The organism is Campylobacter sp. BCW_4321 (assembly GCF_001763075.1).
Lineage (GTDB): Bacteria > Campylobacterota > Campylobacteria > Campylobacterales > Campylobacteraceae > Campylobacter_D > Campylobacter_D jejuni.
Window position 1 is genome coordinate 22,886 of record NZ_MJYA01000064.1, and the last position, 57,671, is coordinate 80,556.

The 57,671-nt window shown below is 30.3% G+C and carries 55 protein-coding genes, 1 tRNA gene and 4 pseudogenes (1 of these 60 cut by a window edge); 22 read left to right on the forward strand and 38 right to left on the reverse strand.

All coding sequences use genetic code 11. The annotated features are described in order from the left end of the window. From AJN58_RS10425 to cetC, 14 genes and pseudogenes are all read right to left on the reverse strand, one after another. Window positions 1-608 (reverse strand): annotated as a pseudogene (locus AJN58_RS10425) (highly acidic protein); the annotation flags it as partial. A 56-nt stretch (window positions 609-664) separates the two neighbouring features. Then, on the reverse strand, window positions 665-1,432 hold the full coding sequence (gene fliR, locus AJN58_RS08170; protein WP_002859266.1) for a flagellar biosynthetic protein FliR: 768 nt from the start codon (window positions 1,430-1,432) through the stop codon (window positions 665-667). Beyond that, the gene (locus AJN58_RS08175; protein WP_070292171.1) at window positions 1,419-2,054 is read right to left on the reverse strand and encodes an ABC transporter ATP-binding protein; all 636 of its coding nucleotides are present in this window, start codon (window positions 2,052-2,054) and stop codon (window positions 1,419-1,421) included. Before AJN58_RS08175 ends, fliR begins: the two co-directional genes overlap by 14 nt. Window positions 2,055-2,066: 12 nt before the next feature. Continuing rightward, a complete protein-coding gene (gene tsf / locus AJN58_RS08180; protein ID WP_002852901.1) occupies window positions 2,067-3,140 on the reverse strand; it encodes a translation elongation factor Ts in 1,074 nt (357 codons plus the stop codon). After that, a complete protein-coding gene (gene rpsB, locus AJN58_RS08185) occupies window positions 3,140-3,931 on the reverse strand; it encodes a 30S ribosomal protein S2 (RefSeq protein WP_002870699.1) in 792 nt (263 codons plus the stop codon). Before rpsB ends, tsf begins: the two co-directional genes overlap by 1 nt. Before the next feature lie 115 nt (window positions 3,932-4,046). After that, the gene (locus AJN58_RS08190) at window positions 4,047-5,210 is read right to left on the reverse strand and encodes an SAM-dependent methyltransferase (protein ID WP_038402156.1); all 1,164 of its coding nucleotides are present in this window, start codon (window positions 5,208-5,210) and stop codon (window positions 4,047-4,049) included. A gap of 125 nt (window positions 5,211-5,335) precedes the next feature. Further along, complete coding sequence (locus AJN58_RS08195) at window positions 5,336-6,460, reverse strand: cytochrome c1 (protein ID WP_002852693.1); 1,125 nt, start codon at window positions 6,458-6,460, stop codon at window positions 5,336-5,338. After that, window positions 6,457-7,707 (reverse strand): cytochrome b, encoded by a 1,251-nt coding sequence (locus AJN58_RS08200; RefSeq protein WP_002852758.1) that lies wholly within the window; start codon window positions 7,705-7,707, stop codon window positions 6,457-6,459. Before AJN58_RS08200 ends, AJN58_RS08195 begins: the two co-directional genes overlap by 4 nt. Before the next feature lies 1 nt (window position 7,708). Next, the gene (gene petA / locus AJN58_RS08205) at window positions 7,709-8,212 is read right to left on the reverse strand and encodes a ubiquinol-cytochrome c reductase iron-sulfur subunit (RefSeq protein WP_002852880.1); all 504 of its coding nucleotides are present in this window, start codon (window positions 8,210-8,212) and stop codon (window positions 7,709-7,711) included. 89 nt (window positions 8,213-8,301) lie between these two features. Further along, a pseudogene (locus tag AJN58_RS08210) lies at window positions 8,302-9,587 on the reverse strand (arsenic transporter). Beyond that, window positions 9,588-11,447: a tRNA uridine-5-carboxymethylaminomethyl(34) synthesis enzyme MnmG gene (mnmG, locus tag AJN58_RS08215; RefSeq protein WP_070292173.1), complete on the reverse strand. Its 1,860-nt coding sequence runs from the start codon at window positions 11,445-11,447 to the stop codon at window positions 9,588-9,590. It abuts the pseudogene before it with no gap. 87 nt (window positions 11,448-11,534) lie between these two features. Further along, window positions 11,535-12,032 (reverse strand): bipartate energy taxis response protein CetB, encoded by a 498-nt coding sequence (gene cetB / locus AJN58_RS08220; RefSeq protein ID WP_002861897.1) that lies wholly within the window; start codon window positions 12,030-12,032, stop codon window positions 11,535-11,537. A 17-nt stretch (window positions 12,033-12,049) separates the two neighbouring features. Next, window positions 12,050-13,429 (reverse strand): bipartate energy taxis response protein CetA, encoded by a 1,380-nt coding sequence (cetA, locus tag AJN58_RS08225; protein WP_070210777.1) that lies wholly within the window; start codon window positions 13,427-13,429, stop codon window positions 12,050-12,052. 119 nt (window positions 13,430-13,548) lie between these two features. Further along, window positions 13,549-14,043 (reverse strand): energy taxis response protein CetC, encoded by a 495-nt coding sequence (gene cetC, locus AJN58_RS08230; protein WP_070210778.1) that lies wholly within the window; start codon window positions 14,041-14,043, stop codon window positions 13,549-13,551. A 261-nt stretch (window positions 14,044-14,304) separates the two neighbouring features. Here cetC and AJN58_RS08235 point away from each other — a divergent pair, with 261 nt between their 5' ends. Beyond that, complete coding sequence (locus tag AJN58_RS08235) at window positions 14,305-15,681, forward strand: cation:dicarboxylate symporter family transporter (RefSeq protein ID WP_044779083.1); 1,377 nt, start codon at window positions 14,305-14,307, stop codon at window positions 15,679-15,681. On the opposite strand, the gene AJN58_RS08240 is transcribed toward AJN58_RS08235, so the two are convergent. Then, a complete protein-coding gene (locus AJN58_RS08240) occupies window positions 15,678-16,484 on the reverse strand; it encodes an inverse autotransporter beta domain-containing protein (RefSeq protein WP_044779082.1) in 807 nt (268 codons plus the stop codon). The two genes, AJN58_RS08235 and AJN58_RS08240, sit on opposite strands and share 4 nt — an antisense overlap. A 141-nt stretch (window positions 16,485-16,625) precedes the next feature. Between AJN58_RS08240 and AJN58_RS08245 the strand changes: the two genes are divergently transcribed. Next, window positions 16,626-18,152, forward strand: a complete 1,527-nt coding sequence (locus tag AJN58_RS08245) for an inorganic phosphate transporter (protein ID WP_044779081.1) — start codon at window positions 16,626-16,628, stop codon at window positions 18,150-18,152. Between the two features lie 7 nt (window positions 18,153-18,159). Here the strand turns inward: AJN58_RS08245 and AJN58_RS08250 are convergent, their stop codons facing one another. The 8 genes from AJN58_RS08250 to AJN58_RS08285 all read right to left on the reverse strand — a co-directional run bounded on the left by AJN58_RS08250 (window position 18,160) and on the right by AJN58_RS08285 (window position 25,472). Continuing rightward, entirely contained in the window at window positions 18,160-19,338 is a 1,179-nt protein-coding gene (locus tag AJN58_RS08250; RefSeq protein WP_044779080.1) for a metal-dependent hydrolase, read from the reverse strand. A 9-nt stretch (window positions 19,339-19,347) separates the two neighbouring features. Continuing rightward, the gene (locus tag AJN58_RS08255) at window positions 19,348-20,244 is read right to left on the reverse strand and encodes an NAD(P)H-dependent glycerol-3-phosphate dehydrogenase (protein WP_079396983.1); all 897 of its coding nucleotides are present in this window, start codon (window positions 20,242-20,244) and stop codon (window positions 19,348-19,350) included. Next, window positions 20,241-21,659, reverse strand: coding sequence for an Asp-tRNA(Asn)/Glu-tRNA(Gln) amidotransferase subunit GatB (gene gatB, locus AJN58_RS08260; RefSeq protein WP_044779078.1), 1,419 nt, complete (start codon window positions 21,657-21,659; stop codon window positions 20,241-20,243). Before gatB ends, AJN58_RS08255 begins: the two co-directional genes overlap by 4 nt. Window positions 21,660-21,777: 118 nt before the next feature. Continuing rightward, a complete protein-coding gene (locus tag AJN58_RS10430) occupies window positions 21,778-21,963 on the reverse strand; it encodes a hypothetical protein (RefSeq protein ID WP_044779077.1) in 186 nt (61 codons plus the stop codon). Further along, window positions 21,960-22,640: a F0F1 ATP synthase subunit A gene (locus AJN58_RS08270; protein ID WP_002858390.1), complete on the reverse strand. Its 681-nt coding sequence runs from the start codon at window positions 22,638-22,640 to the stop codon at window positions 21,960-21,962. The genes AJN58_RS10430 and AJN58_RS08270 overlap by 4 nt, the downstream gene beginning before the upstream one ends. Window positions 22,641-22,708: 68 nt before the next feature. Beyond that, entirely contained in the window at window positions 22,709-24,049 is a 1,341-nt protein-coding gene (gene radA / locus AJN58_RS08275; protein ID WP_044779075.1) for a DNA repair protein RadA, read from the reverse strand. Then, window positions 24,049-24,915 carry a signal recognition particle-docking protein FtsY gene (ftsY, locus tag AJN58_RS08280; protein ID WP_044779074.1) on the reverse strand — a complete coding sequence of 289 codons (867 nt, stop codon included), beginning with the start codon at window positions 24,913-24,915 and terminating at the stop codon, window positions 24,049-24,051. Before ftsY ends, radA begins: the two co-directional genes overlap by 1 nt. Beyond that, window positions 24,915-25,472, reverse strand: coding sequence for a TlpA family protein disulfide reductase (locus AJN58_RS08285; protein ID WP_044779073.1), 558 nt, complete (start codon window positions 25,470-25,472; stop codon window positions 24,915-24,917). Before AJN58_RS08285 ends, ftsY begins: the two co-directional genes overlap by 1 nt. Window positions 25,473-25,554: 82 nt before the next feature. Here AJN58_RS08285 and AJN58_RS08290 point away from each other — a divergent pair, with 82 nt between their 5' ends. Genes AJN58_RS08290 through AJN58_RS08305 form a run of 4 tightly spaced genes read left to right on the forward strand, consistent with a single transcriptional unit; the run spans window position 25,555 to window position 29,480 of the window. Then, entirely contained in the window at window positions 25,555-26,181 is a 627-nt protein-coding gene (locus tag AJN58_RS08290) for a 5-formyltetrahydrofolate cyclo-ligase (RefSeq protein WP_044779072.1), read from the forward strand. Further along, window positions 26,102-27,655 (forward strand): ribonuclease Y, encoded by a 1,554-nt coding sequence (gene rny, locus AJN58_RS08295; RefSeq protein WP_070292175.1) that lies wholly within the window; start codon window positions 26,102-26,104, stop codon window positions 27,653-27,655. Before AJN58_RS08290 ends, rny begins: the two co-directional genes overlap by 80 nt. Before the next feature lie 8 nt (window positions 27,656-27,663). Beyond that, window positions 27,664-28,221 (forward strand): DedA family protein, encoded by a 558-nt coding sequence (locus AJN58_RS08300; RefSeq protein ID WP_044779070.1) that lies wholly within the window; start codon window positions 27,664-27,666, stop codon window positions 28,219-28,221. Continuing rightward, window positions 28,221-29,480, forward strand: a complete 1,260-nt coding sequence (locus tag AJN58_RS08305) for a ComEC/Rec2 family competence protein (RefSeq protein WP_070292177.1) — start codon at window positions 28,221-28,223, stop codon at window positions 29,478-29,480. Before AJN58_RS08300 ends, AJN58_RS08305 begins: the two co-directional genes overlap by 1 nt. Here AJN58_RS08305 and AJN58_RS08310 read toward each other — a convergent pair. Genes AJN58_RS08310 through AJN58_RS08320 form a run of 3 tightly spaced genes read right to left on the reverse strand, consistent with a single transcriptional unit; the run spans window position 29,424 to window position 32,344 of the window. Next, window positions 29,424-30,230 carry a YihY/virulence factor BrkB family protein gene (locus AJN58_RS08310; protein ID WP_044779068.1) on the reverse strand — a complete coding sequence of 269 codons (807 nt, stop codon included), beginning with the start codon at window positions 30,228-30,230 and terminating at the stop codon, window positions 29,424-29,426. The two genes, AJN58_RS08305 and AJN58_RS08310, sit on opposite strands and share 57 nt — an antisense overlap. Before the next feature lie 3 nt (window positions 30,231-30,233). Continuing rightward, entirely contained in the window at window positions 30,234-31,616 is a 1,383-nt protein-coding gene (locus AJN58_RS08315) for an FAD-linked oxidase C-terminal domain-containing protein (RefSeq protein ID WP_044779067.1), read from the reverse strand. 2 nt (window positions 31,617-31,618) lie between these two features. Next, on the reverse strand, window positions 31,619-32,344 hold the full coding sequence (locus AJN58_RS08320; protein ID WP_002853792.1) for a plasminogen-binding N-terminal domain-containing protein: 726 nt from the start codon (window positions 32,342-32,344) through the stop codon (window positions 31,619-31,621). A gap of 121 nt (window positions 32,345-32,465) precedes the next feature. On the opposite strand from AJN58_RS08320, the gene AJN58_RS08325 reads away from it, so the two are divergent. Further along, a complete protein-coding gene (locus AJN58_RS08325; protein WP_044779066.1) occupies window positions 32,466-33,626 on the forward strand; it encodes a M23 family metallopeptidase in 1,161 nt (386 codons plus the stop codon). Here the strand turns inward: AJN58_RS08325 and AJN58_RS08330 are convergent. From AJN58_RS08330 to AJN58_RS08345, 4 genes are read right to left on the reverse strand one after another with little or no spacing between them, the layout of a single operon-like run. Further along, window positions 33,623-33,826: a hypothetical protein gene (locus tag AJN58_RS08330; protein WP_044779065.1), complete on the reverse strand. Its 204-nt coding sequence runs from the start codon at window positions 33,824-33,826 to the stop codon at window positions 33,623-33,625. The genes AJN58_RS08325 and AJN58_RS08330 overlap by 4 nt on opposite strands. A 1-nt stretch (window position 33,827) precedes the next feature. Further along, window positions 33,828-34,508 (reverse strand): polyphenol oxidase family protein, encoded by a 681-nt coding sequence (locus AJN58_RS08335; RefSeq protein ID WP_044779064.1) that lies wholly within the window; start codon window positions 34,506-34,508, stop codon window positions 33,828-33,830. Continuing rightward, window positions 34,472-35,083: a riboflavin synthase gene (locus tag AJN58_RS08340; RefSeq protein WP_044779063.1), complete on the reverse strand. Its 612-nt coding sequence runs from the start codon at window positions 35,081-35,083 to the stop codon at window positions 34,472-34,474. Before AJN58_RS08340 ends, AJN58_RS08335 begins: the two co-directional genes overlap by 37 nt. An 8-nt stretch (window positions 35,084-35,091) precedes the next feature. Beyond that, a complete protein-coding gene (locus tag AJN58_RS08345) occupies window positions 35,092-37,632 on the reverse strand; it encodes a hypothetical protein (protein ID WP_044779062.1) in 2,541 nt (846 codons plus the stop codon). Window positions 37,633-37,793: 161 nt separating this feature from the next. On the opposite strand from AJN58_RS08345, the gene groES reads away from it, so the two are divergent. Continuing rightward, entirely contained in the window at window positions 37,794-38,054 is a 261-nt protein-coding gene (groES, locus tag AJN58_RS08350; protein ID WP_002825273.1) for a co-chaperone GroES, read from the forward strand. Window positions 38,055-38,073: 19 nt separating this feature from the next. Then, window positions 38,074-39,711 (forward strand): chaperonin GroEL, encoded by a 1,638-nt coding sequence (gene groL, locus AJN58_RS08355; protein WP_044779061.1) that lies wholly within the window; start codon window positions 38,074-38,076, stop codon window positions 39,709-39,711. A 42-nt stretch (window positions 39,712-39,753) separates the two neighbouring features. Here groL and dccS read toward each other — a convergent pair whose 3' ends face one another. Beyond that, the gene (gene dccS / locus AJN58_RS08360; RefSeq protein WP_044779060.1) at window positions 39,754-40,944 is read right to left on the reverse strand and encodes a two-component system sensor histidine kinase DccS; all 1,191 of its coding nucleotides are present in this window, start codon (window positions 40,942-40,944) and stop codon (window positions 39,754-39,756) included. Beyond that, entirely contained in the window at window positions 40,937-41,602 is a 666-nt protein-coding gene (dccR, locus tag AJN58_RS08365; RefSeq protein WP_044779059.1) for a two-component system response regulator DccR, read from the reverse strand. Before dccR ends, dccS begins: the two co-directional genes overlap by 8 nt. Window positions 41,603-41,750: 148 nt before the next feature. On the opposite strand from dccR, the gene AJN58_RS08370 reads away from it, so the two are divergent. From AJN58_RS08370 to AJN58_RS10595, 3 genes and pseudogenes are all read left to right on the forward strand, one after another. Further along, complete coding sequence (locus tag AJN58_RS08370; protein WP_002861919.1) at window positions 41,751-42,350, forward strand: bacteriohemerythrin; 600 nt, start codon at window positions 41,751-41,753, stop codon at window positions 42,348-42,350. Window positions 42,351-42,360: 10 nt separating this feature from the next. Beyond that, window positions 42,361-42,600, forward strand: a pseudogene (locus AJN58_RS10435) (ribbon-helix-helix domain-containing protein); the annotation flags it as partial. A gap of 45 nt (window positions 42,601-42,645) precedes the next feature. Then, window positions 42,646-42,732: pseudogene (locus AJN58_RS10595) on the forward strand (CopG family transcriptional regulator); the annotation flags it as partial. An 87-nt stretch (window positions 42,733-42,819) separates the two neighbouring features. Here AJN58_RS10595 and AJN58_RS08380 read toward each other — a convergent pair. The 4 genes from AJN58_RS08380 to htrA form a co-directional block, all read right to left on the reverse strand. Next, a tRNA-Asn gene (locus AJN58_RS08380) sits at window positions 42,820-42,894 on the reverse strand. A 91-nt stretch (window positions 42,895-42,985) separates the two neighbouring features. Next, window positions 42,986-44,233 (reverse strand): ArsS family sensor histidine kinase, encoded by a 1,248-nt coding sequence (locus AJN58_RS08385; RefSeq protein ID WP_044779058.1) that lies wholly within the window; start codon window positions 44,231-44,233, stop codon window positions 42,986-42,988. After that, complete coding sequence (locus AJN58_RS08390; RefSeq protein ID WP_002777451.1) at window positions 44,230-44,904, reverse strand: response regulator transcription factor; 675 nt, start codon at window positions 44,902-44,904, stop codon at window positions 44,230-44,232. Before AJN58_RS08390 ends, AJN58_RS08385 begins: the two co-directional genes overlap by 4 nt. Window positions 44,905-44,979: 75 nt before the next feature. Continuing rightward, a complete protein-coding gene (htrA, locus tag AJN58_RS08395; RefSeq protein ID WP_044779057.1) occupies window positions 44,980-46,398 on the reverse strand; it encodes a serine protease HtrA in 1,419 nt (472 codons plus the stop codon). Between the two features lie 199 nt (window positions 46,399-46,597). Here htrA and AJN58_RS08400 point away from each other — a divergent pair, with 199 nt between their 5' ends. Genes AJN58_RS08400 through AJN58_RS08435 form a run of 8 tightly spaced genes read left to right on the forward strand, consistent with a single transcriptional unit; the run spans window position 46,598 to window position 54,287 of the window. Next, on the forward strand, window positions 46,598-47,491 hold the full coding sequence (locus tag AJN58_RS08400; RefSeq protein WP_044779056.1) for a DnaJ family protein: 894 nt from the start codon (window positions 46,598-46,600) through the stop codon (window positions 47,489-47,491). A 15-nt stretch (window positions 47,492-47,506) separates the two neighbouring features. Beyond that, window positions 47,507-47,881 carry a heat shock transcriptional regulator HspR gene (gene hspR, locus AJN58_RS08405; RefSeq protein WP_002861924.1) on the forward strand — a complete coding sequence of 125 codons (375 nt, stop codon included), beginning with the start codon at window positions 47,507-47,509 and terminating at the stop codon, window positions 47,879-47,881. 6 nt (window positions 47,882-47,887) lie between these two features. Next, window positions 47,888-49,513: a cation:proton antiporter gene (locus tag AJN58_RS08410; RefSeq protein ID WP_044779055.1), complete on the forward strand. Its 1,626-nt coding sequence runs from the start codon at window positions 47,888-47,890 to the stop codon at window positions 49,511-49,513. 9 nt (window positions 49,514-49,522) lie between these two features. Then, window positions 49,523-49,855 carry a hypothetical protein gene (locus AJN58_RS08415; protein ID WP_044779053.1) on the forward strand — a complete coding sequence of 111 codons (333 nt, stop codon included), beginning with the start codon at window positions 49,523-49,525 and terminating at the stop codon, window positions 49,853-49,855. Beyond that, window positions 49,852-50,472, forward strand: coding sequence for an HAD family hydrolase (locus AJN58_RS08420; protein ID WP_044779052.1), 621 nt, complete (start codon window positions 49,852-49,854; stop codon window positions 50,470-50,472). The genes AJN58_RS08415 and AJN58_RS08420 overlap by 4 nt, the downstream gene beginning before the upstream one ends. Window positions 50,473-50,527: 55 nt before the next feature. Then, window positions 50,528-52,522, forward strand: a complete 1,995-nt coding sequence (glyS, locus tag AJN58_RS08425) for a glycine--tRNA ligase subunit beta (protein WP_070292179.1) — start codon at window positions 50,528-50,530, stop codon at window positions 52,520-52,522. Further along, window positions 52,519-53,340: a M23 family metallopeptidase gene (locus tag AJN58_RS08430; RefSeq protein ID WP_044779050.1), complete on the forward strand. Its 822-nt coding sequence runs from the start codon at window positions 52,519-52,521 to the stop codon at window positions 53,338-53,340. The genes glyS and AJN58_RS08430 overlap by 4 nt, the downstream gene beginning before the upstream one ends. Continuing rightward, window positions 53,337-54,287, forward strand: a complete 951-nt coding sequence (locus tag AJN58_RS08435) for an SAM-dependent methyltransferase (RefSeq protein ID WP_044779049.1) — start codon at window positions 53,337-53,339, stop codon at window positions 54,285-54,287. Before AJN58_RS08430 ends, AJN58_RS08435 begins: the two co-directional genes overlap by 4 nt. Here AJN58_RS08435 and AJN58_RS08440 read toward each other — a convergent pair. Beyond that, window positions 54,284-55,258, reverse strand: coding sequence for an exopolyphosphatase (locus tag AJN58_RS08440; protein WP_004305607.1), 975 nt, complete (start codon window positions 55,256-55,258; stop codon window positions 54,284-54,286). The genes AJN58_RS08435 and AJN58_RS08440 overlap by 4 nt on opposite strands. A gap of 55 nt (window positions 55,259-55,313) precedes the next feature. Between AJN58_RS08440 and AJN58_RS08445 the strand changes: the two genes are divergently transcribed. Then, window positions 55,314-56,087, forward strand: a complete 774-nt coding sequence (locus AJN58_RS08445) for a pyridoxine 5'-phosphate synthase (protein WP_004305608.1) — start codon at window positions 55,314-55,316, stop codon at window positions 56,085-56,087. Then, window positions 56,084-57,178 (forward strand): 4-hydroxythreonine-4-phosphate dehydrogenase, encoded by a 1,095-nt coding sequence (gene pdxA / locus AJN58_RS08450; RefSeq protein ID WP_070292181.1) that lies wholly within the window; start codon window positions 56,084-56,086, stop codon window positions 57,176-57,178. Before AJN58_RS08445 ends, pdxA begins: the two co-directional genes overlap by 4 nt. Here the strand turns inward: pdxA and AJN58_RS08455 are convergent. After that, window positions 57,168-57,671 carry the 3' portion of a hypothetical protein gene (locus AJN58_RS08455; protein WP_044779048.1) on the reverse strand. 99 nt of this gene lie beyond the right edge of the window, so 504 of the gene's 603 nt are visible here — the last part of the coding sequence; its start codon lies off the right edge, out of view; the stop codon is at window positions 57,168-57,170. The genes pdxA and AJN58_RS08455 overlap by 11 nt on opposite strands.

Genomic DNA, 57,671 nt, shown 5'->3' on the forward strand with positions numbered 1-57,671 from the left:
TCTTCTTTTTCGCTTCCGCCATCTTCCAAAGTTAAATCTAAATCAGTTTGAATGTCTTCTTGAGTCTGTTCTTTAGTTGCTTCTTGTTCTAAATTTTCATCTTCTAAATTTTGAGTTTCTAAAGTTTCGTTTGCATTATCATCTTGCACATCATCATCAAAACTCAAATCTTCCATTCCATCTGAATTTATATCTAAAGAATTTTCATCAGGCAAATCATCTAAATTTAAATTATCTAAATCCAAGCTTATATCAGCATAAGGATTTTCATCATTGCTTAACATTGGCAAATCAATAGATGTATGTTTGTTTGTATCTTTATTATTAAGTAAATTTAAAAAATCTGTAGGTAAAAAAGGTTTTTGTAAAATTTGCGCATCTATATCTTCTACATTTTGGTTTCGCGGAGCTAAAAAAATCAATCTATCACATTTTTCTTTAAGAATTTTTAAAGGTGCTGGAGTATCGCTATCTACAACAATCACATCATAATTACCCAAATTTTCACTATAAGCATTAAGTTCTTCAAAATCATAAGACATTTTTTTAGCACTAAGGCTTACAAGTCTTGAAACTACAGGGTTTTCATTTAAAAGTAAAATTTTCATCACTTTAATCCTTAAAAAATAATCACTATTTTACGATAATTTCATTTATCCTTTCCTTAGGAGAAAAAAAGAGTTTGCATATGAGTAAAAAGTTCTAAAATTAAATTTTTAAAATATTGCATCATAACTAATAAAATAGCGATCAAAACTACAAAGCCTAAAGCTATCTTTATAGGATAGCCAATAACTAAAAGATTAAATTGTGGCATTGTTTTCATCAAAAGTCCAAAAATAACATCGGCTAAAAGTGAAATTCCAAGTATGGGAAAGCTCATAGTAAAACCTATGATGAAAATATTAAACATACCCATATTTAAATAATGCATTAAATTCTCATGCGGATAAAATCCACCTAAACTAATATAACCTAAAGAATGACTTAAAAACAAAAGCATTAAATGATGACCATCAAAAGCAAGAAAAAACATCAAAGCAAGCAAATTTAAAATTTGTGCCGTAATAGGCATACTCGTTCCAGAACTTGGATCTAATATACTTGCCATAGTAAATCCCATAGTAAAAGCAATCTGCTCACCTGCCATCATAATAATAGCAAAAATAATTTGAAGCATTAATCCTGCTATCATTCCAAAAATCACTTCACTAATAAGCTGTAAAACAAAAAAACTATCTAAATGCAAAGATTCTAATCTAGCCAAAGGATATAAATACATAGTCAAAAATAAAACTATAGTACTTTTTATCACCATAGGGATAGAATTATGTGAAAAAAAAGGAAAAAAAACTATAAGACCACTCATTCTAGCAAGAAGCAACATAAAAGTTACAACATTTTTATCGCCTAAATAATTAACAAATTCCATTGGCGTTTATAGTATAAGTTTTATCACAAAAACTTGCAAGCTTACTATCGTGAGTTACAAAAAATAAAGCTGCATCATTTTCTTTAACATAGGAAATTAAAAGTTCGATAACATTTTTAGCATTATTAAAATCCAAATTTCCAGTTGCTTCATCAGCAAAAATAATCTTTGGTTTTTTACAAAGCACGCGCGCGATACTCACACGCTGTTGTTGTCCGCCGCTAAGCTTTCCTATTTTTTGATGTAAAAGCGTATCAATACCTAATCTTTTTAAAATTTTCTCATCTAAATTTTGACCCGATAAAACACTAGCAAGTTCGATATTTTCTAAAGCTGAAAAACCTTTAAAAAGATAATGTGTCTGAAAAATAATACCAAAATCATAACGGCGAATTTTTAATCTTTCGTTTTCATCTATCTGATAAAGACTAGAACCTTTAAAAAAAACTTCACCTTTTTTTGGAATTAATAAAGAAGAAAGTATATGCAAAAGAGTAGATTTGCCACAACCGCTACTCCCTTGAATAGCAATGCAATCTTTAGTATTTAAAGCAAGATTTAAACCCTCAAAAAGCGGATAATCAAAACTATGGCTTAAATTTTCCGCTCTTAAGAGTTCCATTTTTAACCGTTTTTAAAGTTGTGCAGCAACTTCAGCCGCAAAATCTTCAGTTTTCTTTTCTAAACCTTCGCCAACTTCAAAGCAAATAAATTCGACAATTTTAATTTTTCCGCCAAATTCTTTTTCTTTTTCGGCAATTACTTGTTCTACGGTTTTTTTATCATCCATTACATAAAACTGACCCATTAAAGTAAGTTTGCTATCAAGTTGAGAATTATCTGCTATAAAGCTATTCATTTTACCTGGGATAATATTGTCCCAAATTTTTTCAGGTTTACCTTGAGCTTTAAGCTCTTCTTTGATTTTTTCTTCAGCTTCTTTTAAAATTGCATCGCTTAATTGTTTGCGACTTGCAAATTGAGGAATTTTATGTTCAGGTTTATTTGGATCTTTAAGTCTGCGTCTTTCTTCATTTTCTTTTTCAAGTTCAGCAACCAAAGCTTTGTATTCATTTTCAACAAAAGTCATATCCAAATCTTCATAACTTAAATAACTTGGTCTCATTGCTGCAATATGCATACAAATTTGTCTTAACAAATCTCTTGATTTTGAAGCCACTTCAGCGCTATCGCAAGCTGCAGCGATCACAACACCAACACGGCCATTTGTATGGATATAACCATTTACAACGCCGTTAGCACCTGCTTTTAAAGTTGCAAATCTTCTTACAACTAAGTTTTCTCCTATAGTTGCAATTTGACTTTTTAAATATTCTTCAAATTTTACGCCATTGATTGTGCTTGAATGAAGTTCTTCCACACTTTGCAAGCTATTGCTTTGAATATGAGCTGTAGTATCTTTTGTTAAAGCGATAAACTGATCATTTTTTGCCACAAAATCTGTTTCGGAATTAATCTCGCTTACAGTTGCGCTTGTAAAATCATCGCTTACTTTTACACTTACTAAACCTTCTGCAGCAAGTCTATCTGCTTTTTTAGCAGCCTTACCTAAACCTTTTTCTCTTAAAAGTTGTACTGCTTTATCAAAATCTCCATTAGTTTCACTCAAAGCATTTTTACAATCCATCATCCCCGCACCTGTACTTTCGCGGAGTTCTTTTACCATTGCAGCAGTGATTTCAGCCATTATTCTTGCTCCTCACCGAAGTCTTCTTCGCTCATCGCTTCATCTAAAACTTCTTTTTTCTCTTCATCGGTGATTTCTTTTTCTTCATTTGCTAAAGCTTCACCATCTTGTTCTCTTAAAGCTTTTCCTTCATTAATCGCTTCAGCCATTTCTTGACAGAAAAGTTGCACTGAACGAATTGCATCATCATTTCCTGGAATAGGATAAGTTACCAAATCAGGATCGCAGTTTGTATCTAGTGGAGCTACAACAGGAATTCTTAATCTATTTGCTTCTTGAACAGCAATTTTTTCCTTTACTGTGTCAACAACAAAAATCATATCAGGTTGAGTTTTCATATAACGAATTCCACCTAAATAAGCTAATAATTTTTCTTTTTTTCTTGTAAGCATTAAAGCTTCTTTTTTAGTTAAAAGCTTAATACTTCCATCTTCTTCCATTTTTTCAATTACTTCTAATTTTCTAATTGATTGGCGAATAGTACCAAAATTTGTCATCATACCGCCAAGCCATCTATGATTTACATAAGGCATACCGCATTTTTCAGCGTATTCTTTAATCGCTCCACCTGCTTGTTTTTTTGTTCCAACAAAAAGTATAGTTTTTCCTTCGGCAGCAGCGTCACGAACGATATTATAGGTATATCTAAAATATCTTAAAGTTTTTTGTAAATCAATTACATAAATACCTTTTCTCTCGCCAAAAATGAATTTTTTCATCTTTGGATTCCAGCGTCTTGTTTGGTGTCCAAAATGCACACCGCATTCTAATAAATCTCTCATACTAACCATGAGTTTCTCCTTATAAATTTAGCTTTATTCCTCCACATCCCTTAATTTACACAAGCTAAAAAGGATTGATGTGTGTGAAATGAAGCTAAGATTCTATCAAATTTAAGTTTAGTTTTTACTTATATATGTAGTCCTTGGTAAGGCTTAGATTATTATTGATTTCTTTTGTGATTAAAAATTGGAACAAATCCACGCTTCCAACACGAAAAGCAGAGGCACAAGAACGAAGGTATAAATCCCACATTCTTATAAATTCTTCATCATATTTTTCCCTTACCTTGTCCAATACTTTGTTAAAATTTTCATCCCATAAATCTAAAGTTTTTGCATAGTGCATTCTTAAACTTTCTGCTAAAAGAAGATGAAAATCCCACTCACTCATAGCGCTTACAACCTCTCTTAAAGAAGGTAAATATCCTCCTGGAAAAATATATTTATCTATCCAAGCATTTGTTTTTCCTTCAAACATGGCTAAAATAGAATGTAAAAGCATAGAACCTCCAGGTTTTAAAACTTGTTTTACTTTCATAAAATAAAGTCCCAAATTCTCTTTGCCTACATGTTCAAACATACCTACCGAAACAACTTTATCAAAATAATTTTCAAATTCTAAATCTTGATAATTTTGAAGTCTTATTTCTATTTTATCTTCAAGATCAAGTTCTTTTACTCTTTCCTTGGCTTTTTTACACTGCTCCTCTGAAATAGTAATTCCAACAACCTTAACCCCATACTTTTGAGCCGCCATAATAGAAAGCCAACCCCAACCACAACCTATATCTAAAAGCTTTTCTCCTTCTTTTAAATCAAGTTTTTTAAGAGTATGTTCTATTTTGTTAATTTGAGCTTCATAAAGAGTATTATTAGGCTCTTTAAAATAAGCGCAAGAATAGCTCATAGTATCATCAAGCCAAAGCTTATAAAAATCATTACCTATATCATAATGACTTTTAATATTTTTACTTTCCTGTTTTTGGGCTATTTTACTCAAGATATCCTCTGTATTTTTTAAAAAACGCTTATTTGAAAAATAATACAAAACTTTAGCTATTTCATCATAATCACCTTCTATTTCTAGTTTAGACTCCATATAATGTTTTGCAAAAACTAAACTCGTATCACTAAATAATTTTAAAAAAGGTATTTTTTCTTTGAAAATTAAAGAAAATTTAGCAGACTGATTACCCACATGAAATTCTTCTTGATCCCAAAATACAATTCTAAAATTTCCATAATTCCATTTTGAAAGAATAAATTTAATCATTTGTTTTTCAAGCATGACATACTCCAATTAATAAAAATTATTATTTGATAGTATCTCTTAATTAGGTTTAAAAATTAATAAAAATGAAGAAAAAATAAGATTTTTGCCATTATCATTAAATAATGGCAAAAAATGTAATATTAATGTAATTTAGACCAAACAGAACGCTTCCAACCTATAGCAAAAATACTTAAAATTACAAAGAATATCATTACATAAATTCCTGTAGTTTTTCTTTCTTCTTTTTTGCTATCACCCACTTGATCAATATAAGATACAACCTTAGCCTGTGCAGCTTCTGTTAAACCTACTCTTGGCATAGCGGTTCCTGGAAGAAGTTTTTGAGTGTTATTAATAAAATCATGTAAATATTGCTCACCACGAGATCTTATCATCATAGAAAGATCAGGCGGAACAGAACCTAAATAAGTTTTTAAATCATTTTGATTTGATGGAGTAAAAAAGCTATCGTATTTCATATCATGACAACGTCCGCAAGCCTCAATAAAAGTTGCTTTATCTTTAGCAAATTTTATATCTTTTTCCATTAAAGCCGCTTTTTGAGCACTATTTTCCATTTTAGCATATTTTGCCTCAACATCTTTCTTAATAGTAGCATCTTCATTGGCTTCAAATTTAACACTCACATCTTTAAGATAAGCAATTACATTGGCTATATTTGCATTTGTAGCTTCTTCACTTTCTCCTGAAGTATCTTTATTGTAAGCTGTCATAATAAAAGCATCACCAAATTTATGATCTACTTTTAAAGCAAGCGCAGGATGCATAATTAAAGCAGCTAAAAATTTTTCATCAAAAATAGCACCAGCTGCACTAAGATCAGGTGGTATTACTCCCATAGAAGAATCGGTAATATTAGCTGCTATTCCATCTTCTTTTACACCATGACATGCAAAACAGTTATTTTCAAAAAATTCTTTACCTTTTTTTGCATCACCCTTAGCAAAATCGATCTTTGCAACATCTGCCCAAAGTGTTTCAACTTTGCTTAATTCTTCTTTTGCTTTTTCAAGCTCTTTGTTTGCACTCTCTATTCTTTTAGCATCTCCTGAAGCTTGTGCATCTTTTAGAGCTAATTCTTTAGCTTCAACTATACCTTTTGCAAAAGTAGTATCTTCAACAGCAAAATCAAAATTTGCAGGAGCAACATGAGGTTTCATCACTGAATGAGCATAAGGCTCTACCCCCCAATATACAAGTGCAGTAAAAACTACTACAACTAAAAATATTTTTATTTCTCTCATTGTTTAGCTCCTTTTCTCTCCATAATAGTAATAACCGGTAAAACTACAATAAGTAAAAGTAAAAATACTATAGAAGCATAAAATCCTACCCAAGCATTTACACCTGTTGGAGGTAATTTTCCATAAACTGTTAAAACAATTAAATCAATAAGCAATATCCAAAACCAAATGAAAAATAAAGGTCTTTCATGAGCCGGTTTTACAACATCACTTCTATCAAGCCAAGGAAGCAAGAAGAAAATCACTTGAGCAATACCAAATGCAGCCAAACCTATATCAAAAGCTTTAATACCTGCAATATCAAAGAAAAATCCTCTTAAAACTTCATAACTCCATAAGAAATACCACTCAGGATAAATATGAGCTGGTGTTTTAAGCGCATTAGCCGGATCAAAATTAATTGGATCCATTGCAAATTCAAATTTAAAACAGACTAAATAAAAGAAGAAAATCATAAAAAAGCTTATATACATAAAATCTTTTGATAAAAATCCTGGCCAAAAAGGAATCACTTTAGAACCCTTTGTGTCACCTGCCATGTACTTTTCAGCCTCTAAGTCAAAGTCAAGTTCTTCAGAAATTTCATTATTAACATGAGGAATTCTTAAAGAATAGAAGTGAAATGCTATAATAGCAATGATAACTATAGGAAGCAAGCACACATGAAGCATAAAAAATCTTGTTAAAGTTGGATCAGAAACCGCATAATCTCCACGAATCCAAATCACAAGTTCAGGGCCAATAAATGGTATCCCTCCAAAAAGATTAGTGATTACTTGAGCTGCCCAATAACTCATTTGTCCCCAAGGAAGCATATACCCACTAAAAGCTTCAGCAGAAAATACAACAAACAAAAGCATACCGCTAACCCAAATCATTTCACGACCTTTCTTATAAGAACCGTAATAAATTCCTGTTAACATATGTATGTATATAATCAAAAATACAACAGAAGCGGCAACACCATGCATGTGACGCCAAAGCCATCCATAATCCACCTCTTGCATAATAGTCTTATTCACACTATCAAAAGCAAGTGCAGTATCTGGTTTATAATACATTACAAGTAAAAGTCCTGTAACAAAAAGCACTGCAAAAAGAGTGGTTAAAATAACCCCCATTGCCCAAAGAAAGTTAATTTGCTTTGGTATCCAATACTTTACCATTAAAACATCAAGTAGTTTATGTACTGCAAGTCTTTGATCAAGCCAATCTACAAGACCATTAGCTTTTCTAATTTGTGCCATCTTAAGCCTCCGCTATCATTTTTTTATATTCAGGACCCTCTTCGCCTAAAACAAGTTTGGTTCCATCGATCTTAAAAGGAGGAATTTCAAGAGGCTTTGGAGGAGGTCCAAAGACATTTTTTCCACTTGTGTCAAATTCTCCACCATGACAGGCACATTTAAACAATTGCTCGCTTGGTTGGTAAGCAGGTATACAACCCAAATGCGTACAAAGTCCTATAACCACAGTATAAGCTGCGTTATCTACCACAACATCACGTTTTTCATCTTTTGGCATACTCGCATCTTTTTTTAATATAAAAATAGGCTTTTTACGCCATTCTATAGTTCTAAGCTCTCCATCTTGCATTCCTGATAAATCTACTGTAGTAAAACCTGCAGCTTTGACACTTGGAAGTGGATCCCAAGTTTTTTTCATCGCAACAAGCGAGAAAACACCGCCTACAGCAGCTACGCTTCCAAATGCAAAGCCCATAAAGCTTCGTCTACTCTCAGATGTAGCCATAACTTGTCCTTTCGATTTTATTTTTTAACCAAGTTAAAAGTTTATCGAAATTAAAATAAATTTTTTCTTTGTTTAACAAATTTTGATATTTAGACAATAAGAGCAAAAAGAGAAAAAACAAGCACAGGTAAAGTTATCAAAAAGCCAAATTTAGAATATTGCCAAAAAGAAATATTAATGCCTTTTCTAGCCAAAACTCCAAGCCAAAGCAAAGTTGCCAAAGAACCTATTGGCGTAAGTTTTGGGCCTATGTTTACCCCCAAAAGATGCGCATAAATCATCAAGGAATCAAAAGAAAAATTCTCAAAATATTCTTTTAATGCCAAATCGCCGATTAAAACCATAGGCAAATTATTAAACACAGAAGATCCAAAAGCTGAAATCAAAGCCACACCAAAAATTCCACTCTTATCTTGCATCAAAAAAGCATAGCTTTTAACCAAAATTTCACTCACGCCTATTTTATGTAAAGCAAAAACCACCATATAAAGCCCAAAACTAAAAAGCAAAACTCCATAAGGTGCTTCAAAAAGAATTTTAACACTTTTTTTACCTTGAATTTTTAAAACAATAAGCCAAAAAATTCCCGCCCAAAGCAAAGCAAAAAAACTTATTTTAATATCAAAAATTTCACCTATAAAAAAACTGATCACAAAAAGAAGTAAAAATACTATGCAAAGAAAAAACAATTTCAATGAAATTTGCTCTTTTTTGACTAATTTAAATTCAAGCCTTTTAGGCAAAACTCTCCCATAAAGCATAAAAACCATAACTATAGTAGAAAGCAAAACAAAAAATTTGGCAAAAACATATTTTTAGCAAATTCTAAAAATTCTATCTTAAAATAATTTGCTGTAATAATATTGGTTAAATTTGAAATAACCAAAGCGTTTGAACTTGCATCACATAAAAAAGAAAGACTAAGCAAAAAAGAACTTAAAATAAAAACATGATTTTTACAATCTTTAAGAGTTGAAAATAAAGCTATAATAATAGGTGTAATGATTAAAATCGCTCCATCGTTAGCAAAAAATGCAGAAAGAAAAAAGACAAAAATCAACAAAAATAACATCAATTTTTTTGTGCTAATATAAATTTTTTCTTGATTTTTCTCTCTAGAAAAATGCAAAATTTTACTCGCAATAAAATCAAAAAATCCCAAAGCTTCCAAGCTAAAAGAAAGGATAATCAACCCAACCAAAGTTAAAGAACTATCCCAAACCAAAGAAAAAACAAAATAAGCGTCTGTAAAATCTACCAATTGAAAAATAAAAACAAAAAAAGCTCCCAAGCTAGAAAATACCCAAATAGGTAAATTCCATGGACGCCAAAAAAGTAAAATTAAAGTAGATAAAAAAATAAAAAAAGCAAGCATTTAAGCTTTTTTCTTTTGCATTTTGATATAAATTTGCAAAATATCCAACGCCGCAGGAGTGATTCCACTGATTTGACTTGCAGCAAAAATAGTTGGAGGTTTATGATGATTAAGCTTTTCTACAACTTCATTACTCAAACCGCTTACACTTTTAAAATCAAAATTTTCAGGAATTTTAAGCTCGCTAAGATTTTTCATTTTTTCTACTTGAGCTTTTTGCATACTGATATAATGATAATACTTTGCCTCATTTAAAATCTCTCTTAAGGAGTAATGATCCATAGTTTCAAACATAGGATCAAGTTTTTTTAATTTTTCTATATCAAAACTTGCTCTTGCGACAATTTTTTGAAGATTGACTATAGAAGAAATTTTATCTTCTCCTAAACTCTCTAAAAAAGCATTATTTTGGTTATTAGGTGTGAATTCTTTAGAAAGTAAAAATTCAAGTCCTTTTTGAAGATTGTTTGCGATATTTTGTATATAAGTAAAATCTTGCTCACTTAAAAGCCCTAAATCATAGCCATATTTTCCAAGTCTAAGTATAGCATTTTCTTCCCTTAAAAGCAGTCTAAATTCCGCTCTTGAAGTAAACATTCTATAAGGTTCTTTTGTACCTTTTACTACCAAATCATCAATTAAAACTCCTATATAAGCTTCATCACGCCTTAAAATCAAAGGCTCTTTCATATCTATGCTTAAACTTGCATTGATTCCTGCCATAAAGCCTTGTGCTGCAGCCTCTTCATAACCTGTAGTTCCATTAATCTGTCCTGCACAATAAAGATTTTTAATCTTTTTAAGTTCTAAAGTATGCTTAAGTTCAGTTGGCTCTATATAGTCATATTCTATAGCATAACCAAAACGGGTTATTTTAGCATTTTCAAAACCCTTTACAGAACGCAGCATTTGAGTTTGCACTTCATAGGGCAAAGAAGTAGAAAAACCATTGATATAATACTCCGTTGCATCGATAGTTTGAGGCTCTATAAAAAGATGATGACTTTCTTTGTCGCTAAAACGATTGATCTTATCTTCTATAGAAGGACAATACCTTGGCCCCACGCCTTCAATCTGTCCTGTAAAAAGTGGGGCACGATAAAAATTATTCTTAATAATCTCATGTGTAGTTATATTAGTGCGTGCGATATAACAAGGAAGTTGAGTAGGATTAAAATTTCTTGAACGAAAACTAAAAGCTTTAGGATTTACATCGCCATCTTGGATTTCAAGTGCGCTAAAATCAATACTTTTTGCATCCACTCTTGGGCAAGTTCCTGTTTTTAAACGCCCCATTTTTAAACCCAAAGTTTGTAGATAATTGCCTAAATTTACCGAAGCAAGCTCCCCTACCCTTCCTGCTTGAAGTTTATTTTCGCCTATATGAATGAGTCCATTTAAAAAAGTCCCTGTTGTAAGTATCACTTTTTTGGCAAAATATGTATTTTCTAAATTTGTTTTTACGCCTTTAACCTCATCATTTTCTACGATTAAAGCATTCGCTTGTTCTTGAGAAATTTCTAAATTTGGAAGTTTTAAAAGTTTATTACGTGCAATGATACGGTATTTATCCATATCAATTTGCGCCCTACTTCCTTGAACGGCTACACCCTTACTTTCATTTAAAATGCGAAATTGTATTCCCGCTTCATCAGTGATTTCACCCATAAGACCACCCATGGCATCAAGTTCTTTTACCAAATGCCCTTTAGCAAGCCCACCTATAGCTGGATTACAGCTTGCTGCTCCTATTTGCTCAATCAATGTAGTTAAAAGTAAGGTTTTTTTACCCATTCTAGCAGCAGCAGCACTTGCTTCAACACCCGCATGTCCACCACCTATAACAATGACATCAAACATATTTTGCCTTGAAAAATGTGAATTTTTAAAAGAAAGATTATATAATATTTAGACTTAAAACAAACTCGTTTTAAGTCTAACAAAAATTTATTTAGCTTCTTGGAGAGAGAAAATTAACTCATTATAAGTTTTATCTGCATCTTTGCAGAAATTTTTAAGCATCTCAACACCTTTATTTAAACCTTGTTGCTGTTCTACTCTTAAAAGATCACTATAAAGGCTTTCTATTGTAGAAATAGCGCTTTTATTTGGCATACGACGAACGGAATAATAGCCTATGATATTATTATTAATGTCTATTGATGGAGTTACATTTGCAAAAACCCAGTAGTAATTGTTATCTTTAGTTTTGTTTTTTACGTAAGCAAAAATTTCCTTACCCTCTCTCATATAATCCCATAAATATTTAAAAACAGTTTTTGGCATCTCTTCATGTCTTACTATATTATGAGGTTTATTTAAAACTTCACCCATGGTATAACCTGCATACTTTAAAAAATCATCATTTGCATAAACTATTTTACCTTTTAAATCTGTTTTAGAAGTAATTAAACTATCTTCTTGTAAAAAAATTTCTCTTGACATTTTCCCACCCTCTTAATTTATATTTTTAATTTTGCTAAGATTTCAGCACTTCTTTGCTCTAGTGATTTAATATCATTTACAATCGCATCATAAGCTTTTTGATCGATATAATCTTGACTTGATTCTTCTATTGCTTTTTTAGCATTATCTTTTATAAATTCTTTAGCTAAATTTAACTCAGTTTCAGAACTAAGTTCATTAATAACACCTTGAGCTCTCTCATCTTGACAAAGATTAGAAATTGGATCTACACTTTCAAGATTGAAATTTTGAGCCCCATTTAAATTTAAATATATATTTGATTTATAAAGAATATGATCGATTTTAACCACAGACAAAATCAATCTCTTTGCAAAGGATCCAAAATTAACACCAAGAGCACTACTATTTTCTTCTAGACGTTTAAAAGCTTGAGAAAATTTATTAATTCTTTCTTCAGATTCGCTAACAATGTTAAAAACTTGATCGCTGCCACTTTGGATATTTACAAAATCCTGTTGCATAGTCTGAATTGCAATGGAAATTTCGCTTGTAGATCTTTGAGTTCTTTCTGCTAACTTTCTAACTTCATCAGCCACAACCGCAAAGCCCCTACCATGTTCTCCTGCACGTGCAGCTTCAATAGCAGCATTTAAAGCTAGAAGATTAGTTTGATCAGCTATATCGCGTATTACTTCAACCACTGAAGTAATATTTTGGGAATTAGCTACAAAAGTTTGTACTGTTTCCTTGCTCGAATTTACAACATCCATTAAAGAACCCATAGCACTTTGCAAAGAATCCACCTCTGAGCCATTTTCTGTAGCTGTATGAGTAATAGCATCAACTGTATCATATACATTTTTCATCATGCTAATATCTTGATTTAATGAGCTAGAAATTTGAGACATATCTTTATTTTGATTTCCAAGGCTTAAATCCATTAAAGTTCTTGATAAAGCATTTTTAAAAGTGGATCTTGCTGTCACTTCTATATTTGCTAAAGCTTTATTTATAAATTCGATATTATGAGCAAAAATTCCTTTTAAACCTTCAGGCAAAGCTTTGCGATAAAATTCACCTTTTTGAGAACAAGAAATAGAAGTATTAATTTCCCTTAAGTAGGCTTCTAGTCCATCAATAGTATTGTTAAGATTATCTGCTATTTCGGCTAATTTTTTGCTTTTTGTTTTTACATATATCATTCTATTGTCAAAATTTCCTTCTTTTAACTCTCTACAAAGAACCAAAAGTTTATCTATCATCATTTGCTCATCTTTGTGTTGTCTAAGCAAATAAATCATTAAAACAGCGATTAAAATAAAAATTATCGCTCCAATATAAATATGAATAAAAATGGCACCCAAAACACCGATAATACTTAGAAAAATAGTTAATAATAATCCATTTTTCACCATAAATTTACCCCTTTTACTAAAAATTTTTTGAAGTCATAAATTAAAATAATACTTTAATAATATATTACTTTAATTTTTAGGGGAAGATTATATAATAAAAAAGATTAAATATATCTTATTTAGTTATCTTCTTGTAAGTTAAAAACAAGTTCATTATAAGTCATTTTATAAGAACTTACAATATCCATTAAAGCTGAAACTCCAGCATTAATGCCTGATTTTTGCTCTTTTTCAAGTAAAATTTTATAAACTTCTTCAATTATAGGAAGAGATTTTCTATTAGGCGCACGACGAACAGAATAGTAGTTGATGATATTTCCATTGGCATCAAATGAAGCACTTACATTTGCAAACACCCAGTAAAAACTACCATCCTTGGCTTTATTTTTTACAAATGCAAAAATTTCTTCTCCTTTTTGAATATAATCCCAAAGACATTTAAATACAGTACGTGGCATATCTTCATGTCTTACTATATTATGAGATTTATACAAAAGCTCATCGACTTTATAACCTGCGTATTTTAAAAAGTCATTATTGGCATAAATGATATTCCCCTTAAGATCTGTTTTAGAAGTAATTAAAGCATTTTCAGACAAAACTATTTCTTTCATAATTAAAACATCCCAATAAAACAAATAAATCAAAAATAGAATTATTACTAACAATAAACAATAAAAAGTATACTAAATTATAAAATTTTCAAAAAATATTTTAAATTTTATAATGCAAATAATGAGAAATTTTGTAACATTTATATAAAAAATTATCATATCATGTAAAAGAAAGTATTTCTAGATTTGTTTTTTTGTTAAAATTTACAATACGCATTGTTAAAATTATATTTCACAAAAGATCAAAAGGAGTGAATAAACTTGGAAACTTTAAGTCAAACTTTAGCTGAAAGAAAACCGCCTTTATATAAACGTATTATAAAAAGTCTTGGATTTTGGGTGATTATAGGCATTATTACAGGTATTATACTTGGTTATACAGATAAAGAATTAGCCATTGCTAGCAAACCAGGAGTTGATTATTTTATAGGTGCTTTAAAGGTTCTTATAGGTCCTATTATTTTTGTTACTTTGGTTTTGGGCATCATTAGTCTTGAAAGTTTAAAAAAAGTAGGTAGTATTGGCGCTAAAGCGGTTATCTACTTTGAAGTTGTAAGTACTTTAGCACTTGCTATAGGTATTTTTATGGCAAATGTTATGCAACCAGGCCATGGAATGAATCTTGATCCAAGTCAACTTGATACAAAAAGCGTTCAAAAATATATTTCTCAAACCACAGAAGTAAGCGCGAGCTCTGAGATCATGCATATTTTAAAAGATGCTATGCCTACTGATATTATCACGCCTTTTACAGAAGGAAAAACCATACAAGTTTTAGTCATTGCTATAATTACTGCTTTGATTATTTCTTTAATGAGAATAGAAGATAAACAGGCAATTCAAAGAGTTTTTGAAGTGGTACAAAATTTTGTTTTTAAAATTCTACAAATCATTATGTATTTTAGTCCTATTGCCGCCTTTTCAGCAATGGCTGTACTCATAGCTCAATACGGAATTGGCTCTTTGATCAACTTAGCATATTTACTTTTAGTAATGCTGATTTCATGTCTTGTTTTTATATTTGGAATCTTAGGCCTGATTTGTTATTTTGCAAAAGTAAATATCTTCAAATTTATGAGATTTATCTCAAGAGAAGTATTGATCGTTTTTGCAACCAGTTCAAGCGAGTCTGCGCTTGCTCCTTTAATGAGAAAACTAGAAAAAGCAGGACTTTCTAAAGCAACAGTCGGACTTGTTTTACCAACGGGATATAGTTTTAATCTTGATTGTACAAATATTTATCTAGCTATGAGCTTAATCTTTCTAGCACAAGCTTTCAATGTAAATTTAAGTTTAGCACACGAAATCAGTATTTTAATAGTATTAATGATAGCCTCAAAAGGTGCAGTAGGTGTAACTGGATCAGGTTTTATAGTGCTTGGAAGTACGCTTGCGGCTCTAGGAAATATGGAAATTTCAGAAGCAAATGCAACCTTAGCGCAAGTTCTACCAGTAGCTGCCATAGGTGTTCTTTTAGGTGTTGATAAATTTATGTCTGAAATGAGGGCTGTTGGAAATCTTTGTGGAAATTCAGTAGCAGCTTTAATCGTTGCTATCTGGGATAAACAAATTGATCGGGAAAAATTCAACTATGCTATGGATAATCCAGAAAAATTCCATAATGCTGGAATGAACTAATGGGTTCTTTGGAGGAAATCATATCGATTAACCTCCTCTAAAGTATTATCTTTTTTCCTAAATTGTTTTAAAAAACTTTCATTGAAATTAAAACTAAATCCAACTTGAACAACGGTATCATCAACAGTCTCTCTTGCGCTATAATCACGACGCAATAAATTTAAACTAAATACACTATAAGGAGAGTAAGATACTTGATAATTAGTTTTATCATTATCCTTGCTTATATCAAAAGCAAAAGCGGTGTAAGTTGGAATTACAAAACTCATTCCAAGCTGTAAATTTTTTTCTGCTTCATTGGGTATGTAATAATTACTATAAGCCTTTATAAATTTACTATAACCAAACTCTGCACCAAAGCTTTTAGTATCTTTTTGTTCCTTTTGTTTGTCAATAAAACCATTAACTCCAAATAAAAAATCATCTTTTTCATAACGATTGATTAAGCCCCCTGAGTAATTATAATTATCTTGAGCCACAAAAAGTTCTTTTTGAAAAAGCAAAGAATTATTCTCTCCCTCATAAAGAGAACTTAAATTTTTAACCTGCGCGTTTTCGTTTTGAAAATCTAAATTCCCATCTGTTTTATCTATACCATTATTATTTTCTAAAGTTTTTGAAAGCAAGCTATCAAAAGTGCTTTTAAAATCCACATTCTCTTCTTGAATTTTTGGAGCTTCTTTGGTATTTTTATAATCAAAGTGCTCCCAAGAATTTTGATTATTATTTTTTGCTAAAGCCTCTGTAAGTTCATCGGCATTGAGTAAAGAAAACAATGCTATTATATAAAAAATACCCCTCATTATTCTTATATTCCTTATTATTTCTTGTTTGAGTATTTATTATAAAAAAATAATATAAATAAAAATTCCACAAAGACTAAAAATTAAAATTAGCAAATTTAAAGTAAATAAGTGTATAATTAAAATAAAAAAGGGTTATTAATGCAAAAAGACAACCTCATAGCTTTTGTTATTTTTATTATCAGTGCTATCGCATTTGTTATTTGGGGATTTGGTTATATTTCGCAACATCAACTCATTCTTTTTATTCTTGCTTCTATATTTGGCATTTTTATGGCATTTAATATAGGTGGAAATGATGTAGCCAATTCTTTTGGAACAAGCGTTGGTGCAAAAACAGTAACCATTAAACAAGCTTTAATTATAGCAGCTGTTTTTGAGCTAAGCGGAGCAATCTTCGCAGGCGCAGAAGTTACTAAGACCATACGCAGCGGTATTGTTATTTTTCCAAATTCTTTAGATCCTATGCTTTTTGTTATCATTATGCTTGCTGCACTTTTAAGCTCTGGGGTTTGGATTTTTATTGCAACCAAGAAAGGCTTACCTGTATCAACCACACACAGTATAGTTGGTGGGATTGTAGGTGCTAGCATTATGATGGGGCTTTTAAAATTTGATGGGATCCAAACACTCTCTATGGTTAAATGGAGTGAAATTTTAAGAATAGCTATTTCTTGGGTAGCTTCTCCTCTTTTAGGGGGTATTGTAGCTTATATTATTTATTCATATATTGATAAGAAAATTTTAAAACCATCAGAAAAACTAAATGACGATTTGAAAAATATCAAAAAAGAAAGAAAAAAATTCAAAGAAAAATATTTTTTAAATTTAAAAACAAAATCCCAAGAAGAACAAATTAAAGAACTTTCCGCTATAGCTTTGGATGAAGAAGAACAAGAAAATAATTTCTATAGAAATAAAATGAAGGAATTTAAGGATCAAGAAAAAGATATAGATATTTACTCTATTTTAAAAACTCATATGCCAATCATTGCTTGTATTGCTGCTGCTATCATTTCGGCAATGTTTTTATTTAAAGGTTTAAATAATGTTAGCACTTTGGATATTTTACAAAACTTTTGGATTATCGGAATTATAGGAACTATAAGTTATGTTGTAACATTTGCTATAGTCAAAATCGTTAAAAAAACAGAACTTAATAAAACTACTGATAGAATTTTCTCATGGTTTCAAATATTTACAGCTTCTAGTTTTGCATTTTCACACGGAGCCAATGATATAGCCAATGCTATAGGTCCTTTTGCAGCGATTTTAGATGTCTTAAAAAACGGCACAATTAACGCGACTTCTCCTGTACCTTTTGCTGCTTTAGCTATGTTTGGAGTTGCTCTAGTTGTAGGACTTTGGTTTTTAGGTAAAGAAGTGATTACCACAGTGGGTTCAAAACTTGCAACCATACGCCCTACTACTGGATTTTCTGCAGAACTTGGTGCAAGCATAGTTATACTCTTAGCTACACAATTTGGAATTCCTGTTAGCTCCACCCATATACTCATAGGTGCTATCTTGGGTATAGGAGTGTATAATAAAAATGCAAATTGGATTATGATGAAGCCTATAGGATTGGCTTGGATTATCACTTTACCAGCCGCTGGTATTATGGCAGCACTTGTATTTTTAGGATTTAAACTATCTTTAGGAATTTAAGTAAAGCTTATTTTTCTAAAATATTTTTTCCTTTAATTATATGCATTTTAATCTTTCCAAAAAGTTTATCCTCAGAATAAAGAGAACTTTTTGGAGCAAAAATTTCTTCATTCTCATCAAAAAGAACTAGATTAGCTTCTTTTCCGACTTCTATAACTCCACTATTCAAACCTAAAAATTTACTAGGATTTTTACTTGTAAATCGACAAAGCTCTTGCCAATTTAAAAATCCTTCTTTGATTAAAAAAGTATAACAAAGACTTATAAATTCGCATACGCTATGAATTCCAAAAGCCGCTTCATCAAAAGCTAAATCTTTTAAAGAAATTGATTTTGCACTATGTAGGGAAGTTAAAAAGCTAATCTTTCCTTCTTTTAAAGCCTCTCTTAAAGCCAAAACATCTTCTTTGCTTCTTAAAGGTGGCATAAGTTTCGCAGCAGTATTAAAATCTTCACAAGCACTATCATCTTTGATAAGATGATGAATGCTTACAAGTTTTAAATCCTTTTCATCTAATAATACTAAAGAATCTTTCAAACTTAAAAGATCAAAAATAACTTTATTTTTATAAAATTTAGCCAATTCTTTCATTTTAGCTATCTGGCTAGTTTCAGCGATTTTACTCATGCCTATAAGCCCTAGCTCAAAACTCATTTCACAATCATTCATCACTCCATTATCATCAAAATCCTTATCATAACAACGCACAAAAATTGGAGAGTCTTTCATAAAAGCATATTGTGAACTTACTTTTAAAGTATTTGCATCTAAAGAGCTGTCAAGTTCTAGAGCACAAGCACCTTTATTTAAAAGAGTGGCTAAATTTTTAAGCTTGCCGTTTGTATCCTTAACCCGCACACTTGAAAAAATTTGCATCTTTCTTTGAGCTAAATTTTGTAAAAATAAAGCAAAACTTTCTTCATCAAAATCCATGCAATCACGCAAAACTATACTAGAAATTCCTCCTTTTAAACACTCATTTTCCAAAAGCTCTAAATTAGCTAAAGAAAATTTATCGTTTTTTAAACTCACACACAAATCCACAAAAGATGGAAGTAAAGTCATACCTTTAGCATCTAAAATTTCTTCGCCTTTTAAATTAGAACCAATATTGGTAATTTTTCCTTCTTTAATCTCTATATCTTGTAAAGAATTTCCATAAATTTTTGCATTTTTAATTATCATGATTTTTCCTTAATCATTTTGCTTTAATAAATTCTGCGTTGCTTCTTGCACGCTTTTACCCTTAAAAATTGCCACTACTTCATTTACAATAGGTGTATAAATTCCTTTCATTTTTGCTAATTTTTCTATGGCATAAGCAGTTTTTACACCTTCTGCTACTTCATTAAGTTCGGCTAAAATACTATCTAACTTTTGATTTTGCGCCAGTTTTAAACCCACTCTATAATTTCTTGATAAAACACTCGTTGCAGTTAAAAACAAATCCCCTGCTCCACTTAACCCTAAAAAAGTTTCTTCTTTAGCGCCAAAAAATTTACCAAAACGGTGCATTTCTATAAGTCCTCTTGAAATCAATGCTGCTCTTGCATTATTGCCAAGTTTTAACCCATCACTAATCCCACTTGCAATCGCCAAAACATTCTTATAAGCACCACAAATTTCAGCACCACGCACATCATTATCAATATAAGTTTTAATAAAATCAGGGAAAAAACTTGCAAATTTTTTACAAAGCCCTTGATTTATCCCACTAATCATCAAAGCAGTAGGAAGTTTTTGCATTACTTCAGCAGCAAAAGAAGGACCACTTAAAACACAAAAATTTTCTTTTGGTACAAAATCTAAAAAAATTTCATCTAAAAATTGACAACTTTGATCTTCTATGCCTTTTGAAGCAATTAAAATTTTTTGTCCCTTGTTGATAAAATTTTCTTTAAGCCAAGCACGCATTCCTTGAGAACTTAAAGCAAAAATAAGATATTCACATTCTAAAGCTTCTTTTATACTAACAAAATCTTCTAAATCACGCTGATGCAAAGAACTGATAAAGCAATTGTGATTTTCTTTTAAGGCTAGATGTAAAGCACTGCCCCATTTTCCCGCACCAATAACCGCTATACGCATCAACCAAGCTTTGCTTTTAAAATTTCATTTACTTTTGCAGGATTAAAAGCTCCTTTGCCTTCTTTCATTACTTGACCCACAAAAAATCCAAAAAGCTTCTCTTTACCACTTTTATACTCTGCAACCTTATCAGCATTTGCATTTAAAATTTGTTCAATCACCGCTTCTATGGCTGAGTCATCACTTACTTGCTTAAGTCCTAGCTTTTCTATAGCTTCATCAATTTCCATGCTAGTATTTTCAAACACAAAAGCTAAGACATCTTTAGCCGCTTTTGCACTGATAGTGCCATCTTCTATGCGTTTAATTAAAACTCCAAGCTTTTGAGCATCTACGGGAGAATTTTCTATAGTCAATTCTCCTTTTAAAAGTCCCATAAGTTCAGTATTTAACCAATTTACACAAAGCTTAGGATTTAAATTTTGAGAAATAAGACTTTCAAAAAAACGACTCATTTCTAAAGAACTGATTAAAACCTCAGCATCACTTTCTTTTATACCAAGCTCGTCTATAAAGCGTGCTTTCTTCTCATCAGGAAGTTCAGGGATTTTAATATCCAAAAACTCATCTTTTAATAAAACAGGCAATAAATCAGGATCTGGAAAATAGCGATATTCTGCCGCTTCTTCTTTACCACGCATACTTCTTGTAACTAAATTTGTTGTATCAAAAAGTCTGGTTTCTTGAACTACTTCTTGTTCGTAAGTTCCATCTTCCCAAGCCTCACTTTGTCTTTTTACCTCATATTCTATAGCTTTTTGGATAAAACGAAAAGAATTAAGATTTTTAATCTCTACCCTAGTATAAAGTTTTGTATCACCCTTAGGTCTTATACTAACATTTGCATCGCATCTAAAACTTCCTTCTTGCATATTTGCATCTGAAATGTCTAAAAAGCGTATGATAGAATGAAGCTTTTTAAGATAAGCTACTGCCTCATCGCTACTTCTAAGCTCAGGTTCGCTGACAATCTCAAGCAAAGGAGTTCCTGCGCGATTTAAGTCCACTTTAGAAAAATTATTTTCGTGGATATTTTTACCTGCATCTTCTTCTAAGTGTGCTCTTGTAATACCTATGCGTTTATTTTCACCCTTTACATTGATAAAAAGCTCACCCTTTTCTACTATAGGGATATCAAATTGTGAAATTTGATAAGCCTTAGGTAAATCTGGATAAAAATAATTCTTACGATTAAAAACACTTTTTTTATTAATTGTTGCATTGACAGCTTTTCCAAAAGCTATAGCTTTTTTTACAACCTCTTCATTTAAAACAGGCAAAGCTCCTGGTAAGGCCAAACAAGTGGGACAAACATTGGTATTTGGAGCTTCTCCAAAAGAAGTTGCACATGAACAAAAGATTTTTGTTTTAGTATTTAATTGAGTATGAACTTCAAGACCTATAACTACTTCAAACATAAAATTTCCTTGAATTTTTAAATGCTTTATTTTATCTTTTTTTCTTTTAGAAAAGGCTTTAAATATTAGACTTTGATTTGTATTTGTTTAATTTTAAAATTATGAAATTATAAAACAACTATTTTTTCTGATTTTTAAGTTCATAGTTTTCTATAAACAACATAAAAACCAAAAATAAAAGCAGGCTAAAAATAAACCCCAAAACAAGATAAAAATAAGATATAAATTTAAAAAGGAGAAAAAAGGTGCACAAAAGCATTAAAGCTAAAGATGCACCTTTAAAAAATTCTAAAATATAGATCAATGACCTTCCTCAACAACAGTTGCACCCGCTAAATATACATAAGTTAAAATCATAAAAATAAAAGCTTGTAAAAATGCCATAAAAGTTAAAAGCACATAAGCAGGAAGCGGAGCTATATAAGGAACTAAAGCTAAAATTACCATCAAAAATAAATCGTCACCTTTAATATTTCCAAACAAACGGAAGGACAAAGAAACCACACGAGAAAGATGAGAGACTATCTCTATAGGAAACATCAAAGGAGCTAAAAGTTTAATAGGTCCCATGAAATGAGCAAAATACTTTACAAAACCTTGTGCCCTAATACCCTCAAAATGATAATATACAAAAACTATAATAGCCAAGGACAAAGTCAAATTTAAACTTGCAGTTGGAGCGTGAAAACCAGGTATTATACCTATAATATTACTAAAAAACACTATAATCCCCAAAGTTGCAACCAAAGGAAGATATTTTCTTGCACCTTTTTCACTTCCCATGGTATCTCTACCCATAGATAAAACTCCCTCTAAAAAAGCCTCACCTAAATTTTGCATACCGCGTGGAACAAGTTGCATAGAACGAGTAGCCATCATAGCCACTATAACAGCAATTAAAGCTACCAAACCTATGTGAAAAAAATAAGAAAAAGTATGACTTGCATCAAGCAAAGAGCTAAATAAAAATAAATCTTTCATGGTTTCCTCAAAAATTTTATTCTAAACTCGAAATTTTAGCAAAATCTTACTTATATTTTAATGAAAATTTACATCCATTCTAAAACTTGCGAAAGTTCTTTAGCAACAAAACACGTAAGCCCTATATCTTCCAAAGGCTTAGAAGGAACAATGGCATTTTTAAATTTTTGCATTTTAGCTTCTTTTAAACGCGTATCAAGGCTAAAAACCTCTCTAATTTCTCCATTTAAACTAAGCTCCCCTATAAAAATACTATCTTTGCTCAAAGGGCGATTTTTAAAACTTGAAATAATAGCTGCAACCACAGCCAAATCCGCAGCAGTTTCACTTACTTTTACTCCGCCGCTAATATTTACAAATACATCATAATGTCCTAAAGGAATTTCAAGCTTTCTTTCAAGCAAAGCCAAAAGCATATCTAAGCGATTTTTTTCATATCCCGTAGCGCTACGCTTTGGATAAGAACTTTCACACACTAAAGCTTGAACTTCTAAAACCAAAGCACGAGATCCTTCCATCACAACCCCTAAAGCGCTTCCTGAAATAGCCTTTCCACGAGTAAAAAAACGATTTGCCAAATCTTTTGCGCTGATCAAACCTTTAGCAGTCATCTCAAAAATACCTACTTCATTCGTTCCACCAAAACGATTTTTAAAGCCTCTTAAAAGTCTAATTTCTTTAGTGGCATCTCCTTCAAAATAAAGCACCACATCTACCATATGTTCAAGAACCCTAGGTCCTGCTATAGCACCTTCTTTAGTAATGTGCCCTATGATAAAAGTACTGATATTATAAGCCTTGCTAACACGCATAAGTTCAAAAGTAATCTCACGCACCTGAGTGATGCTTCCTGCTGCTGAAGTGATTTTATTTGAATAGAGAGTTTGTATAGAATCAATGATAAGAATGTTATAATCTTTTTTGTGCAATTCTTCTAAAATATTTTCAAGGCAAAGCTCAGTAAGTAAAAATAAATTTGGAGTATTAGCCTCAAGACGATCGGCTCTTAATTTAATCTGAGCTTTACTTTCTTCGCCACTGACATAAAGCACTTTTTTACCCTGTTTAGCTAAATTTGAAGCAATTTTTAACAAAAGCGTAGATTTTCCTACGCCTGGACTTCCACCTATAAGCACTAAAGAACCTTCAACAAGCCCTCCACCTAAAACCAAATCAAGCTCATTATCATCTGTGCTGTATCTTGTAAAATGTTCTAACTCCACATCTTCAATACAAACAGCTTCACTTGTTTTCATACTAACTTGTGCAAGCTCTTTTAAAACTTTAATTTGCTCCGCTTTTAATTCTATAAAACTATCCCAAGCTCCACAATCAGGACATTTTCCAAGCCATTTGCTTTGTTGATTTCCACAAGCTTGGCATTCAAAAAGTGCTTTATTCTTTGCCATTATTCAAAAATAGGATCTAATAAAGTATCTAAATAAGCACTTGCATTAAATTCTTGTAAATCCGTCATTTGCTCACCTACGCCTACATAAAAAATAGGAAGTTCAAGCTCTCTTGCTATGCTAAAAAGCGCACCTCCTTTAGCAGTCCCATCAAGCTTTGTGATAATCACGCCATCAAGTTTTACAAGCTCATTAAAAGCTTTAGCTTGTAAAATTCCAGCATTTCCCTGTGTTCCATCTAAAACTAAAATTTTTCTATGGGGTGCACCTTCTAAAGCCTTGTTTGAAATTCTTACAATTTTTTCAAGCTCATGAGCTAAATTTTTTTGATTTTGCAAACGCCCTGCTGTATCGATAATAACCCTATCAAAATCCTTTGCTTTTGCTTTAGAAATGGTATCAAAAGCAACCGCTGAAGGATCATGCCCTTGCGCAGTTAAAACTATATCTACATCCACTTTTTGCGCCCAAAGTTTTAATTGCTCAATCGCACCTGCTCTAAAAGTATCACACGCTCCTAAAATCACTTTTTGATTTTGGTTTTTATATAAATAAGCAAGTTTGGCAATACTTGTTGTTTTTCCTGCTCCATTTACTCCTAAAATAAGCTCTACAAAAGGTTTTTCTTGATTGATTTCTTTTTTTTCATAAAGAAAATAAGAACCCATAACACGCTTTAAATCTTCTTTTTTTACTTCATTTTGAGGTGGTAAATAATAAACTATCTCTTCAACTATTTCATAACTTACATCTGCTTCAAGCAAAATTTCTTCAAGCAAATCTTTGGTTATCTTTTTATTCTCTCCTTTAACTCCAATAATATTTTCAAGAGTTTTTGTAAGTCCTTTTTTAAAAAAATTAAACATTAAAGTATAGCCTTTTGTATATCGATTTCTAGCATTTCTTCAGGAATAAGCCCTAAATACTGATTAATCAATTTAGAATGCTTGTTGTAAAGAAACATGGTAGGAATTCCATTTACCCCACCTAAAACTTTAGCTAAAAGATAGTTATTTTCACCATTAGAGACTTTATAAGATATTTTATGTTGTTCTATAAATTTTTGAATCTCCTCATTAGACTTATCCTCTAATAAAACTCCAACTATATTAAAATCATTGTTATACTTTTCTTGCAGTTTGTTAAGATGAGGAATTTCCGCAATACAAGGAGTACACCAAGTAGTAAAAAATACAAACAAAGTTGCCTTATTTTCATCGTTGAAATTTAAAACGGCATTTTCTTTTTTTACTGAAATTGATCCTCCATCAATCAAATTAAGTTTAAAATTCATATCATCACTTTGATTTATACTTGCCTCGGTGCTTAAATTTACATCATTTTGCTGTTTTTCTTTATCATTGCTACAAGCAACAAATAAACAAGATATTACCACTAGTAAAAGTATTTTTTTAATCTTCATTATTTATCAATCCTTTATTCTTCTTTATAAAAATGCTAAAATTATAACATATATAAGATAATATTTTTTTAAAGGCATATTAATGGAAAAAACAGATTTTAGGGCATTGCAAAAAATACGCCTTTTCAAACATTCAAAACTAAATTTCAAACAAGATTATAAAATATTTAAAGAATGTCTTAAAATAATAAAACTATTTAAAGCTAAAAATATTTTAATTTTTATTCCTTTGCATTATGAACCAAACTTAATAAAATTTCGCCATATTCTTAATAAAAATTACAAACTTTTTGTTCCATTTATGCAAGATAAAAGTTTAAAAATTGTAAAATTAAGATTGCCTTTTATTAAAAAAAGGTTTGGGGTTTTAGAGCCTATAGATTCTTTTTTTAAAGCAAAAATTGATTTAGCCATTGTGCCTGTAATTGGCGTCGATAAAAATTTAAAAAGAATAGGACATGGGCAAGGTTTTTATGATAGATTTTTTGAAAATTTAAATTACAAACCTCATATAATATTTGTCCAAAGTATAGATGCTTTAAGTCAAAATAATCTAACACAAAAGCATGATATTTCAGGAAAATTATACATAAACCCTTATAAAAAATATTACAAGAAAGAAAGAAAAAATGATAGAATCACTTATCGCATTTATAGCCGCTATAGTCGGACTCGGTATAGGATATTTAGTTGCAAAAAAAATCAATGATGCCAAATATGAAATTTTCGTAGAGCAAGCTAAAGCTAAAGCCAAAGCTATAGAATACGAAGCAGAGCTTATTTTAAAAGATGCAAAAAATTCAATTCTTAATGCAGAATTAGAAGTTAAAAAAAAATATGAAGAAAAAACTCACAAAATTCAAAAAGATTTTAATCAAAAATTTGATGATCTTTCTAAAAAAGAACAAAAACTTCAGCAAGAAGAAGAAAAACTAAAAGAAGATAAAGAATACCTTTGCAAGTCACAAAAACACATTCAAGACTTACAAACTGATGTTGATAAATTAAAAAATAAATATCAAGAAAAACTTGAAGATGTTTTAAAAATTTTAGAACATTCTACAGGACTTACACAAAATGAAGCCAAAAAAATCATTCTTAAAAAAGTAGAAGAAAATTCTCGCGAGCAAATTGCACATATAGTAAGAAAATATGAAGAAGAAGCAAAAAATGAAGCCAAAAGAAAAGCTAATTTCATCATTGCTCAAGCTACCTCTCGTTTTGCAGGTGAATTTGCAGCTGAAAGACTTATCAATGTTATTAACATTAAAAACGATGAACTTAAAGGACGTATCATTGGTAAAGAAGGACGCAATGTTAAAACCTTAGAAATGGTTTTAGGTGTTGATATTATCATCGATGATACACCAGGTGCTATTATAGTAAGTTGTTTTAATCTTTATCGCCGTGCTATTGCTACAAAAGTTATAGAGCTTTTAGTTGAAGATGGCAGAATTCAACCCGCGCGCATAGAAGAAATTCACGAAAAAGTATGCAAAGAATTTGATAGTGCTATTCTAGAAGAAGGCGAAACCATAGTTATGGATCTAGGTTTAAATAAAATACACCCTGAAATTGTAAAACTCATAGGAAAACTCAAATACCGCGCAAGCTATGGACAAAACGCTTTAGCACATTCTTTGGAAGTAGCTCACCTTGCAGGAATCATTGCTGCTGAGTGCGGTGGGGATGAAAACTTAGCACGTCGTGCGGGAATTTTACATGATATAGGAAAAGCATTAACCCATGATTTTGAAGGATCTCATGTGGATTTAGGCGCAGAACTTTGCAAACGCTATAAAGAGCATCCTGTAGTAATCAATGCTATTTACGCACACCATGGACACGAAGAAGCTGCAAGCATAGAATCAGCAGCTGTTTGTGCAGCAGACACTTTAAGTGCTGCACGACCTGGAGCTAGAAGAGAAGTGTTAGAAGCTTTCTTAAAAAGAGTCAGTGAGCTAGAAGATATCGCTAAAAGTAAAGAAGGGATTAAAAATGCCTATGCAATCAATGCCGGAAGAGAAATTCGCGTCATAGCCAATGCTCAGCTTGTTAATGATGATGAAAGTGTACTTTTGGCTAAGGAAATAGCAGCTGAAATTCAAGAAAAAATGCAATATCCTGGCGAAATTAAAGTCAATGTTATACGTGAACTTAGAGCTGTAGAATACGCTAAATAAGGTTTATTATGCAAGATATGATTGATACTTTAATAAAATATGGTTATATTGTTTTATTCTTTTACTCTTTAGGAGGTGGAATGGTTGGAATTTTAGCTGCAGGAGTTTTAAGTTCTCAAGGAAAAATGGATCTTAGTTTTTGCATTACTCTTGCTTTTATTGCTAATACCATAGGTTCAACTTTGCTTTTTATACTTGGAAAATATTATAAAAAAGATATTATGCCTTATTTTAAAAAACACCGACGCAAACTAGCCCTTGCTATGATGAAAACAAAACAACACGGAATTATTTTACTTGTAACTCAAAAATTTATTTATGGTTTAAAAACTTTCATTCCCATAGCTGCAGGTATGGCAAAATATAATTTTATTAAATTTTTTATTATCAATACTCTAGCTAGTTTGGCATGGGCTATTGTTCTAGGTTTTGCTGCTTATACTTTTGGGTATGTTATTGAAGCAATTTTTGATAAACTGAGTTTATATCCTTATACTGCTCCTTTATTTTTATTATTTTTAGCTGGAATAATTTGGTTTTATTTAAGTAAATTTTCCAAAAAATAATGTCTCTATGGAATTCTTTTTTTTACTCTTTTAAAGAATTTCATTATTTATTTTTATCTGTTGTTATTATTTTTATTTTTAATATCCTTTTAGAATATAATAATTTTTTAAACTTTAAAAACCAAAAACATTACTTTATAAGTAAAGTTCTATTAACGCACCAATATATAAAATATAATAAAAAAAATAAAAAATACTGGGTTTTAAAGCTACAAACTGAAAACTTCACTTTTTATACTACAAGTTTTAAGGATTTAAATTTAAGCAAGAATCAACTTTTAAGCCTTAGAATTATCACCCATAATATTAACTTTAAAGACTATCTGAGCAAAAGTTTTTATGCACCTTCTTATGATTTTAAAAAATTAAAAGAAAAAGAATACAATCCCATTATATCTTACTTCTTAAATCAACATACAAATGAAAAAATTAAAGAATTTTATGGTGCTTTATTTTTTGCACTGCCCATATCTTTAGAGCTTAGAAACGATGTAAATTACTACGGCATAGCACACCTTATAGCAATTAGCGGTTATCACATAGGCTTACTTTTTAGTTTAGTTTTCTTTATTTTAGCTCCAATTTATAGTTTTTTCCAAAAAAGATATTTTCCTTATAGAAATTTACGTTTAGATTTAAGTATTTTAATTTTTACACTACTTTTAGCTTATGCTTATTTAATAGGGTTTGTCCCTTCTTTTGTGCGCTCCTTGATTATGGCTTTTTGGGTTTTTTATCTATTGTGTAAAAATATAAAAATTATTAATTTCTTTACACTTTTTTGTAGTATTTTATTGTGCATTTCTCTTTACCCTAGACTTTTATTTAGCATTGGATTTTTATTTTCTATTTTAGGTGTTTTTTATATTTTTTTATATATGCATCATTTTACAAATAAATTTAATAATCTTATAAATATTATTTTGCTTAATATTTGGACTTTTTTTGCTATGGTTTTACCTGTGCTTTATTTTTTTCCACTTATAAGCTACCAACAAATTTTAGGTATTATTTTGAGTGGAATTTTTGTAATATTTTATCCTTTAGTATTATTTTTGCATCTTATAAACTATGGAGATTTGCTCGATTTTATCTTAGATGAATTTTTTAAATTTAAAATTTATGGAACTAATATCCATATCCCGTTTTGGATTTTTATAAGTTATCTTATTACTTCTTTAATCTCTGTGCGATTTAAATATCTAGCTTTTCTTTGTATTTTTGCGAATTTTATTCCCTTCATTATGATTGTGATTTAGAAAATAATAGAGTTTAAGCCCAAAAAGATAAATAATCCAAGAAATATAAATCCAAATAAAAAAGAATAAAATAGTAGAAAAAGATCCATAAACACTAGCGTATGTTTTATTATATACCACATAATATACAAATAAATTTTTTCCTATATACCAAATAGCACCCGCTCCAAAAGATACTAAAGCTAAACTTTTAAGAGTTCCCTTATGAACAGAACTTGAATAAGATATAAAAAATAAACCCCAAATAATTACAAAGGGTAAAATTTCAAAAAAATTAAACCCTATTTTATAATCATCTAAAGTTTGTTGGATAAAACCTGAAATATAAAAACTAAGCCCAAGCCCTAAAGGAACAAGAGTCAAAAGAGTCCAATAAGAACTAATGCTTTGCCAAAGTCCTTTAGGTTCATTTTTAGTAATGCGATTGATTACAAAATCATAGCCTGAAAAAAAAGCTAAAGAAGTAAATGCCATAGCAATAAGACCTACAATACCCAAATTTACACTATTTTTTAAAAAAGTATCAATGTAAGTAGCAACAATATCTTGTTGCGTTGGTATTAAAAAAGCAAAAATTACTTGCTTTGCTTTTTCATAATAAGCTTTAAAACTGGAAATTTGCGTAAAAACAGAAAAACATACAAATAAAATAGGTATTAAAGATAATACAGTATAAAAACTAAGCGCTGCTGCATAATTTAAAATTTCCTTATCGCGCAAATTTAGCAAAATAGTAAAAAAATTTTTCACCTTCTAAAGTCCCATTTTAAAAGGATTTAATATATTATTTGGATCAAAAACTTTTTTAATATTTCTCATTAAATTCATTTCGGCTTCAGAAAAAGCTAAATTCATAAAAGGTGCTTTAGAGAGTCCGATACCATGCTCTCCGCTTAAAGTTCCTCCAAGTTTCACTGTTAATTTAAAAATCTCTTCTACAGCTTCGTAGCCTTTTTTCACCTGCTCTTTATCATTTTTATCAGGAATCATAACATTAGTATGCACATTTCCATCCCCTGTATGCCCAAAACAAGGAATTTTAAAACCATATCTTTTAGAAATCTCATCTATACCTTCAAGCAAAGCAGGTAGTTTAGAACGCGGAACTGTAATATCTTCATTAAGTTTTAAAGCCCCATACATGGCAATACTTTGAGAACAATTCCTTCTAGCAAACCAAATATCTGCGGCTTCTTGTTCATCTTTTGCTATTTTAAATTCACTAGCTCCAGCTTCTAAAAAATAATATTCTAAATTTCTTAAATCCTCATCAATAGCTTCTTTAACATTACCATCCACATCAGCAATCAAAATAGCACCCGCTTCTATAGGCAAACCTTTATTAAATTTACTCTCAACCGCTCTAATGCTAAGATTGTCTAAAAATTCCATAGATACAGGACTTACACCGCTAGCAAGACTTTTGTAAACCGCATTCATAGCACTTTTTACACTTGGAAAAATAGCAAAAGCAGTTTTTTTGAATTTAGGTAAAGGTATTAATTTTAAAGTAAGCTCACTTAAAACTGCCAAAGAACCTTCACTAGCGATTAAAATTCCTGCCAAATTATAACCTGCTACATCTTTAATAGTGCGTTTTCCTGCACGAATGATTTCTCCGCTAGGCAAAACAGCCCTTAAAGCCATCACGTAATCTTTTGTAATGCCATATTTTGCAGCTCTCATTCCCCCAGCATTTTCGCTTACATTACCCCCTAAGCTAGAATACTCCATGCTAGCAGGATCAGGCGGATAAAAAAGTCCGTATTTAGCCACTTCTTTTTGTAAATGTATATTAATAACCCCAGGTTGCACAACAGCCACTAAATTTTCAAGATCAATTTCCAAAATTTTATTCATATGCTTTTCAAAAGCAAGCACCACCCCGCCATTAACAGCTAAAGCTCCTCCTGTAAAACCAGATCCTGAGCCTCGTGGTATGACTATGATATTATTTTCATTGCAAAATTTTAAAATTTGAGCAATATCTTCTTCATGTCTTGGAAAAAGAACCCCATCGGGTAAATAATGTTTTTTTGTCGCATCATAGCTATAAGCTCTTTTGTGAATTTCATCAAAATAAGCGTTTTCTTCTCCTAAAAATCGTTTAAAATATTGTTCAAATTCTTTTTTCATGTTTATTGCACCTTAGGAAGATTAATCAAAGCATCATAATACCTATAATAATTTCCTATTTCTTGAGAGTTAAAATCAAAAAAATTACTTTTATATCCACCTATACGAGAATAAAAAGGAACCTGAACGCTAGTTGGCTTGCTTATAGGCACTTCATAAAGCTTATTAAAATCTTGACAATCCACAACTTCTGCTTGATTTTCCAAAGCCACAACCAAAATGCCAACCGCATTATCATCACAAAATTGCCTAAAATCTGAACGCTTGGGAGAAAGAGTGGCCGTTCTAATTAATTGCGCTCCAAAAATGTCAATATGAGTAAAATATATCTGCGGAAATTCTCTAACAAGTTCATTATAAGTTTGTTCATCAGGAGCAATTACCAATCCTCTATCATAAAGAAAATTTAAAACAACCTCATCACCTACTTTAGGTAAAACATTTGGCAAAGGCAAAGCATCTTGCTTAAGAGCTGAAAAAACGCTAAATTCTAATTTTGCCAAACCATTTTTTTTATCTATAACACTTGCTCTAGCGATGATACTTTGCGAATTGCTAAAATGTTGTACTACTACGCCACTTGAATAAAGTTTTATATCATCACTATCTTTAATATAACCATAAATATCATCAACTTTTACAAGTTCACTTTTTATAGGTTTTAAATCAAATCCAACCGCAAAGAGGCTAAGGTTTAAAGCTAAAAAACACACTATAGTTTTAAACAAATTTACTCCTTAAATAAAAATTTATAGAATTATAATCCTTTTTTGTTAAGCAATTGTAAGAAAAATAAAGTAAAATATAGCTTTCAAATTTCAAAATTCTTTTAAAAATTAAGGTTATCTCATGAAAAAATTATTACTTTTATTTATTTTTGTTATTCAAAGTTTTGCAGCTTTAAGTGTTGAAGAGCTAACTTGGGATAATGGAGATACCTTACTTAAATTCTTACAAAGAAATTCCATACCTATGTCGCTTTATTATGGACTTGATAGAGAAGATCAAGAGCTTGCTTCCGATATAGCCTACAAAATAAAATATCAAGTTTTAAAAGATGAAAACAACAACATAGAACAAGTTTTAATTCCAATTAGTGATGATTTACAAATTCATATCTATAAAGATAAAGGTGGACAATACACTCTTGCTTTTACTCCTGTATCTTATCAAAAAGAAGATAGAATTTTACATTTAACCATTAAAAGCTCTGCTTATCAAGATGTCTATGAAGAAAGTGGTAGCAGCACTTTAGCTCGTGCTATGGTTCGTGCTTTTCGAGGAAGTATAAATTTTCGCAATATCCAAAAAGGTGATGAAGTAACCCTATATTATGAACAAAAAAGACGCATGGGTAAACTTTGGGGTGATATAAATATAAAAATGGCAATGGTAGAAATCAATAAAAGCGCAAGAGAAGTCTTTTCTTATAATGATATATTCTATGATCGTGATGGCAAAGAATTGGAATCTTTTTTGCTTACAAAACCTGTGAATTACACTAGAATTTCTTCTCCTTTTACAACAGCAAGATATCATCCTATATTAAAACGCTATCGCGCCCATCTTGGTATAGACTATGCTGCACCTACCGGAACTCCCGTGAAAAGTGCTGGCAAAGGAGTAGTAACCTTTATAGGCACAAAAGGTGGTTATGGAAATGTAATTCAAATCAAGCATGACTCAGGTTATATGACTTTATATGCTCATCTTAGTCGTTTTGCAAAAATTAAAAACGGACAAAAGGTAAATCAAGGACAAGTAATTGCATATGTTGGTTCAACTGGTATGAGCACAGGTCCTCATTTGCATTTTGGAGTATATTTAAATAATAAAGCTATAAATCCTGCATCTGTTGTAAAAATCGCCAAATCAGAACTTAGTGGAAAAGCGAAAGAGAATTTTAAACATATCATAGCTGGATACGAGCAGGTTGTTAAAGAAGCCCTAGCCTCGAATCAACCCAATCCTCCAAAAGAAGAAGATTTTGAAAACTATATAGAATTTTAATTACTCAACAACGCTTTATCTTTTGCATTGATTAAAGAATTTAGAAGAGTTGCAAGCTCTTCTTTTTCTTTTTCATTAATTTCACAAAAATCCACATCAATCAATTGTTTCACCAAAGCTTCATTTAGCAAATCCCCATCGCCAAATTCTCTAGCTTTTTGAATGATTTTTAACACTCTTAAATCTTTTCTTTCGTACATTTTAATCCTTTAAATAAACCACACTCACAAAACGCTTAGTCGTTTTATCTCGACGATAAGAAAAAAAACTCTCATCATCAAAACTACAAATTCCACAATCTTTAATATTTTCAATGCCTAAATTTTGCGCTTGAAATTTTACTAAAGCTTTTAAATCAAGTTTATCGTCTTGAACAAATTCTTTAAATTCTTTTTTAGCAAATTCTAAAATTTCTCCATCTATTTCATAATTTTTAGCACAAATTCCAGGCAGGATAAAAAGATGAAATTTATTTTTATCTAAATGTGAATTTTGTATAGCAATTTGATCAACGCATTCTTTTAGGATATTTTCAAAGCTTCCTTTTCTACCTGAATGCAAAGCTGCTATAATGCCACTTTCATGATATAAAATTAAAGGCAAACAATCCGCACTTAAAACACAAAGAGCAGTATTTTTTTCCTTGCTTATAAGCCCATCACAACTGAGATTTTTTAAATTTTTATCATAAATAATAACTTTATGGGAGTGAATTTGATCCATAAAAACACATTTTTCAATGTCTTTAAAACCTAAATGAGAAAATAAATTCTCATTATGAATTTTAGCCCTAAAAACATTATAATCCTTATCAAAAGCACAAAAAATACCGACTTTATCATTTTCTAATAAAGATAAGAAATTCTTTCCACTTCTTCCCATGATAATCCTTTGTTTTTGCCTTGTAATTGTGCATAAATATAACGAGCAAGCAAATCACTTTCTATGTTGATTTTTCTACCTACTTGATAGTCTTTAAAAAGCGTTTCTTTAAAGGTAATAGGAATAATAGTAAGCCTAATACCATTTTTTAAAATTTCATTGATAGTAAGACTTACTCCATCAACGCCTATACTTCCTTTTTCTGCCATAAATTTCATAGCTTCTTTAGGTAAAGATATATGAAAATCTACTCCATTTTCATCTTTTTGAATTTTTTCAAGTGTGCCAATAAAATCAATATGTCCTTGCATAAGATGTCCATCAATTCTATCACCGTATCTTAAAGCAGATTCTATATGAACTTTATCTTTTAAATTTTCTATAGCTATATGAGTGCGACTTTCACGAGAAAGCTCCACTTCAAAACCTCCCTCATAAAGTTTTGTCACACTCAAACAAGCTCCATTCACAGCTATACTATCGCCAAGATTTGGGCGATATTTTGCTTTTAAACTTAAAGTATTGTTTTGATAAGATTGAACTTTAGCAATTTCTCTTATGAGTCCATTAAACATTTTTTACCTTAAAAAATCTTATTTAATAATTTATTTACCGCTTTATCTACTTTATCGCCTGTACTTTTAGCACCATCACTCACACCACCACCTACTACATTTTTAATAGAATTTAACACACTTCCTGCATTTAAATTTACTTTAGGGTTTTCCGTAGTTCCTGTAATGCTTCCTTTAAAATTGGCTCTATCGAGTTTAATATCAAAAGGCAAATTTAAAGCCCCGCTTTTAGAATTTAAAGCTCCTGATTGTACTAAAATATAAGAACGATCTGCTTGCATATTAAGATCAAGTTTGATATTTTCTTTTTTAATCAAAGCTTTAGCATTAACAGTGCGATAAACATCATTTGTAATATCTTTTAGCGTTAAAATTTTTAAAGCATTGGTAATAAGATTTGGTTTTAATTTACCCTCTTTCATGTCCAAATTAACCTCGCCTTCTTCGCTTAAAAGATTGTAATTTGCCTTCACATCTGCCTTGCCTTGATAAACATCCATAAAGTCCAAACTTTGAGCTAGACTACTTAAATCCACTCCATTTAAATCAGCAAGCAAAAGGTTATTTTTAAGTGTGCTTTGAAGCTTCCCTTCAAATAAATTTGGACTATTTACAACAAAATTTAAACTCTTATCAAAACCTACCTTTCCATTAAATTCTGCCTTACCTTTAAGTTTTCTATCCAACAAAAAGCCTAGTTTTGAAAAATCATTTATCTTTAGACTAAAATCCGAATTTAAAAGCATTTTGCCTATATCAAAACTTCCTTGTAGTTTTGTAAGATCAGCTAAAGATGAATTTAAAACGGAATCAAATTGAGCGATATTGTTTTTAAAATTAATTTTGGTATTTAAATCATAACTTGTATTGTTTGGAAAATTTTTATTTAAAATGTTACTTAAAGTTGTAGCATTTAAAATACCTTTAGCTTCTAAATTTGCTTTACCATTAAGGTTGTTAAATTCGATATTATCTAAATTAACTTTTGCATTAACAATCCCACTGGCATAATTTGGCATACCTGCTATAACAAAAAGTTTAGATAAATCAAGTTTATCAATGTTTAAATCAAGTTTTTTACCATTTGAATCAGCCTTGATTACACCATCTGCCAAATTTGCATTTGCATTTAAATTTTGTATTTGAGTGCCTATAATATGAGCTTTTGCAGTAAGATCTGCCTTACCTTGTAATTTTTGTCCTGCTATAGTACTAAACTGAGACAAGTCATCAATAAAAGCATTTAAATCTGTATTTAACTCACTATTTTTTAAATTATAAGTTCCTTGAAGTTTTTTAATATTAAGCAAATTTGAAGCAAGTAAAGCATTGTAAGAAATATTGCTATTTTTTGCATTTGCTTTAGTATCAAGACTAAAAATTGTATTTGGAAGTTCTATTTTGGCTATTTTTTTAAGCTCATTGGTGTTAATCTTTGCATTGTTTATTTTTGCTTCAAGATCGAAATTAGAAAAATCTAAATCCGCATTTAGAAGTTTAGCATTTAAATTTCCAGAAACCAAAGCTCCATATCCTGCAAGAGCTAATAATTTTTCCAAACTTACTTCATTAATATCTGCAAAAATTTTATTATTTTTCAAACTTGCCTTTACCTCTCCACCAAGTCCGATAACTTGAGCATTTAAACTTGATAAGGCATTATTTACAACACTTGTTTGACCTATCACACCCAAACTACCATTTAGTCTAGTTTTTGTAAGTTTTTCAAGCTTTGCAAGAGAAGGAATACTTAAATTAAAATCAGTACTTAAAGCATTCTTGCTAATATCATAAAGAGTTTTTTGGGTTTGTAAGTTAAGATAATCATTGTAAATTTTACTTACAGCATAAATCTTATCTTCTTTAACATTGGCCAAAATTTCTGCTTTAGGATTAGAATTTAAAGGCAAGTCTAAAGAAAAATCTTTTTTTATCGCCTCATAGTTTATATAACTTGTATCAAGTTTTATGATAATATTTCCATCAGGTTTTAAATTCTGTGCTGAAATTTTTGCTTGAGCATTTAAAAAACCTTTAGCGTAACTAGGGTAAGATAAAAGATGAAGTATTTCTTCTACCTTAAGATTTTGCGCATCTAAATTTAAAGCAATAGGATTGTAATTATACATTCTTGCATTTAAAAGTACATTTGAACCTAATAAATAACCTTTTCCATCTAAAGTAAAATCACTTGCTTTACCTTGAATCTTACCGCCAAAAGAAAGGTTTTGATTTAAATTTAAACCTAAATTTTTAGCATAATTTTGATTTAAAGAAATAAGATAGTCAAAATCAAATCCAAGCTTAAAAGGACTCAAAGCTCCCTTGAGATTGAAATCTGCCATATTTGCGATATTTGCTTGCAGTTCAAGACTTGAAAAACGTAAATTAAAATGCGTGATATTTACATCTAATCCCGCACTTTCTTTGATCTTTTTTTGCGCTATATTTACCACTATATTATTACCAAAACTTGTAAAAAGTATGGTATAAATAGCAATTAAAAGCACAACAACAAAAGCTATAACTCCATAAAAAATCTTTTTCATTTTTATCCTTTAGTTTATTTTATAAAATAACTTTAGTCTATAAAACTAAACTTTTATAAATATTTTAATTTAAAGTATTGACAAAATTCATTTTTTATAGTATGATTTTATCACTCTAAATAAAAGAGTGCTAAAATCAATATTTTTAAGGATGGACAAAAATGAATTTTCAACCTTTAGGAAAGCGTGTTCTAGTTAAACGCGTTGAAGAAACCAAAACAACAGCCTCAGGCATAATTATACCAGATAATGCTAAAGAAAAGCCTTTAATGGGTGAAGTAGTGGCAGTAAGTAAAGAAATCACTGATATTGCAAATGGTGATAAAATCGTGTTTGCCAAATACGGTGGAACAGAAATTAAACTTGATAATAATGAATATTTAGTTTTAAATTTAGATGATATCTTAGGAATTTTAAAATAATTTATAAAAAGGATAAAAAATGGCAAAAGAAATTATTTTTTCAGATGAAGCAAGAAATAAACTTTATGAGGGCGTTAAAAAACTTAATGACGCGGTAAAAGTAACTATGGGGCCAAGAGGACGCAATGTTTTAATACAAAAAAGCTTTGGTGCTCCAAGCATTACTAAAGATGGCGTAAGTGTTGCTAAAGAAGTAGAACTTAAAGACAGTCTTGAAAATATGGGTGCTTCACTTGTAAGAGAAGTAGCAAGCAAAACAGCTGATCAAGCAGGGGATGGAACAACTACTGCAACGGTTTTAGCTCATGCAATTTTCAAAGAAGGTTTAAGAAATATCACAGCAGGCGCAAATCCTATTGAAGTAAAACGCGGTATGGATAAGGCTTGCGAAGCTATAGTAGGCGAACTTAAAAAACTTTCTCGCGAAGTAAAAGATAAAAAAGAAATTGCACAAGTTGCTACAATCTCAGCCAACTCTGATGAAAAAATCGGAAATTTAATCGCTGATGCTATGGAAAAAGTGGGCAAAGATGGTGTTATCACTGTTGAAGAGGCAAAATCAATCAATGATGAATTAAATGTAGTTGAAGGTATGCAATTTGACAGAGGTTATTTAAGCCCTTATTTTATCACTAATGCAGAAAAAATGACCGTAGAGCTTTCAAGCCCTTATATCCTGCTTTTTGATAAAAAAATTGCAAATTTAAAAGATTTATTACCGGTTTTAGAACAAATTCAAAAAACAGGCAAACCACTTTTAATTATCGCTGAAGATATTGAAGGTGAAGCGCTTGCAACTTTAGTTGTAAATAAACTTCGCGGTGTTCTTAATATTTCAGCCGTAAAAGCTCCAGGTTTTGGCGATAGAAGGAAAGCTATGCTTGAAGATATAGCAATTTTAACAGGCGGAGAAGTGATTTCTGAAGAACTTGGAAGAACTCTTGAAAGTGCGACCATACAAGATCTTGGACAAGCTTCTAGCGTAATTATCGATAAAGACAATACAACCATAGTAAATGGCGCAGGTGAAAAAGCAAATATCGATGCAAGAGTAAATCAAATCAAAGCACAAATTGCTGAAACAACTTCAGATTATGACAGAGAAAAATTGCAAGAAAGACTTGCAAAATTAAGTGGCGGTGTTGCAGTTATTAAAGTAGGCGCAGCAACTGAAACTGAAATGAAAGAGAAAAAAGATCGCGTTGATGATGCTTTAAGTGCTACCAAAGCAGCAGTGGAAGAAGGTATAGTAATCGGTGGTGGTGCAGCACTTATCAAAGCAAAAGCTAAAATCAAACTTGATTTAAAAGGTGATGAAGCAATTGGTGCAGCTATCGTTGAAAGAGCTTTAAGAGCACCTTTAAGACAAATTGCTGAAAATGCAGGATTTGATGCAGGTGTGGTTGTAAATAGTGTAGAAAATGCTAAAGATGAAAACACAGGATTTGATGCTGCAAAAGGTGAATATGTCAATATGCTTGAAAGTGGAATTATCGACCCTGTTAAAGTAGAAAGAGTAGCTTTACTTAACGCAGTTTCTGTAGCTAGTATGCTTTTAACCACAGAAGCAACAATTAGTGAAATTAAAGAAGATAAACCTGCTATGCCAGATATGAGCGGTATGGGAGGAATGGGTGGTATGGGCGGAATGATGTAATATCTGCTCTAACCTCTAATCAGCAAGAAAAATTCTTGCTGATTACCAATTTAATTTAAAAACACTCCCTTGATTTTCTACAGATTCGCAAATAATCTTAATATCATTATCATCACAAACTTTTTTTACCAAAGAAAGCCCTATACCAAATCCTCCTTGATCGGTATTAAATCTTGTATATCTATCAAAAATTTGATTTAAATTTGACTTTGAAATTCCACAACCTGTATCCGCAATACTTAAAAAATTGGCTTTCAAAATTATAGAAATTACTCCACCTTTTTTATTGTATTTAATAGCATTGCTTATAAGATTATCAATCAATTTAGAAATTTGATTTTTAGGGGCAAAAATATTTGCTTGATTTAAATCAAGCTTTAGTGTAATTTTTTTTTGCTCAAAAAATACTTTGAAATATTCCAATCTTTCTTCAAGTAGCATTCTTAAATCAAATTTTTGTTTTTCTGTTTCTAAGGTATTAGGAAAATTATAAAAAACAAGATCAGAATACACTTGAGACAAACTTTTTGCAGCAAGCTTAATCCTTGTAAATTTAGCATTATCTCCTAAATTTTGATGATCAAGTTGTTCTATACTCATCAAAATAATACTTAATGGGGTATTGAGTTCATGAGTTGAATCTTTAATAAAACGATTTAGTGTGCTGATTTTATCCTCTAAAGGCTTTAGAGCAATTTTTACTAGAATATAAGATATTAAGCCCAATATGAAAAAAGCCATAATAGCAAAACCAAAAACTTTCGTTCTAATCCAAAAAAGATCTTTACCAACATCTTCACCCTGTATTAAAATTTGCAAACCATCGTTAGTATTTACTTCTTCATTGCTAGCATGTCTTAAAAAATAATGATCTGCACTCATAGGAGCAAGAAAAAAAACCTTATTATCACAAATACCTCTACCTTTAAGCTCTATCTTTGCCTTTCTTAAATCAAAATCTATATTACTAAAAACAATCTTTTTAGCATCAAATATAGCAAATTTTAATGCTGTGCTTTGAGCAATATTTTTTGCACTTATATCTATAGGGGTAAAACGAGAATTTAAGATGCTTATAACAATATTTCTATGATTTTCTCTCAAAGTGGCACCCTTTAAAACAACTAATTCTTCATATAATTTTTGATACCATAATGCAAAAAAAATAGTTAAAAAAATACCTGTAGTTGTTAGATAGATTAATAAAATTTGCCTAATGACTTTTTTAGCCATAGCAATATCCCCTGCCTCTTTGATTTATAATTTTTTCTTTTCCTAAAATTTTACGTAAATTTTTCACATAAGCCCTTAAACTTAGCTCACTAGGCTCCTCATCATAATCCCAGAGTTCTTCAAAAATTCTCTCTGTGCTTAAAAAGTTGTTTTTATTTTTAAGTAATAAAGACAAAAGCTTAATTTCTTTACTCGGTAAAGTCAAGGCTTTATTATTATAGTAAAGAATTTGTGTAGTAAATTCAAATCTAAATCCATCCCCTAAATCTTCAAAATCTTCATTTTTATGTGAAAAAGCTCTTTTAAGCAAAGCTTTAACCCTAATAGATAACTCAGCAAGTTCAAAAGGTTTTTTTATATAATCATCACAACCTGCATCAAAGCCTTGTTTTAAATCGTTTGTTGTATTTAAAGAAGTCATGAAAATTGCTGGGGTTTGCTTTCCGCTTTTTCTTAATTCTTTAAGCAATGAAAATCCATCTCCTAAAGGAACTTTTACATCTAAAATCCAAAGATCAAAATATCTTTCATAAGCTATATCTAAAGCTTCTTGCGCATTATTGCATAAAAATACTTCATATCCTTCATCATTTAAAAACTCTTCAATGATCTCACTCAAACTCAAATCATCTTCTAAAAGTAAAATTTTAGCAGCCATAATTTAAATCTTTCTAATTTCAAATCTCTTAAAATATATATCATTGTATCAAAATTCCTATCAATTATTTAATAAAATTTCATTTTTATTTAATTTATTTTTATCTATAATCCTTTTATATAAATAAATTTTTCCTTAAGGAGTTAAAATGCTTCCAAAATGGGATAATAGCTATAGTGTGCACAATGCTAAAATTGACGAGCAACATAAAAAGCTTTTTGAACTTGCTGCAAAAGTTGAAGTTGTATCAGATAGATCTGTAAGTAAAAATGAAGTCAAAGAACTTTTGGCTGAATTTTTTAATTATATGAAAGATCACTTTAATGATGAAGAAAAATACATGCAGCTAATAGGCTATCCAAATTTAGAAGAACATCGAAAAATACATAAAGAAATCATCCAAACCATGATTAATTTAATCAAAGATATCAAATCAACCAATGATCTTAAAGAAAAACTTTATATAGTGGCTAAAAAGTGGCTTTTAGAACACATACTATACGAAGACATGAAAGTTGAAAAATGGAGAAGTTCTTCTTTATCTACAGATGATGGCAGTGATATTAGCTTTGAAGCAGCAGAAGATGAAGATAATGAGCATCCACAATTTTATCTTTATATCTGTAATTGTCCTGGTAAAATTCACGATGTTCCTTATAACATTCATCAAAAAATAGAACTACAAGGTCACAAATTTACCTGCAAAACTTGTAAGCAAATTATAAAATTTTACAAAAAACATTCTTAAGGAGGATAAAATGAAACACAATGTAAAAACTTATTCTTTTAGAATGCCTTTAGAGCTTAAGGAGCGTTTGGATAATTTAAGTAAAAATCTTTCTAAGCCAAAATCAGCTATAATAAAAGAAGCTATAGAAGCTTATCTTAATGAAGTTGAAGATTTTTCTTTTGCTGTTAATGCCCTAGAAGAACTTAAAGATGGGGATTATCAAAAGGCGAGTAAAAAAATAGATAAAATTGTCAAAAATCTTCAAGAAAATTCTAATGATAACGAACTTGGTGATTTTGATTTTGCTATTGAAGCTTTAGAAGAACTTAAAGATGGGGATTATCAAAAGGCGAGTAAAAAAATAGATAAAATTGTCAAAAATCTTAAACAAACAAAATAAAAACTTTATCACAATTTTTTGTGATAAAGACTTATTAATTTTTTATGTTAAAATACATTTACGAATATTAAAAATGGAGTTAAAAAGTGGCTCCGGATGTAGGATTCGAACCTACGACCAATCGGTTAACAGCCGACTACTCTACCGCTGAGCTAATCCGGAATATTTAAAAGTAAAATGTAATTATAGTGAAATTAAAAAACTTTGTCAAGGGTTTTTACACAAAAATGCATTTTTTATGCAAAAAATTAATTTACTCCTTAACAATAACACTTTTTAAATTTCTAAAATAAAACAAATTTACCCCATCTTCATATAAATAATCAAGCTTCATTCCATGTGTTTCTAAAATAGTATTTACAATATAAAGCCCTAATCCAAAACTTGATTTTTGTTTTGATCCTTGAGTAAAAGCTTGAGTATAATATTCTAAAGTATTGTTAAGCTCAGGACCACGATTTTTAAAACAAATATAATCGTCTATAATATCAATTTGCACAAACCCATCTTCAGAATGTTTAATACCATTATCTATCATATTTTTAATCGCTGTAGTAAAAAGTTTAAAATCCACATTTACAAAAAAACTTTCTTCCATAAAAATACGTATATTGCTATCATCTCGCATTGCAATTTCTTTGGCTTCATCTAAAACATCTAAAATATTGTATTTTTTTCTATTTATAAAAGCAGCCCCTGAAGTAATTTGCTCAATAGCAGCGAATTCATTAATTAAAATTTCAAGTCTAGTAAAAACCCCATTTAAGCGCTCTTTATATTTATTATCTTCTATCATTTCTAACGTTAAGAGCCCTTTAGTAATAGGAGTTTTGAGTTCATGCATAATATTTCTTAAAAAAAACTGACGAGATTGGTTTAGCTTTCGAATTTGAACAATGGCTTGATAAAAAGCTTCACTTACTTGTGAAATTTCATCCACCCCAGTGCTTACATCTTCTATATCACTAAGCTTTCCTTGGGCAAATTTATCAATTTGTTTTTTAAGTCTTTTGAGTGGTTTTAATTTTTTAAATATATAAATATAAAGCAATACAAGAATACAAATCATAGCTACAGCTATAGCTTTGATAATAAAATACCTATAGGTTTGATAATCTTGATCTTTATAAAGATAAACCTTTCCATCATAAATAATATTTAAATACACCTGTCTATTATAAGAAATAATCTCGATTAAGCCATTATTAACCTCAACCCTAGCTAAAACATCACCTCTAAAAAGAATTTTACGGATCTGCTTTGCTTCTGTTATCTCATCCATTTTATTATAATTTTTTGTCTGCTCTTCAAATTCTTTTTCGCTGATAACTCCTGCAAAATTTAAGAGTCTTGCATTAGCTATTAAAGAATATTTTGTATTTAATTCTCTAGTATAATTTTGCTGATCGTATTCTATAAGCCACAAAAAGCCTAGTATAACACTAACCCCAGCAAAAATAAAAATAAAAGTTATAGTATAAAAAATCGAAGATTTATTCATTGAGTAAGCTTATAACCTATTCCACGTATAGAGTGAATATATTTTGGAGTTTTTGGATCATCTCCCATCTTTTGACGAATTCTACTAATAATAACGTCTATACTTTTATTGCTAGAATCCTCACTAATAGAAGAACAATTATAAACAAGCTCTTCACGACTTACCACTCCACCCTCTTTTTTAATCAAATAGCTTAAAATATCAAATTCAGCATTAGTTAAAGTAAGCTCTTGTCCTTTCATGGTAATAATATGCTTATATTGATCATAAACAAGATCTTTTACACTTTTTGCTATGGCGCTTTTTGTATTTGAAATACGTCTTAAATGACTTTTAATACGTGCTTGTAATTCTTTTGGATTATAAGGTTTTGGTAGGTAATCATCTGCTCCAAGTTCTAAAGCATTAACCTTATCTGTAATATCATGTCTTGCACTTGAAATAATAATAGGCGTATCATACTTTTTACGAATTTCTTCACACACTTCAAGCCCATCAAGCCCTGGCAAAGAAAGGTCTAAAATGATAAGCTGATACTCTTTTAATGCGAGCTTAGAAAGACCTATATAAGGCTCATGAGCTATATCAACTTTCATATCAAATTTTTCCAAATATTCAGCTGTAATTTCTGCTAATTCTAAATCGTCTTCTATCATAAGAATATTTGTCATAGTTTTCCTTTATTTTAAACTTAATTTTAATTTTAAACTAAAATTTATAACGAAAGGAAAATCCTTCCTTTATTTTTATTTAAGCACAAGCAAAGTCGCAAAACCATTGCGGTATACCCAAACTTTAGTAAATTCTTTTTTACTAACTTGTTTTAAGGCTTGTTCTAAATCTTTTAAATTTTTAATTTCACTTTGTCCAACACCTATGATAATATCACCCTCTTGGAAACCAGAATTTTTTCCTTTGCTCTTTTCTTTAACACTATCAACCAAAACACCATTAACATCTTTTGGAATTTGCAAACGATCCTTAAGTCTTGGATCTAAATTTCTCAAACTCAAACCATCAATCAAATCGCTTTGTACGCCTTTAGGATTTTCTTTTTCACCTTTAAGAGTAAAACTTGCTTGCTTATTTTCTCCATCTCTTTCGTAACTTAATGAAATTTTTTGACCAATCTCTAAAGTTCCTATATAATTTTTAAGATCAATAGGACTTTTTATAACCTTATCATTAACTTTAGTAACTAAATCTCCACGCTTAAGCCCTGCTTCATCAGCACTTGAACCTTTTTGAACATCAGTAATTAAAGCTCCTTCTTGATTTTTGTAAGCTTTTTTAGTATCACCTTGCAAAGCTGAAATAGTCACACCTAAAAATCCTCTATCAATCTTGCCTTTTTCAATAAGTTTTTTAGCTATATCTTTAACCATATTTGAAGGTATAGCAAAACCTATGCCGTTGTTTCCACCTCCGCGAGAAAGAATAGCTGAATTAATACCTACTAAATATCCACGACTATCCACCAAAGCTCCACCTGAATTTCCTGGATTGATAGAAGCATCTGTTTGTATAAAATTTTCATATTGATTTAAACCTATATTGTCTTTATTTAAAGCAGATATTATCCCACTTGTAACACTAAAACCGACTCCAAAAGGATTTCCAAGTGCAAAAACAACATCTCCTTCCATTAAATCATCAGAATTTGTGAAAGTAATAGCTGAAAGATTATTAGCCTCTATTTTTATAACAGCCAAATCTGTTTTTGGATCTTTACCTATAAGTTTTGCTTTATATTCTGTATCACTTCCTGGTAAATTTACTGTAATCGTATCAGCATCATCTACAACGTGATTATTTGTTACTATATAGCCATCTTTTGAAATAATCACCCCTGATCCCAAAGAACTCACTACTTCTTTATCATTTTTTCCTTTTCTTTGAGGAAAATCAAAATCAAAAAATTGTTTAAAATAAGGATCATTAAAAAAATCATCCAAAGGACTTGGACGATTCGCTCTTGTAATAGTTTTTGAGGTAGAAATATTAACCACTGATTTTTTTGCATCTTTAATAGAATCATGATAAGAAAGCACTACATTTCCAGCAGCAGGATTTACACGATTAGCCGTTGTAGTTGATTCGTTAAAATTAATACTTGCGGCAAATAAAGCACTCGCTAAACTTAATGATAAAAAAATCTTTTTCATTTCATTTCCTTTTGTTCTTAAAGATAAATTATCTCGTAAAATATTTTACTGTCTTCATAGTATAAAACCGAAAATTTACAAAATTGTAAATAAAACCTTGAGTGATAAAAATTTATAAAACTTGATTGACTTAGGCTAAAGTTTATGTTATAATTTAATCCTTTATATAATCAAGTAAAAATTTTTAAGGAAATATAACATGAATAGTTTATACGAAACTCTTGGAGTTAGCAAAAACGCTAGTGCAGATGAAATAAAAAAAGCTTACCGTCGCCTAGCTAGAAAATACCATCCTGATATCAACAAAGAAAAAGGTGCGGAAGAAAAATTTAAAGAAATTAATGCTGCTTATGAAATTTTAAGTGACGAAAAAAAACGAGCTCAGTATGACCAATACGGCGATTCTATGTTTGGTGGACAAAGTTTTCATGATTTTTCAAGAAATACTGGTGGGGTAAATTTAGACGATATTTTAAAAGATCTCTTTGGAGGAGGCTTTGGTGGACGCTCAAGAGGGGGTTTTAACGGCTTTTCTTCAAAAGGCTTTAACAGTGGTTTTGGAGGATTTGGAGGTTTTGAAGAAGAAAATTTAGACAGCAATCTAGAGCTTCACATTCCTTTTGAAAAAGCTGTTAAAGGCGGGGAGCATAGTTTTAATTTTCAAGGCGAAACCATTAAATTTAAAATTCCACACGGTATAAAAGAAGGCGAGAAACTAAGAATTCGCTCTAAAGGAAAACAAAGCAGAAATGGAACTAGAGGCGATTTAATCATTATTGTAAAAATAGAAGAAAGTCCTATTTACACAAGAGAAGACGATGATTTATATCAAAAAGTTGATATTTCTTTAAAAACTGCACTTTTTGGTGGAAAAATAAATATAAAAACACTCAAAGAAGGCAAGGAAGAAGCGACAATTAACATAACGCCTAATTCAAAAAATAACCAAAAAATTCGTTTAAAAGGTTATGGAGTGCAAAATAGAAAAAGTGATATTTATGGGGATATGTATTTGATTTTAAATGTTGTTTTGCCAAATTTAGATACTCTTGATGAAAAATTTATAGAACTCTTAAAAGAAAAATTACCTTAAAGAAAGGAATAAAATATGGAACACCATTATGATGAACCTGTATATTTAATCAGTGTTGTGGCTAAAGTTTTAAGCATACATCCACAAACCTTAAGGCAATACGAAAGAGAAGGATTGATAGAACCAAGTAGAACCGATGGCAAAATAAGACTTTATTCTCAAAGAGATATTGACCGTATTAAACTTATATTGCGTTTAACAAGAGACATGGGAATCAATCTTGCTGGGGTAGATGTTATCTTAAAATTGAAAAACCAACTTCACGAATTTGAAAATTTAATTGATGAACTACGCTTAGAATTAAGTAAACAACAAGATAAAGAAGCGGCTAGCAAAGCCGTTGTCAAGCATAAAAATAGCTTTGATTTGATTTTTTATGAGAAAAAATAAAAAATAATGGATAATTTTTTAGAAATTTTTTTAATCACCGTTGCTATAGCTATAGTTTTAAATGTCATATTTAAAAAATTTGAAATTCCAACTATCATTGGATATATAGCTGCTGGAGAAATCATTTCTGAAATTTATCATTTAAGCGGCAAAGGCGAAATCACCCATATAGCCGAATTTGGTATAGTGTTTTTAATGTTTACCATAGGGCTTGAATTTTCTTTTAAGCATTTAATGGCGATGAAACAAGAAGTTTTTTTAAACGGCTCTTTGCAGATACTTACTTGTGGCTTTGTTTTTATGCTACTTGCTATAGGAATTTTAGGACTTGGAGATAAAAGCGCTACCATAGTAGGCTTTACACTAGCACTTTCTTCAACCGCAGTGGTGCTTAAAATTTTAAATGATAATGGCGATATAAATGAGCAATATGGCAGAAAAGCATTGGGAATTTTGCTTTTTCAAGATATAGCTGTTATTCCTTTGCTTTTGCTTGTAGATATTTTTTCATCCAACAATCAAAACATAGAAAAACTCCTTTTTACCACTTTAATTTCAGCACTTATTTTAATCACTTTATTATTTTTCATAGGTAAATATCTAGTGGATAGAATTTTTAGACTCATTATCCACACTTCTTCTCAAGAAATTTTTATTAGTACTGTTTTATTTATGGTTATTGGAGCAAGTTTTTTAGCAAATTATTTTGGATTTTCTTATTCTTTGGGTGCTTTTATAGCAGGTGCTTTGATAGCAGAAACAAAATATAAACACAAAATAGAAGCGGACTTGATCCCATTTAGAGATTTGCTTTTAGGGCTTTTTTTCATAACTGTAGGCATGCAAATTCAACTTGATGTAGTGGCACAAAATTGGTTTTTAATCATAGTTTTAACCCTTCTTGTAATGGCTTTAAAATTTGGCATAGTTTTTGGCTTTTTATTTCTTTACACCAAAAAAAGAGTAGCGCTTAAAACAGCTTTTGCCATAGCGCAAATTGGCGAATTCGCCCTAGCAATTTTTTCTCTTTTGCAAGCAAAAAACATGCTTGATATCAAAACTTCACAAATTTTAATTGTTGTTTCTATTTTAACCATGATTATTACGCCTTTTATTTTAAACAATATAAGAAAAATTACCAATGTTGTAGAAGATATAGCACTTAATACCAACGCTGTGCAAAATATTGACAGCAATATCAAGCTTAAAAATCATCTTGTTGTTTTTGGCTATGGACGCTTAGGACAAGAAGTCGTACAAAAAATCAAAAACACAGGCGTACCTTATCTTGTTTTAGAAAGTGATTTAAATTTAGTAGAACTTGGAGTTAGTCGGGGTGAAAATGTCGTTTTTGCCAATGCTGCTCAAGAAGAAACCTTAAAAATTGCCAATATAGAAGAATGTGCAGTAGCTATTATCACAGTTACAAATGAAGCTAAACTTGAAATTTTATGTCAAGTGCTAGCTAATTATCCAAAACCTATAGATACTATCATTCATGTAAATGGAACTTTGAAAAAGATGCTTTTTTCAAGCATAGATGAAAATATACGCATCATTCGCTCTGAAAAAGTAATCGCTAGAAATTTAGTTCAAGAAGCGCTAGAATGTCGCATTCATAAAAATACCTAAGGAAGAATTTTGACAAAAAATGAAGAAAAAGCCTTACGTGTAAAATACCTAAGAAATCTTGAAAAATTTTTCAATGGCGCCATATCTGCGCTTAAAAAAGAAGATTTTGATAAAATTAAATTTGAAGAAAGAATGTTAAAAAATGCTAAATTTTTTGAAAAAAATCCCGCAGTAAATCTTAACTCAACCTATGCAAAAAATCTTGAATTTTTTGTCAATGCTTGTTTAGATTTTTCCAAAGAAAAAAGTGAACTTTTAAATCTTGCCAATGCTTTAGATAAGCAAAAAAAACAAGGTGAGAAAAAAGAAAAACATAAAAATTATTTAAAGGATTATGAATGATTAATGTATTTTTTGATATGGATGGAACTTTAATCGATAGTGCAAATGCCATTTCTTGTGCAGTTAATGAAATAAGGCAGGATTTAAACCTAGCCCCACTTTCAAGAGAAATCATTATGCAAACCATCAATACTCCCAATATTGACTGGGCAAAAGAACTTTATAATATAGAAAATTTCCATCATTCTAGTTTTAAAGAAGGCTATGAAAAATATTTTGTCAAACACTATGAACAAAGCGTGGTGCTTTTTGAAGGAGTGAAAGAACTTTTAGAATTTTTAAAAAGCAAAAATTGTTTTTTAGCTATTGCTACTAACGCCCCTCAAAGCTCACTTTCAAGTATACTTAAAAAACACGATATCATTCCTTATTTTGATAAAATTTTAGGCATAAGTTTAGGCATAGAACCCAAACCTCATCCTATGATGCTAGAGCTTTTAAAAAGCGAGGCTCCACATAAAACAAGCGTTTTTATAGGAGATAGTCAAAAAGATAAAGAATGTGCTAAAAATGCCAATTTGCCTTATTTTCATGCCAAATGGTATCAAAAAGATTTAAAAGAAAATGAATTTAGCAACGCTAGTGAACTTAAAGGCTTTTTGCAAAAGTATTTATAAGTTTTTTAATGAAATTTTAGTTAAAATTAGAAACAAATTTTAAAAAGAGTAAATTATGAGTGAATTATTAATAGAAATTGGCACAGAAGAATTACCTGCTATTCCTTTGTTAAAAGAATTAGCTAATATAGAAAAAAAATGGAAAAATGTTTTAGAAGAATATCGCTTGGTAAGTGATTTTAAATTTTATTATACTCCGCGTCGTTTAGTTTTTTTTCATGAAGATTTTGCAGACAAACAAGAAGATAGTTTTGCTGAATTTATAGGAGCACCTAAAAATGTTGCTTATAAAGATGGAGTTTTAACTCCTGCGGGACAAAGCTTCCTGCAAAAAGCAGGGATCAGTGAAAATGAACTCGCTTTTAAAGAAATCAAAGGTAAGGAAGTTTTATATCATCAAAAAGCTATCAAAGGTTTACAAAGTCAAGAAATTTTAGGAGAAATGGTAGAAAAATTTCTAAAAAGTCTTAGTTTTGGCAAAAGTATGCGTTGGGGTGCAAATTCTTTTGAATTCATTCGTGCGATCCGTTCTATAGCTTGCATTTTAAATGATGAACTTGTTGATTTTCAAAGTTATGGGGTAAAAAGTGCTAAAAAAACTTTCATTCACAGAAGTGTAAGTTATGATTTGAAAGATTTTAACAATGCAAAAGAATATTTTGAACTACTAGAAAAAAACTATATTATCCTTGATCCAATCAAAAGAAAAGAAAAAATACTTGAACAATTTAAACTCATAGAAAGTCAAAAAAATATACAAATTGGAGAAGATGAAGAGCTTTTAGCTGAAGTAGTTGCTATCACAGAATATCCTAATGCACTTTTAGGAAGCTTTGAAGAAGAATTTTTAGAAATTCCTAGCGAAGTCATCATCACTTCAATGAGAGAAAATCAACGCTATTTTGCGGTTTTTAACGACAAAGGCTTAAGTAATCATTTTATAGTAGTAAGCAATGCAGTATGTAAGGATTATTCAAAAATCATACATGGAAATGAAAGAGTTTTGCGTGCAAGACTTAGCGATGCAATGTTTTTTTATCAAAATGATTTACAAAATGGTTTACAACCTGAAAAACTTGCCAAAATGACTTATCTTGAAGGTTTAGGCACAATGCAAGATAAAAGTTTAAGAGAGATTAAAATTGCTGAAATTTTATGTCAAATGCTTCATAATGATAAAATCGAAAATATCAGCACAGCACTAAAATACGCCAAAGCAGACTTAGCCACACAAATGGTTTATGAATTTACTGATTTGCAAGGCATTATGGGAAGTTATTATGCGCAAAAAATGGGATTAGATTATGAAATTTGCTTAGCCATCAAAGAACAATATCTTCCTAATTCTGAACAAGCTCCACTTCCAAGCACAGAATTTTCAAGCATAGTAGCCCTTGCAAACAAGCTTGATACCCTTATAGGACTTTTTAGCATAGGAAAAATTCCAAGCGGAACAAAGGATCCTTATGCCTTAAGAAGAGCAGCCAATGGGATCATTAAAATCGCTCTAAATTTAAATAAAGAATTTGATATCCAAATTTTATTAGAAAAACTTTCAAGTCATTATAAAAGCTTTGATATGCAAATTTTAAAAGATTTTATTTTTGAAAGACTTTATACTTTTTATACAGTCAATGCTTCTTTTGTAAAAGCAGTTTTAAGCTCACAAAATACAGATCTTATCCATATCAATCAAAGCGTAAATGCTCTTATAAAACTTAGCAAAAAAGACAATTTTAATGAAAATTTTGCAACCTTTAAAAGACTAGCCAATATCGCCACTAAAAATTCTCATAAAGTTGATGAAAGTCTTTTTGTTCAAGAAGCAGAAAGCAAACTTTACAAAGCTTTTCAAGAAAAAACTAAAGCCAACTCTTTACAAGAAAAACTTGAAAATCTTTTTGCACTTAAGCCTTTTATTGATGAGTTTTTTAATCAAGTGATGATTAATGCTGAAGATGAAAAACTTAAAAATAATCGCCAAACTTTGGTTTATGAAATTTATGCGGAGTTTTTAAAAATCGCCGATCTTAAAGAGTTAAGCCTATGAAAGCCTTATGGCTTTTTTTAAGCTTTACTCTTTGGCTTTTTGGAGCTCAAAATTTAGAACTCATCAAAGGTCAAGCTTTATTTTTGGAACTAGATAAGAAAGATTTTTTATCTTTGAAAAATAATGATAAAAATATTCCCACCTTTGCACATCCTAAAAATCAAGAAAAAATTCTAGCTATTTTTTCCTTACCTTACAAAAATCCCCCGCAAAATACAAAACTTATCGCATTTTATAAAAATAAAAAAGAAGAAATTTTCATAAAAACTTTAGAAGGTAATTATAAAAGTGAAAAATTGCAAGTTGAAAACAAAAAGATTTTTCCGCCAAAAACCGTACAAGAACGCATCGCTAAAGAATTAAAAGAAGCCAATGCGATTTATAGCTCTTATACTCCAAAAGCTTTATTTAACGGTGCTTTTAATATACCTTTAAATTCTTTTATCACAAGTGATTTTGGCAAAGCAAGAACTTTTAATGAAAAAGTAGCAAGTTATCATAGTGGAACGGACTTTAGAGCCGCCACAGGAACGCCTATTTATGCAGCCAATTCAGGCGTAGTAAAAATTGCAAAAGATCGTTATTTTGCGGGAAATTCAGTAGTCATTGATCATGGTTTTGGAATTTATTCACAATACTATCATCTTTCTAAAATCGATGTTAAAGTAGGACAAAAGATAAAAAAAGGTGAGCTTATAGGACTTAGCGGGGCTACAGGTAGGGTAAGTGGACCGCATTTGCATTTTGGAATTTTAGCTGGAGGCAAACAAGTCGATCCTTTGGATTTTGTCTCCAAATTTAATGCTATTTTTCAATGAAATTTAGTGACTTTTTCCATGCTTGGCTCCATAAGAGCTATTATAAAAATGCTGTAAGTATAGGAAAAAACGGAGATTTTTTTACTGCTGTGAGCGTAGGAAATCTTTTTGGCACACTTTTAGCCAAGCATTTTTTAAATTTAATAGATAAAAAAATTTTACAACCCCCTTTAGAACTTGTAGAAATAGGCGCTAATGAAGGCTATTTAAGTCGTGATTTTTTAGCCGCTTTGCTTGAATTAAGACCTGAAATTTTTTCTCAAATTTCTTTTTTCATCATAGAACCGCATGAAAAATTAAAAAATTTACAGAAAAAGACCTTAGAAGGAGTGGAATTTACTCACAAAAATAGCCTTAAAGAATGCCATTTTAAGAACGCTTTTTTCTTTTGCAATGAACTTTTTGATAGTTTTACTTGTGAACTTATAGATCATGATAAAATGGCATTTGTAGAAAATTTTAAACTTATTTTTAAAAATATGGATGAAAATTTGATCACAAAATGCAAAGCTTTAAATCTTACAAAAGGCGAACTCAGTTTAGAGCTTGAAAATTTTTTTAAAGATTTAGATCAAGCTTGCGAGAGATTTATATTTGCGGGATTTGACTATGGAACTTTGAATCCACAAAATTTTAGCTTAAGAATCTATCAAAAGCACGAAGTTTTTAACCCTTTTGAAGTATCGTTAAAAGATTTTTTCGGCAAAAGCGATCTAACTTATAATGTCAATTTTACCCATCTTCAAAAACTCATCAAAGAATATGATTTCAAACCTTTAGCTTTTAAAAAACAAAGTCTTGCTTTCATGGATTTTGGTTTTGAAGATTTATTAGAATACACAAAAAATAAAAACATTAAAACTTACGAAAGTTTTTTATCTCAAGCTAAAATTTTATTTTTTAATTTTGATGAAAAATTTCATTTTTTCGAATTTCAAAAAAACTAAAATTTTATATTTTTCATACTTGCTAAACAAACCCCCTCTCTTAAACCCTCATCAATGACTAGAAGTTTATGTTTATCAAACAAAGCATAAAACAGCAAACAACCTGCACTCAAATAATTTTTTCTCATCATACCTACTTCTTTTATAGCCTTTTTTTCTTCCATATGAAAAAGTTTAATAGCATAATTTAAAAAATCCTTATGGTAAAGTTTTTTACCATTTACTCTAGTTGCTTCATACTTTTCATAGCTTATATTTTGTTTTAATGCGCTAAGTGTAGTAGGAACTCCGGAATTTAAAACCACCGTTTTAGCCCCTAAAGAACGAAGTTCCTTTTTAATCATAGCCACCTCATCAAAAGCCATAAAAGCTAAATGCTTTAAATAGGGATTTGCAATTAAAAAATGAATTTTAAGTTTTTTATCTTTAATATTGATGATAAATTTAGGATATTTTTTTATCAATTTTTTGTAAGAAATACAAGATTTATAATAAGAATGGCAATTTTTTTCATAAAAACTAATAATACCAAAATCAAAACTTTTAAAACTTTTTCCAAAAGAAAGCTCACAAGAAGCCCCTCCTAAATCACAATACGCAAACTCTCCCCAAATTTTAAGCCTTCTTAAGCCCACTTGCATACCTAAAACACTGATCTTAGCTTCACTTTTGGCATCTATAAGCTTAAAATCAATCCCAAATTCTTCTTTTAAATGGGCAAAAATTTCATTTGTATTGCTTGCTTTTCTAAAAGCTGCAGTCGCTACAGCTCTTGCTTTGCTTAAATCTTGCTCTTTAGCCAAAATACTCAAAGCATTTTTTAATCTTTGTATGGCTTCTTTAGAAATTTCTCCACTTTGATTTAGATTTTTCGCTGCTCCAATAACAAATTCATATTCTTTTAATTTATTTAATTTTTCATCTATTTGCACTGCTCTTAAAGTATTTGAACCAAGATCTATACCTAACATGACTTTCCTTGTTTGATTTTATAGTATAATAGCAAAAAAGTTCTAAAGGAAAAATATGCTTTTAGGTGTAAATATCGATCATATCGCAGTGTTAAGACAAGCTAGAATGGTAAATGATCCTGATCTTTTAGAGGCTGCTTTTATAGCAGCTAAACACGGAGATCAAATCACTTTGCATGTAAGAGAAGATCGCCGTCATGCTCAGGATTTTGACTTGGAGAATATCATAAAATTTTGCAAAAGCCCTATCAATTTAGAATGTGCTTTAAATGATGAAATTTTAAATTTAGCTCTTAAACTCAAACCCCACCGTGTTACTTTAGTGCCTGAAAAAAGAGAAGAGCTTACTACAGAAGGGGGACTTTGTTTAAATCATGCTAAATTAAAACAAAGCATAGAAAAACTTCAAAATGCAAACATTGAAGTTTCACTTTTTATCAATCCTAGTTTAGAAGATATAGAAAAATCAAAAAATTTAAAAGCCCAATTCATAGAGCTTCATACAGGACATTATGCGAATTTACACAACGCACTTTTTAGTAATATCTCTCATACTGCTTTTGCCTTAAAAGAACTTGGTCAAGATAAAAAAAACCTACAAGCTCAATTTGAAAAAGAATTACAAAATTTAGAACTCTGTGCCAAAAAAGGCATAGAGCTTGGTTTAAAAGTAGCTGCAGGACATGGTTTAAATTACAAAAATGTAAAATCCATAGTAAAAATTAAAGAAATTTGTGAGCTAAATATAGGACAAAGCATTGTAGCAAGATCTGTATTTACAGGACTTCAAAACGCTATTTTAGAAATGAAAGAACTTATTAAAAGATGAAAAAACTAGCCATTAGTATAGGCGATATAAACAGCATAGGACTTGAAATTTTAGTGCGTTCTCATGAAGAACTAAGCAAAATCTGCACACCTTTTTATTTTATCCACGAAAACTTGCTTAATAAAGCTTTAAAACTTTTAAATTTAAAACTTTTTAATGCAAAAATCGTAGCTTTTAAAGATGACAAAGACTATGAGTTTAATTTTATAAAAAAAGAAAATTCTCTTGAAATTTACTCTTTTTGCCTTCCTTTAGGCTTTAAAGTGGATGAAAATTTTAAAATCCAAGCCGGAGAAATAGATGCAAAAAGTGGACTTTATGGTTTTTTAAGCTTTAAGGCGGCAAGTTATTTTGTCTATGAAAAACACGCACATGCCTTACTTACTCTACCTATACACAAAAAAGCTTGGGAAGATGCAGGACTTAAATACAAAGGACACACCGATGCTTTAAGGGATTTTTTTAAAAAAAATGCCATTATGATGTTAGGTTGTAAAGAACTTTTTGTAGGGCTTTTTAGCGAACATATACCTTTAGCTAAGGTGAGTAAAAAAATCACTTTTAAAAATTTAAGTATCTTTTTAAAAGATTTTTACAAAGAAACGCATTTTAAAAAAATGGGGCTTTTAGGTTTTAACCCTCACGCTGGAGATTATGGAGTTATAGGCGGAAAAGAAGAAAAGATCATGGAAAAAGCTATAGCCTTTGTTAATGCCTTTTTACACTCTAAAAAAGATGAAAAATTTTTCAAAAAAGCCTTAAAAGATGAAAATTTGCAAAAAGAATTGCTTTTAAATTTTAAAGGCAAGGGTGTTTATCTACCCTATCCTTTAGTAGCTGATACTGCTTTTACTAAGGCTGGTTTAAAAAACTGCAATCGTTTAGTGGCTATGTATCACGATCTTGCCCTTGCTCCTTTAAAGGCCTTGTATTTTGATAAAAGCATCAATGTGAGTTTAAATTTACCCATCATACGCGTCAGTGTTGATCATGGCACGGCCTTTGACAAGGCCTATAAAAATGCTAAAATCAACACTAAAAGTTATTTTGAAGCGGCTAAATTTGCAATCAATTTAAGCCCTAAAACTTAAATTTAGCCCTAGAATCAATCAAATCTTCTTTAGCCAAGCTGTCTATAAAATCTTGCAAATCTTTATTGGTATTTAAACTTTGAGTGAGTAAATTTTCATATTTATCAACTTTATTTTTAAAAATTTGCTCTAAAACTTCTTTAGTCTTTATATCTTTTTTTGCTCTTTGCATAAGCTCTAATAAAGCCTTAATATAAGCTTCTTGCATGCAATCACTTGCATTGAGTAAAGGTAAAATAGGATTTTCCCCTGCTTTTGTATTTTGCATATTTTTTATACAAATTTTTCTTTCTTTAATCATCTTTTTTGAAATAGCTTTAAAATCTTTTTTCGTCTTTTTATCTGCTTTTTTTGAAATATTTTGATACAAACTGCTATAGATATTATCTACTAAAGCAAGTTTTTTATTCTCAAATTCATTACGCACACCAATTTCATTACATATCATAAGCTCATCATCACTTTTGCCATCATCTTTGATTTTAGAACAATC

Bases quoted from the DNA above. Each gene is read 5' to 3' on its own strand.
- fliR (WP_002859266.1), bottom strand. From the start codon at position 1,432: ATGGAATTTGTTAATTATTTAGGCGATAAAAATGTTGTAACTTTTATG.
- AJN58_RS08175 (WP_070292171.1), bottom strand. From the start codon at position 2,054: ATGGAACTCTTAAGAGCGGAAAATTTAAGCCATAGTTTTGATTATCCG.
- tsf (WP_002852901.1), bottom strand. From the start codon at position 3,140: ATGGCTGAAATCACTGCTGCAATGGTAAAAGAACTCCGCGAAAGTACA.
- rpsB (WP_002870699.1), bottom strand. From the start codon at position 3,931: ATGGTTAGTATGAGAGATTTATTAGAATGCGGTGTGCATTTTGGACAC.
- AJN58_RS08190 (WP_038402156.1), bottom strand. From the start codon at position 5,210: ATGCTTGAAAAACAAATGATTAAATTTATTCTTTCAAAATGGAATTAT.
- AJN58_RS08195 (WP_002852693.1), bottom strand. From the start codon at position 6,460: ATGAGAGAAATAAAAATATTTTTAGTTGTAGTAGTTTTTACTGCACTT.
- AJN58_RS08200 (WP_002852758.1), bottom strand. From the start codon at position 7,707: ATGGCACAAATTAGAAAAGCTAATGGTCTTGTAGATTGGCTTGATCAA.
- petA (WP_002852880.1), bottom strand. From the start codon at position 8,212: ATGGCTACATCTGAGAGTAGACGAAGCTTTATGGGCTTTGCATTTGGA.
- mnmG (WP_070292173.1), bottom strand. From the start codon at position 11,447: ATGTTTGATGTCATTGTTATAGGTGGTGGACATGCGGGTGTTGAAGCA.
- cetB (WP_002861897.1), bottom strand. From the start codon at position 12,032: ATGTCAAGAGAAATTTTTTTACAAGAAGATAGTTTAATTACTTCTAAA.
- cetA (WP_070210777.1), bottom strand. From the start codon at position 13,429: ATGGTGAAAAATGGATTATTATTAACTATTTTTCTAAGTATTATCGGT.
- cetC (WP_070210778.1), bottom strand. From the start codon at position 14,043: ATGAAAGAAATAGTTTTGTCTGAAAATGCTTTAATTACTTCTAAAACA.
- AJN58_RS08240 (WP_044779082.1), bottom strand. From the start codon at position 16,484: ATGAGGGGTATTTTTTATATAATAGCATTGTTTTCTTTACTCAATGCC.
- AJN58_RS08245 (WP_044779081.1), top strand. From the start codon at position 16,626: ATGCAAAAAGACAACCTCATAGCTTTTGTTATTTTTATTATCAGTGCT.
- AJN58_RS08250 (WP_044779080.1), bottom strand. From the start codon at position 19,338: ATGATAATTAAAAATGCAAAAATTTATGGAAATTCTTTACAAGATATA.
- gatB (WP_044779078.1), bottom strand. From the start codon at position 21,659: ATGTTTGAAGTAGTTATAGGTCTTGAAGTTCATACTCAATTAAATACT.
- AJN58_RS08270 (WP_002858390.1), bottom strand. From the start codon at position 22,640: ATGAAAGATTTATTTTTATTTAGCTCTTTGCTTGATGCAAGTCATACT.
- radA (WP_044779075.1), bottom strand. From the start codon at position 24,049: ATGGCAAAGAATAAAGCACTTTTTGAATGCCAAGCTTGTGGAAATCAA.
- ftsY (WP_044779074.1), bottom strand. From the start codon at position 24,915: ATGTTTAATTTTTTTAAAAAAGGACTTACAAAAACTCTTGAAAATATT.
- AJN58_RS08285 (WP_044779073.1), bottom strand. From the start codon at position 25,472: ATGAAGATTAAAAAAATACTTTTACTAGTGGTAATATCTTGTTTATTT.
- AJN58_RS08290 (WP_044779072.1), top strand. From the start codon at position 25,555: ATGGAAAAAACAGATTTTAGGGCATTGCAAAAAATACGCCTTTTCAAA.
- rny (WP_070292175.1), top strand. From the start codon at position 26,102: ATGATAGAATCACTTATCGCATTTATAGCCGCTATAGTCGGACTCGGT.
- AJN58_RS08300 (WP_044779070.1), top strand. From the start codon at position 27,664: ATGCAAGATATGATTGATACTTTAATAAAATATGGTTATATTGTTTTA.
- AJN58_RS08305 (WP_070292177.1), top strand. From the start codon at position 28,221: ATGTCTCTATGGAATTCTTTTTTTTACTCTTTTAAAGAATTTCATTAT.
- AJN58_RS08315 (WP_044779067.1), bottom strand. From the start codon at position 31,616: ATGAAAAAAGAATTTGAACAATATTTTAAACGATTTTTAGGAGAAGAA.
- AJN58_RS08325 (WP_044779066.1), top strand. From the start codon at position 32,466: ATGAAAAAATTATTACTTTTATTTATTTTTGTTATTCAAAGTTTTGCA.
- AJN58_RS08330 (WP_044779065.1), bottom strand. From the start codon at position 33,826: ATGTACGAAAGAAAAGATTTAAGAGTGTTAAAAATCATTCAAAAAGCT.
- AJN58_RS08335 (WP_044779064.1), bottom strand. From the start codon at position 34,508: ATGGGAAGAAGTGGAAAGAATTTCTTATCTTTATTAGAAAATGATAAA.
- AJN58_RS08340 (WP_044779063.1), bottom strand. From the start codon at position 35,083: ATGTTTAATGGACTCATAAGAGAAATTGCTAAAGTTCAATCTTATCAA.
- AJN58_RS08345 (WP_044779062.1), bottom strand. From the start codon at position 37,632: ATGAAAAAGATTTTTTATGGAGTTATAGCTTTTGTTGTTGTGCTTTTA.
- groES (WP_002825273.1), top strand. From the start codon at position 37,794: ATGAATTTTCAACCTTTAGGAAAGCGTGTTCTAGTTAAACGCGTTGAA.
- groL (WP_044779061.1), top strand. From the start codon at position 38,074: ATGGCAAAAGAAATTATTTTTTCAGATGAAGCAAGAAATAAACTTTAT.
- dccS (WP_044779060.1), bottom strand. From the start codon at position 40,944: ATGGCTAAAAAAGTCATTAGGCAAATTTTATTAATCTATCTAACAACT.
- dccR (WP_044779059.1), bottom strand. From the start codon at position 41,602: ATGGCTGCTAAAATTTTACTTTTAGAAGATGATTTGAGTTTGAGTGAG.
- AJN58_RS08370 (WP_002861919.1), top strand. From the start codon at position 41,751: ATGCTTCCAAAATGGGATAATAGCTATAGTGTGCACAATGCTAAAATT.
- AJN58_RS08385 (WP_044779058.1), bottom strand. From the start codon at position 44,233: ATGAATAAATCTTCGATTTTTTATACTATAACTTTTATTTTTATTTTT.
- AJN58_RS08390 (WP_002777451.1), bottom strand. From the start codon at position 44,904: ATGACAAATATTCTTATGATAGAAGACGATTTAGAATTAGCAGAAATT.
- htrA (WP_044779057.1), bottom strand. From the start codon at position 46,398: ATGAAAAAGATTTTTTTATCATTAAGTTTAGCGAGTGCTTTATTTGCC.
- AJN58_RS08400 (WP_044779056.1), top strand. From the start codon at position 46,598: ATGAATAGTTTATACGAAACTCTTGGAGTTAGCAAAAACGCTAGTGCA.
- hspR (WP_002861924.1), top strand. From the start codon at position 47,507: ATGGAACACCATTATGATGAACCTGTATATTTAATCAGTGTTGTGGCT.
- AJN58_RS08410 (WP_044779055.1), top strand. From the start codon at position 47,888: ATGGATAATTTTTTAGAAATTTTTTTAATCACCGTTGCTATAGCTATA.
- AJN58_RS08420 (WP_044779052.1), top strand. From the start codon at position 49,852: ATGATTAATGTATTTTTTGATATGGATGGAACTTTAATCGATAGTGCA.
- glyS (WP_070292179.1), top strand. From the start codon at position 50,528: ATGAGTGAATTATTAATAGAAATTGGCACAGAAGAATTACCTGCTATT.
- AJN58_RS08430 (WP_044779050.1), top strand. From the start codon at position 52,519: ATGAAAGCCTTATGGCTTTTTTTAAGCTTTACTCTTTGGCTTTTTGGA.
- AJN58_RS08435 (WP_044779049.1), top strand. From the start codon at position 53,337: ATGAAATTTAGTGACTTTTTCCATGCTTGGCTCCATAAGAGCTATTAT.
- AJN58_RS08440 (WP_004305607.1), bottom strand. From the start codon at position 55,258: ATGTTAGGTATAGATCTTGGTTCAAATACTTTAAGAGCAGTGCAAATA.
- AJN58_RS08445 (WP_004305608.1), top strand. From the start codon at position 55,314: ATGCTTTTAGGTGTAAATATCGATCATATCGCAGTGTTAAGACAAGCT.
- pdxA (WP_070292181.1), top strand. From the start codon at position 56,084: ATGAAAAAACTAGCCATTAGTATAGGCGATATAAACAGCATAGGACTT.